The sequence below is a fragment of the Salegentibacter sp. T436 genome, assembly GCF_001932675.1.
In the GTDB taxonomy this organism is placed as follows: domain Bacteria; phylum Bacteroidota; class Bacteroidia; order Flavobacteriales; family Flavobacteriaceae; genus Salegentibacter; species Salegentibacter agarivorans.
Genome location: NZ_CP012872.1, coordinates 2,592,404 through 2,650,074, shown reverse-complemented (window position 1 = coordinate 2,650,074; position 57,671 = coordinate 2,592,404). Strand labels below are relative to the sequence as shown.

The window sequence follows — 57,671 nt, the reverse complement described above, 5'->3', positions numbered from 1 at the left end:
TAACAGACTTATCTCTTTATCGGCAGTGATTATAATATAAGGAAAATGTGCATAAAGCGCAGCAAAAAGTATTAAAACTACCTGGAAACCGGCTAAATATCTACTGGCAATGCGATATTCTTTTTTTATAAATTTCCAAAGCGGAAATAAAAGAATTGCCGATAAACCAACGCAAGCTAAAGAAACCGGATTATGAATAAAATCTTCAGCAAATTTTATCCCGCTGAAATATCCATAACTGATAAGGATAAAGCCAAGCACCACCAATACAACCGTAAAAAAAGCCGAGTTTTTAGCGTAGTGTTTTCGTGCTTTTCCATCGGCCTCTCCAATTAATAAAGTTGAAGCTAAAAAAGCACAAAGGGCAGCATAAAACAAACCTACCAGCAAAGCGAAAATATTAAGCCAATGCTGCATAAAAAGATCGTAGAAACCATAGGTTTCATAATCTTCAGTAATTATTATTTCCCCACCAATTAACGCTCCAAAAGACATTCCCAGGAAAACCGGTGTTACAAAACTTCCTATTCTAAAAAGCCAATTATACCAAAACTGAGATTTATCTAAAACCGCATCATAATGCCGAAAAACAAAAGCAACACCCCTAAGCGTAATTCCCAATAAGACAAGGCTTAAAGGAATGTGCAGGTAAATAATCATCACATTAAAATAAGCCGGAAACGCCACCCATAAAATCACCAACATAATAATTAGCCAAATATGGTTTGCTTCCCAAATTGGCCCCATTACCCGGTAAATTGTATCGCGTGTATGTTCTTTATTCTTAGCCGAAGAAAACAACTCAACGATACCAGCACCAAAATCGGCGCCACCAAGGAGTACATACAGGAACAGTGAAAACAACAGAAAAAACAGAACTACATATAACATAACTAATCTTTGCTTTTATTTCCACCCGTAGGCTTAAAATTCTTTTCTGAAGTATTTTCAGCCTTCTCTTCAGCAGTTTCCCGGTTAAGCGATCTTATTTGGCGGCTCATTAACCAGGCTACAGTTATGGCGAGTACGGTATAGAGAAAAAGGTAGTAGAAAAAACTATATTTCATCCCCGGCATTGGGGTTACGGCATCTTCGGTTCTCATAATCTGGTGAATAATCCAGGGTTGTCTTCCCACTTCGGTCACTATCCATCCGGCTTCAATAGCCACAAAGCCAAGTGGCGCAACCGCAATAAACAACAACCAGTAATATTTATTCTGAAGCCAGTTTTTCTTTCTTAAACTTATAAAATAGATCAATCCTGCAAACATTAGTAAAGTACCAATACCCACCATAGTTTGGAAGGCGTAATGTACAATTGCCACCGGTGGTAATTCATCATCGGGAAAATCGTTTAATCCTTTTACTTCGGCATTAAAATCGCCAAAAGCCAGGAAAGAAAGTGCTTTGGGAATTTCTATTTTATTAGAAACCGTACGGGTTTCTTCATCTACAATTCCACCAATGTAAAGCGGCGCACCCTTTTGCGTTTCATAATGTGCTTCCATAGCAGCGAGTTTTACCGGTTGACGTTCTGCGACATCTTTTGCTGAAAGATCGCCACTAATAGGTTGTAGAAACGCTGCGATTGCTCCAAAAACAATAGCAATTTTAAAAGCCCTGATATGTAATTCTACATTTCGTTTTCGGAAAATTTGAAACGCGTGAATCCCGGCAACTCCAAAACTCGTGGCTACAAAAGCCGCTAAAGTCATATGTAATGCCTGTGTAAACCAGGCCGGATTTAATAAAGCAGCCACCGGGTCTATATTGGTAAATTCTCCATTTATATAATCAAAACCCGAGGGCGCATTCATCCAGCCATTAGCCGAAACCACGAGAATACCTGAAGCTACTCCTGCAACGCCAATAATAACCCCGGTAAACCAGTGAAATTTTTCAGGCAGTTTATTCCAACCATATAGATAAAAACCGAGAGCGATGGCTTCTACAAAAAAGGCAGCACCTTCTAAAGAAAATGGCATTCCAATTATGGGCCCCGCGTGTTTCATAAATTCCGGCCATAACATTCCCAACTCGAAGGAAAGCGCAGTTCCTGAAACCGCTCCAGTAACAAAAAATATTGCTACACCTTTTAACCAGGCCATTGTTAATCTTTTATATATGGGATTTCTGGTTTTCAACCATTTGTGGTGTGAAACCACCATAAAAAAAGGCATCACCATCCCAATACAGGCAAAAATGATATGAAAGCCCAGGGTAAACGCCATTTGCAGACGTGCATAATCTAAATTCTCCATCAAATTGGTTTAATTGATTTGCTGTCTTTTAAAAAGACTTTTCAATATAATTTTCAATGAATAAATTTAGGGAAAAATCTACCGGTGTTCTGCCGGTAATGACGATAATTTGGATACTTTAAGCATAATTGCTCTTCTTCGAATTCAGATTTAAACCAGAATAAAATAAGCAATAAGAACACGATCCCTATTTTATAACCAGAGCCAAAATATAATGAAAGGAAAAAGAGGAAAATTAGAATTCCGGAGTAAATAGGATGCCTTATATATTTAAAGAGCCCGCTTGTTATTAAAGTTGCATTTTCTTTTGGCTTAGGAAAAGGGGAAAGATTGGTGTTTAGTTGAAGGATTGAAATTAAAACGATTAAAAAACCTATTCCGCTTAAAACTAAAAAAACCGGCTGAAAAAATTCCAACCGGTTAAATTTTAAAGTTTCAATTTCAAATAGCCAGGCAATGAAAAGCAAAAATTGCATCCCGACATAAAAATAGTTTTTAAGAGCCATCACCTCAGTTTTCCTGATTGAAATTTACGAAATTTCAGCCCAAATGATGTAAATACCCATTATTAATACAAACCAGCCAAAACCTTTTTTCAGTTTTTTTCCGTCTATAAATTTATTGAGATAAATTCCTATAAACATTCCTACCATGGAAAGTCCGGTGAAAATTCCTAAAAACAGCCAGTTAATATTCATATTTTGGACATCTCCAATAAAACCTATAAGTGATTTAATGGCAATAATTAATAAAGAAGTTGCTACGGCCTTTTTCATAGGGAGTTTTGCTAAAAGCACTAGAGCCGGGATAATTAAGAATCCGCCGCCGGCCCCTACAATTCCTGTGAGAACACCTACAACAATTCCTTCAAGAACAATTAAGGGATAATTATAACTTATCTTTTCATTTTCAGTTTTTTTCTTGCCATTTTCCCTAATCATAGAAACTGAAGCCAAAATCATAATAATGGCGAAAAACAGCATAATCCCAATATTCTTCGTTATTTCAAATTGGCCAATACTAAAAAGAGATTCCGGAATGGCAGGTACCATCCATTTTCTTGTTGCATATACCGCAATAAACGCAGGAATAGAAAAAACAATGGCGGTTCTAAAATCTACCAATTTTTTCTGCATATTTTTCAAAGCGCCCACTAGAGAAGATGCTCCTACAACAAAAAGAGAATATGCAGTTGCGGTAACGGGGTTAATGGCTAGCAAATAAACCAGCACGGGAACCGTTAAAATAGATCCTCCGCCCCCAATAAGGCCCAAAACAATACCTATTACCAATGCCCCAAAGTAACCCAGTATTTCAAGTATTTCCATATTATATTTTTATTACGCTGCAAAAATACCTGCAATATGGCTGTTGTACAGTAACAAGGGTTACAAAGAATTAAAGTTCTAAAACTTCTATGCTGTTACGCTGCAGTTTTATTCTACCGTCAATTTCCAGTTTTTTTAATAACCTGGAAATCACTACCCGGGAAGTATGTAAATCGTAAGCAATTTGTTGATGTGTAGCTGCAATTACTTCATTTTGATTGATTTTTGCTTTATCCTGAAGGTATTTCATTAAACGCTGATCCATATTCATAAAAGCAATGGTATCTATAGTTTCCAGCATTTCGTTAAGTCGGGCGTGGTAACTTTCAAAAACAAAATCGCGCCAGGATTTATATTTAGAAGTCCATTCTTCCATTTTTTCAATAGGAATCATGATCAACTTTGTGTCGCGTTCGGCAACTGCTCTAATTTCACTTTTGGTTTGGCCAAGACAACAGGAAAGCGTCATTGCGCAGGTATCGCCACGTTCAAGAAAATACAGGAGAAGTTCATCTCCATCTTTATCTTCACGCATCACTTTAATAGCACCTTCCATTAATAGAGGCATCATTTTTACATAATCGCCAATTTCAATGATCTTTTCACCGGCAACAACATATTGTAAACTACCCACCTGGGCGATTTCTTCGATTAGATCGTCTTCAAAAATAAATCCGTAGGCTTCTTTTAATTCCTGTAGCATAAAATTCTGGCTGAGCTATTATTAATTCTGAATTTGAATTTTTCAGAATCTAAAATTAGTATTAAAATTGAGAAAATTCCACATTTTTAGCTGGAAAGTCTATCCAGGCAAAACATAGAAATAAATAGAAAGATAATGACAAAACGTACCAAAAAGCACGAAAATATGGAAGATGGCGTGGTTAAATTTCACCCTATCAAGACTAAATAACACAGCACCAATGGTGTAAGAGAGTCCGCCGCCAATGAGCCACCATAAACCTTCAGAGCTTAAATTATCGTATAAAGGTTTAATTGCAAATACAATTATCCAACCCATTACCACATACATTATTGTGGACAGCGTTTTATATTTTCCAATGTAAAAAAGCTTAAGAATAATCCCGGTAAGGGCACAAGCCCAAACCACTCCAAAAATAGTCCAACCTACCCAACCTTCTAAAGTTACCAGGGCAAATGGGGTGTAACTTCCTGCAATAAGTACGTAAATTGAAGCGTGATCCAGAATATTTAACCTGTATCTCCAGTTTTTATTTGTGGCTGAATGATATAAAGTAGAAGCCGCATAAAGTAAAATCATACTCGCTCCAAAAATACTAAAGCTCACCAGGTGCACCATTTCTCCAAGTTCATTGGCTCTTGAAATCAATAAAACAAGACCCAGTATGCTTAAGGCAAAACCAAAAGCGTGAGAGATCACATTTAATTTTTCTTCTAAAGGCTCATATTGGTTAATTGGCATTTTTTGCAAGTTTTGGTGGGAGAATTTTAAATACAAAGAATTATAATTCCAACAAGGTTAAAAAAACCTTGCAGGAAAGTTGATGACATAAATTTAAAGATATTCAGGCTTAATTGGAATATTTTAAACGGGCAATTTTTATTAATTTCGAACTTTCACACCGGCATTAATTCCTTAAGCGATTCTTATGAAAATTCTGCATACCGCCGACTGGCATATTGGTAAAAAACTGCATAAGCATAGTTTACAGCCAGATTTTGATCTTTTTATAGATTGGCTGTGCGATTGTATTGCGGAAAATAAAGTAGAAGCTTTACTGGTTTCGGGAGACGTTTTTGATCTTGCCAATCCTTCTTCTGAAGCAAGACAGCAATATTTTAAAGCTCTAATGAAGCTGAAACGTTTGGATTGCAAAATAATTCTCACCGGTGGCAATCACGATTCTCCCACAATGCTAAATGCGCCTCAGGAAGTTTTGCGCGAACTGGATATTCATATTATTGGCGGCTTGCCTATTGAACTTTCAGAATGTATTATTCCTGTAAAAAATAAACAAAACAAAACCGAAGTTGTGATCGCTGCCCTACCCTATTTACGGGATGCTGATCTTAGAACTGCGAGCCAGGGAAATTCTTATGAAGACCGCTTAGAAGCTTTACGAAAAGGAATTCAGCAAACGTTTTTAGATGCCGCTGAAATTTGTAAAATTCAATATCCTGGCGTTCTAGCTATTGCTATGGGACACCTTTTTGCTGCTGGCGCCGAAACTTCAGAAAGCGAACGGGATATCCAAATCGGAAATCAAGCCGCATTTAATGCGCTTCAGTTTGGCGATTATTTTAATTATATCGCGTTGGGACATATTCATAAACCGCAAAGGGTAAATGCTACTACCCCTACTTTTTATAGTGGTTCGCCCATTGCACTATCCTTTAGTGAACGCAGTAATAAAAACCGCATTCTACTTTTAAATACCGTAACCGGCTGGGAACCGGAAAGTATAGAAATTCCTGTTTTTCGGGAATTACTCAAAATTACCGGTAACCTGGAAAAACTTCAGCAGAAATTACTAGAGCTACAACCACGCAACGGACTCGCTTCTTTAATTGAAATTGAACTAAAGGAAGGGAATTTCGATTCTAATAAGATTTATGAACTGGATCAACTGGTCGATAATTTTAAGGTTGAAGGTTACGAAATCGTAAAACACCGCGCCACTTTTGAAAATAAGATAAGTGGCAGTGGCGAACTTTATGAGCAAAAACAGCAATTGGAAGATCTTCAGCCTTTAGATGTTTTTCAAAAATTAGTAGATAAGCAGGAAGAAGACGAAGAAACCCGAAAAGAATTAATGAGTGCTTTTAATGAAATTTTGGAAGAAGTACATCAATCAAAAAGAGGCTAAAAAATGAAAATATTAAGCATTGCATTTAAAAATATAAACTCCTTAAAAGGTGAAAATTATATAGATTTTGAAGCCTCCCCTTTTTCAGGAAATACGCTTTTTGCCATCACCGGGCCCACGGGTAGTGGGAAAAGCAGTATTCTGGATGTAATTTCGCTGGCGCTTTTTAACCAGGTACCGCGGTTGGGAAAAATCAGCAAAAAAGAAATTAGGGAAAAAGGTGCCATTCTTACCCGAAACCAAAAAGAAGCTTACGCAAAAGTTACTTATGAAACCGGTGCCGGTCGTTTTACTTCTTCCTGGAGTATTGAGGTGAACCGAAATGGAAACCTGAACGATTACAATATGGAGATTGCTAATCTCCAGGATAACTCGCTGTTAGATCTTAAAAAATCTGAAGTTCCGGAGAAAAATGAAGATCTAATCGGTTTAAATTACGACCAGTTTATTAAATCGGTTTTACTGGCGCAGGGTGATTTTGCTAAATTCCTTTCGGCTAAAAAAGAGGAACGTGGGGAATTGCTGGAAAAAATAACCGGTACCGGGATTTACCGCCAATTGGGAATAATGGCTTTTGAACGTTTTAAAACAGAAACTTCAGAAATCGAAAAACAGCAAGATGAAATAAAACTGATTAGCTCATATTTACTGTCTGAAGAGAATTTGACAATTTTCAAGAAAGATTTAAAAGAAAAAACCACTCAAACAGAAACTCTGCAGAAGGATTTAAAGTTGATTGAAAAACAGCTGGAATTAAAGAAAACCATTACTGAACAAGAAAAGGAGATCAACGGTTTAGAGGCTGAAGAATTAAAACTGAGTGCGCAGCTAAAGGAATTTGAAAATCAATATGGAGAAAGCCTTAAACAGCACGAAAAACTACAGCCAATTGCTGAAGAGATACAATCCTGGAAACGCTTTCAACAGGAATTAGAAGGAATAAAAGACGGATTGAATAAAACTTCAGAAAAAATTGAAGCGAATAAAAAGAATACAGGTGATTCTATTCAACAGGTGAAAGCTTTTGTTCACGAAGAAATTTCTGAAGAAAACCTCAAGGAAAAACTAACTGAATTTACAGAGAAAATAAGAAAACTCCAGGAAGAAAAAGCTTCCCTGGGACGCGATTATAAAAGTAAGCTACAATTATTTAAAACTGAAATCAGGGAATTAAAATTGGAGTTTCCGGAGAATGATTTAAAAGCAGGCAAAGAAATCCTGGAAAATCTTAAAACTGAAAAAACTGAACAGAAAAAACAGCTGGAGAACGATTTAAAAGAAGTTGATTTAGAAAATATTGCTGCAGAAAAGAATCGTTTAAAAACCGAGTTAGAAAAAAGTCGGGAAGCCAGAAGTTTTTCAGAAAGAAACCTGGAACAAAAGCAAAAACAATTAGATTTAAAAAAAGAAATTGATTCCCTTAAGCCGGAATTGGAGAATTTGCCAAAAATTATTCAGGAAGAAAAAAACCTGCTTATTTCTTTAAAAAAGGATCACAAAATTCTTCAGCTTAAAAAAGAAAATCAGTTAAAAACAGCACAATTAGAAGATCTTAGAAATTCACTAAAAACAGGAGAAGCCTGCCCGCTGTGTGGATCAAAAGAACATCCTTATTCTGAACATCTTCCCCACTTTGAAGACGATCTTGCGGCTAAAATTTCAGCAAAAACTTTAGAAATAGATGCGCATAATTCGAAGCTTACCCAAGCACAAGCTAAATTAACTCATTTAGATGAGTCGCTACAAAAAACGAAAAAGCAATTAAACGAAATTGAAATCGGTATAACCGAGAGCGAAGAAATTTTCAGGAAGAAATATTCTGAATTTAAAGAACCGGAAGCTATTGATTGGGAAACACAGATTTCTCAGATAAAAACTACCATTGAAAAATTAGAATTTTTTGAAACTATAAATCCGCAATTGAAGTCCCTAGCTAGTGGATTACCAATTTTAGAGGAATTAGAGAAAATACTACAACGCGGAAAATTACTGCAGCAGGAACTTCAGCAAAAATATTCAGGAAAAAATATTGGTGATGATAGTCAGCGGTTAATGGATGATTGGAATTCATTACTTCAGGAAAAAAAATATCTTCAGAAAAACGAAGAAGAGCAAAAAGATCTATTTCAGGAACAATCTAAGATTTATAAGGATTTACAGGAAAAACTAAAACAACAGGTTTTAGATAAAGATTTTGAAAGTCTGGAAAATGCATACCATTCACTTTTACCGGGAAATAAATTCTTTGATTTAAAAAAGCAAAAAGATAATTTTCTAAAAGAGAAAAGCATTGTTGAAACAGGAATTTCTACCCTGAAAAAACAACTAAAACAATTCAAAGAGAATGAAAGTAAACGTTCTGAAGATGATCTAACTGCGGAGCTAAAAGAAAAAAAGGGAGCTTTTGAATCTACGCAATCTAATTGCGAAGAATTGAGAAGAAAACTAAATAATAATGCGGAAAATATTTTTCGGCTAAAAGAGCTTGAAAATCAAATTGCCGAAAAGGAAAAAGATTGCAAACGTTGGCGACTTTTAAACACATTAATTGGAGACAGGCAGGGTAAAAAATTTAATGATTTTGCGCAAGATTTAACTTTATCTCAGCTAATTTATTTAGCAAATATTCGATTAAAGGATTTAAGTGAACGCTATAAAATTGATAAAGCCCTGGAAGGTGAAGACGATGGTTTGGTAGCGATAGACGAAGATATGGGCGGACAAAGGCGATCTGTAAAAACACTTTCTGGTGGTGAAACCTTCCTTTTGAGTTTATCTCTCGCATTGGCTTTATCTGATCTCGCTTCCAGAAACGTAGAAATTAATAGCCTATTTATAGATGAAGGTTTTGGGACTCTAGATCCAGAGACTTTAGATCAAACCCTGGATACATTAGAAAAACTCCAGGCAGAATCTGGTAAAACTATTGGGATCATTAGTCACGTAGCATCCCTGAAAGAACGAATTGGCACTCAAATTCAGCTAACCAGAAATGGGCAGGGATATAGTAGTTTGGTGGTGAAATAGGGTTGCGAGTTGCGGGTTGCGGGTTGCGGGTTGAAAATAAAAATTATTTTTACTCTAAACTGCAGGTTTCAGAATCCAGTTCAAATTGAATGGTAAAATGTTCAAAATTATAGGTTTTTAAAGACTCTAAGACTTCAGATTTACGGTTTAGGTATTCCTCAACGCTATTAATATTTTCCAGTTTTACGTGAGCTGTAAAAACGTGATGCTCTCCCTCCTGAGACCAAATATGTACGTGATGTGTGGAAGCTACCCCTGGAATTTCTTTAATTTGTTGTTTTACCTCATCAAGATTAATATCAGATGGGGTACCTTGTAGAAAAATAAAAAGGGTCTCTTTTAACCTTTTAAAAACATTCAATAAGATATAGATGGTAATAACCAGAGACAAAGCCGGATCAAGGTAATGAATGTCTTTAAACTGGAGAATAATTGCCACCACCAGGATCGAGGCCCAGCCCAGCACATCTTCCATAAGATGCCAGGAAATCACTTTTTCGTTCAAGGTTTTACCACTGCTTAATTTCCAGGCGGCAAAGCCGTTAACAATTACTCCCATAATTGCAAAAACCATCATTCCTTCTGCATCAGAATGTTCGGGAGCCATTAGCCTGCCCACCGCTTCATAAATCACATAAACCGAACCTGCAATAAGTATCAAACTATTAAGCAAGGCTCCTAAAAGCGAAAACCTGCGATATCCAAATGAGAATTTTGAGTCGCTTTTTTGTTGGGATTTATGATCTAAATACCAAGAAGTTCCCAGTGAAAGGCTATCGCCAAGATCGTGAACAGCATCTGAGATAATGGCTATACTATTTACATAAATTCCGCCAATAAATTCAATAATGGTAAACCCGAGATTGAGAAAAAATACAAGTTTTAGATTTTTTTCAGAAGAATTCTTATGATGATGGTGCCCCATACTGCTGGAAAACTTAGGTCAATTGCTTTTCACTTCGAAATTAATCATTTTTAATGTATTTATAAACCTTCTTAGTCTTCAGTGAAAAATATTGTGTTCAGTTTAGATTTCACTATTAATTTTCTTCAAAATTTCGTATATTAGAATGAATATCAAAAACTTATAGCTGTGAAAAATTTAAAAACTTTAATGCCATTTCTAGTGGGTATGCTTATTTTCTACGCGCCCCTAAAAGCTTCGCCATTTTTACAGGATTCCGATCAGGATTATGTAGAATACAAAGGTGAAGTGATCAACTCCAATAATGAGGATGTGATCGTGAACGCCCATTTATCTGTAAATGAAACCAATATTTCTACGGTGACGAATTCTGAAGGTAAATTTTCTTTAAAAGTCCCAAAAGGAACGAGTCCTGCTACGGTAAATATTTCTTATTTGGGATACCAAAGCAAGAATTTACCTCTTAGTTATTTTAAACCCAGGGGAACAATTATTTACCTGGAACCCGTGGTAGAAGAACTTTCTGAAGTTAAAGTATATGAAACCGGGGATGCAAGAAGGCTGGTACGTACCATGTTGGCTAACCGGGGAGATAATTATATTGACGATCCTACCCAAATGACCGCCTTTTATAGAGAAAGTATAAGCAAAGGGAATAGAAATGTCTCCTTGAGTGAAGCCGTGGTGAAAATTCATAAAAAACCCTATAGTGATTTTGGTGAAGAAGATATAGAACTTGTTAAAGCCCGAAAAACGGCTGATTATGAACGTTTAGATACCCTGGCCCTAAAATTGCGTGGCGGCCCCTTTAATACGCTGTTTATAGATGTAATGAAGTATCCAGATTACCTCTTTTATGAGCGGGATTTAGATAATTATGAATTCAGTTTTGAAGAGCCTACTCAAATTGATAACCGCTACTTGCATGTAGTGCGATTTGAAGATATGAATAAAGATATGCCCTGGTTCTTTGGAACGCTGTTTATAGATGCTGAAACTCAAAGCCTGGTAAGAGCCAAACTGAATATGAATGTAGATAACCGGCGCGCTGCTACCAATATGTTTGTAAATAAAAAACCTGGGGGCACTAAAGTGTACCCTATTGAGGTGATGTATGATATAGATTACCATCAACAAGATGGCAAATGGTATTTTGGTTATTCCAATGCGCAGCTTCTTTTTGTGGTAAATTGGAAGAAAAAATTATTTAATTCCAGATACTTTGTAGATTCTGAAATGGCTGTTACCAACTGGCAACCACAAAACGAAGATAGAATTAAGAAAGGGGATAACTTTTTAAACAAAAGAGTAGTGATGGCCGATGATATTTCTGGTTTTACCGATCTACAATTTTGGGGAAGCAATAATATTATAGAACCCGATAAATCTATACAAAACGCCATAGAAAAAATCCAGGAAAATATTCAGTAATACCGAAAAAAAAGCTCATTATTGAATAAAATATTTTAAAAAGAATATTGAAGGTTGTTTAGAAAGCATGTTAACTTTCTAAACAACCTTTTTTTATGAAAAATAAATTTAAAACTGATGCTCAGGTATTTAAAGAATATCCACGCTTAGGTTCTTAAAAAATGACATTTTCGCTTTGATAATAGTAAATAAGCACTTTAATTTGTGACTTGAATTAAATAGATGACTTGCTCTTGCTCAGGATAGGTTGTTAAGGAACCACCTTTAAAATAGGTAGTTCTAAAAATTGAAATTGAGCATACTTCAAATCGGGATGTGGCGCAGTCTGGTAGCGTATACGCCTGGGGGGCGTGGGGTCGCAGGTTCAAATCCTGTCATCCCGACTTTTTAAGATATTAAAATATCACAAATTAAGGGTAATTGTATGGTTTTCATACAGTTACCCTTTTTTGTTTCTCAAAATTTAACAAAACATTTTAAATTTAATGTGAGTTAATCGTGAGTTCATGGCTATAACTGTGAGTTAATCGTGAGCTTTTTTGTTATATTTTTATACGGCTCATGTTCTATAATTACATGTGCAGTTTGACTTCGTATTCTTAATGATTGTTTAATTTAAATTGTAAAGCTATGCGTACCAGTCAAACCTTTTCTATTTCTTTTATTATCCGAAAAAAGAAAAACCAATCAGATCTAGCCCTTCTTTATGCCCGAATTACCGTTAACGGTAAATTTCTTGAAATTAGTTTAAAACGTACTATACCAATTGATAAATGGAATCAGGCTGCAAATAGATTAAAAGGGAATAGTATGGAAAGTCAGCAGATCAATAAAAAGATTGATGAAACCAAAGCATTATTATATGATGCATATGATACTCTCGTGAAAGAAGACCAGATTATAAATGCACAGAAAATCAAGTCGCGATACTTAAAAAGTGATCAACAACATTTTACACTAACCTATTTAATTAATTATCATAAAGAAAAGATGGATAAAATTCTGAAGTATGGAACAATGAAAAACTACTACACTACAGAATCTTACTTGAAAAAATATCTAAAAACACACTTAAATATTGCTGATATTTATCTGAAGCAGATTGATTATCAATTTACTCTTGGATTTGAAAGTTTTTTACGAGCCTTGCCAGGTCTTCATAATAATGGAGTAATGAAGCATATGGAACGATTTAAAAAGTTAATGGGTCTGGCAGCAGATTTGGATGGGATTGAAAAAAATCCTACTAAAAAATTCAAGCTATGGTTTGAACAAGTAGATATGGTATACTTAAACAAAACAGAGCTTGAAAAGATTAAAAATGAAATATTAGAAAAACCCGTATTATCTATTAACAGAGATATTTTTATTTTTTCTTGCTATACTGGCCTGACATATGCTGATGTCAAGGCATTAAAAAATTATCATTTGCAAATTGGGATTGATGGTAAAAATTGGATTTATACCAGAAGAAGTAAAACTAATACAGCCGTTCGGATACCGATATTGAAAGAAGCTCAGGAAATTCTAGACCGATATAAAAGGCATCCAAAAATTGATGGCACAGGAAAATTATTACCGGTTTATTCCAATCAGAAAACTAATGAATATTTAAGAAAGGTTACTGATAAACTAAAAATTAAAAAGAAATTGAGTTTTCATACCGCCCGGCATACTTTCGCTACTACCGTAACCTTGGCAAATGGAGTTCCAATAGAAACGGTGTCAAAGCTTTTCGGACATTCTAAAATATCAACTACACAAATCTATGCACGGGTAATTGACACTAAAATATCTAGCGATATTGATAATTTGAGGAATAAACTGAACAGCTAAATAACTTTTGGCATTAGCCTAAGTTTACCTAACCCCCCGGTAATCTTAATTTTCTTTATGAAAAAGATTAACTAGCACTTTGCGGAAACTAAAACATATTGGACAAGATCCTTTAAGCACTATGAATTACTTAATTATTCTTGTTAAAGCAACTTATATGAAATTGGAGTTTCAAGATACAATGTAGCTATCATTTTTTATCTGCATAATTACAACCTCATTACTACTAATATAAAATTGTAAGATATCTCTCAAATAGATTAATGTCAAAAATAGTCGCTACTTATCCTTTAAATAAATCCTGTTAAACATGAATATCAAATCCGTGGGATAAAACCAACCGCAACCCTACATATAATATCAGCATCGCCGTAAGAAATCCCAGAAATTTCAGGTTAAATCTTTTATTTGAAAGATAAGAGCCCAGGCTTCCACCAAAGACAACTGCAACAATCAATTTAACTATCAGATCATAATTCACGTGAAAAGTCCCGGCCATATTAAGACCTATAAGTCCGGCTAAGGAATTAACCAGAATAAAAATAGAAGCGAGTGATGCTATGATCCGGAGATTTGCCCAGTTCAAAAGGTGTAAAACTGGGGATAAGAAAATACCTCCTCCTATCCCGGATATTCCTGATAGCAGGCCTATACTTCCGCCGAGAATAATTTTTTTTGGATTAGAAAATTCTTGAGTCTGTATTTTATTTTGCAGAAATTTTAAAATCATAAAAAAACCTGCCATTACCAATGCACCTCCAAGGATTAGAAAAAATGTAGTTTGCGATAATTTAATTACCGCACCGAGATAGGCCAATGGAATACTCAGCACAAAAAACGGCCATATTAGCTTTAATTTCAGCACACCGTTTTTGATAAAAACCAGGGTGCCGATAGTAACCACAAATATATTCAGTATTAATGCAGTAGACCGTATTTCATAAAAATCGGTTAATACCAGGCTAAGGATTGCCAAGTAACTGGAGCCACCACCAAAACCAACCGAACTATAGAATAATGCGATAAAAAAGAAAATAAAAGGGAGGTATTCTAAAGGCATATCAGGAAATTAAATAACAATCTACACCCTCTCCCTTTTTAACTGAAGTGGTGGCATCTATAAAAACCAAAGCATTTCCTAGTGCCATAGATTTTATCATAGACGATCCCTGCCCGTCTAATATTTCAACAAATCCATTCTGAATATCGGCCTTTAAGAAGGAGGGCCGGTCAGATTTGTTTTCATAATCTTTGGCAATAGGAAGGTTCAAACGATCTAACCCCTTTTTTACAGATCCACTCAACTTATAAAGTAGTGGCAAAACATAAATATAAAAACAGCTTAACGAAGAAGCAGGGTTGCCAGGTAAGGCAAATACAAATTTATTCTCTTTTCTTCCAAAGTAAAGAGGTTTTCCTGGTTTCTGAAAGACTTTATAGAATTGTTCCTCCACCCCGTTTTCTTCCAGTGCCTGTTTTACAAAATCATATTCCCCAACCGAAATGCCACCGGAAAAAATCAAAATATCAGAAGTTTCAAGGGAATCTTTTATGCCGCTTTTAATAGCTTCAAAATCATCCTGAATTTGCTTTTTTTCCTTACAGCTAAACCCAAAATCTTCACAGGCTGAACGCAATGCATAACTGTTGGATTCATAAATTTGCCCTTCTTTTTTTAGTGCTCCGTGTTTAACCAGTTCGTTTCCGGTAGTAATCAAATGAATGACTGGCTTTTTAAACACTTCAACCATAGCAATTCCTAAACTACCTATCATCCCGATTCCTGCCGGGGTGATCGTGTATCCTTTTTCAAAAACCACCTCCCCTTTCTTCAGCTCTTCACCTTTTTTTCTGATACTCTGCCCCTGCTTTGGAGGCTGTTCAAGAAAAAGCTTATTGCCGGAAACTGTTGTTTTCTCCTGCATTATAACCGCACTGCTATTTTCGGGAACTTTTGCCCCGGTAAAAATTCGTGCCGCCTCTCCTTCCCTTAACCTGATTCGGCTTTCATCCCCTGCTGCGACTTCCCCTATAATTTTAAATTCTCGTGAAATCCCACAGAGGGCATAACCATCCATAGCCGAATTGTCAAAGGTAGGCATATCAAAAGGGGCTGAGATTTCTTTAGAAAGTGAATACCCAAGGCAATCACTCAACGCTCTTATTTCACTTTTAACTTGAACTTGTTGATCCCGAATAATTTTTAAAGCTTCTTCTATTTGTACCATTAGCCTCCTATTGAAATCATCGACCTGTTTTTCTCATAATGATCGGCGTCCATCTTTACATCCATCCCATCCCGGGAAAACTTCTTGGTTTTTATGGCGTTCATTATTATATCATTCATTGGTTCCCCGTTTCGCATTGGTGTAAGCAAATCGGTATCAGAACTGGCAAAAAGGCAATTCATCATTTTTCCATCGGCGGTAACTCGAATCCTGTTACAATCTTCGCAGAACGGACTCGTAATAGTACTTACAATGGCAAAACTTCCGGTATGACCATCCACTTTAAAATTGGAAGAAGTACTATGTCGCGGATTCTTTAGTTCCTGAATAGTTCCAAACTCCTTAGAAATCGTATCGAGAATTTCTTGTTTTCCTACCCCTTTGCTCCAGTCCCATTTATTGCCCTTAAATGGCATAAATTCAATAAACTTAACGGTTAAGTTCTTATGCTTGGTAAGCGCAATAAAATCATTGATCTCGTTGTCGTTTACCCCTTTGATTAAAACAATGTTGAGTTTAACCTCCATATCCATCTCCAGGGCTTTTTCCAGGTTCCTCATAATGCGCTCAAAATAATCACGCTTAGTGATAAATACCGATTTGGCCTTATCTAGGGTATCCAGACTTAAATTAATTTTTCGAAGTCCTATTTTTTGAAATAGCTCCAGGTATTTATCCAAAGTAATCCCATTGGTAGTGATCTTTAAGGTTACCCCAAGTTTTGCCAGTTCCTCAACGAGGTAACCAAAATTCTTTCGAACTAAAGGTTCACCACCGGTTATCCGAATCGTATCTACACCAAGATCCCGAAATGTCCTGGATAACTCTATAATTTCTTCCAGGCTCATTATATTCGGTTTCTCGATAAGTTCAACCCCATCCTCAGGCATACAGTAGAAACACCTTAAATTACACCTGTCTGTAAGGGAAATCCTAAGGTAAGTATGTGGTCTTCCAAAATTGTCTACTATTTGTTTTTTCGCTTCAGTCATGTCTTTTTCCTTCTATCACTTTTTAAACGTGCAATACGTGCGGAAATATTGCATCTATGCACTCTTTCGCTCCTTTGGTTGACCCAGGCAGGGCCAGAACCAGTTTTCCATCTTTTATTCCTGCTATAGATCTGGACAGCATCGCATAAGGCATTCGCTGTTGCCCGTAATTTCTCATTTGTTCTTCCACGCCTTTTAGCCTGATATCCAATAGCGGCCCTATGGTTTCCGGTGTTACATCCCGTGGCCCAACTCCGGTTCCTCCCGTGAATATCACCAGGTCTGATTTAGCATGCTGTAAAGCCGATTCAATCTGCTGGGCTTCATCAGGAATAATGAGAATCTCAGAAGTTATCCCCAAATCCTCCAATTTTGTAGCAATGGTCTTTCCTGCTTTATCTTCTCCTTTTCCCGCTGAAATAGTATCGGAACAAACCACCACAGTAGCCGTAAGTCCTTCGGAATTCACTTTAAATGAAGATTTTCCTCCTTTTTTCTGCTGAAGTTTTATGGTTCCAATCTCCACCTGCTTATCAATGGGCTTCAACATATCGTAGATAGTTAGCGCCACAATACTTGCCCCGTGCATCGCTTCCACTTCCACCCCGGTTTTATAGATCGTTTTAACCGTCACTGAAATTTGAATTTCCAGTCCGTTAATTTCATAATCAATTCCAGTATATTCAATAGGTAGCGGATGGCAATCCGGTAATAGTTCAGGGGTCTTTTTCACACCCAGTAAACCCGCGGCTTTTGCCATTTCAAACACATTCCCTTTAGGAACTGTATTTTCCCTGAGCCTTTTAATTGTCTCTTCACTGGAAGTTCGCACCACCGCTATTGCAGCAGCTTCCCTAAGTGTCGTTATTTTATGAGTAATATCAACCATTTATTTATTTATTCACTTTCCATTGATGGGTTTGATCTTCGAAAATCTCTTTTCCGAAAATTGGCACTTTTGCCTTTATTTCTTCGACAAAATAATTGCAGGCCTCTATAGCAATTTTTCTATGTGCTGATGAAGTGAATACAAACAGGCATAATTCCCCGGTTTGTACTTCGCCAAGGCTATGGTAAATATGGGCGCAGGTAATATCGAATTTTGAAAATGCATCCTCCCTTATTTCGTGAAATACCTGCTCAGCCATTTCCTCATAAGCCGAATAATCTATTGCGCTTACGGTTTTACCCTCAATTTCATCGGCACGAACCTGTCCCAGGAAAATGCTATGCGCCCCGATATTAGTTTTTGATTGGTGGTTTGCGATTGATTTAGCAATCTTTTCCGGCGGAATCGCGCCCTGCATAAATACTTTTTTTCGGTTTTTTCTTATCCATCAATTATAGTTTTTATACCTCCTTCAACATTTTTCAAATTTTCAAAGCCGTATTCAGCTTTCAGCAAATCCACAAGTTTTTTACTACGTTTGCCCGACTGGCAAAAAACCAGTACTTCTTCTTCCCTGGGAATTTCCCAAATATGCTCATCAATAGTGCTTAGTGGGATTTGAATTATATTTTCTGAAGCTACTTTTGGCTGTTCAAAAACCTCACGAATATCAAGGAAGGTTTTTGAATTATTTTTAAGCTCACATACGATCTTTACAGGAATAATCCCGTTTTTTTTAATCTTTTCGATCTCTTCCGGTCGTTGCTGAATATTCATTACCTGCTCGGTTCCTGAAAGGATATTAATCAGTTTTAATTTTCCTGAAAGCACATTTCCGGTTTCAAGAATGATTTTAAGAACCTCGGTAGCCTGGAGCATTCCCAGGGTTCCGGGGGTAACTCCCAAAACGCCCGTAGCTTCACAGCTTACATTTTGCTGTGTAGTTTTTGGAAAAAGACAGCGATAGGAAGGCCCGTTTTTATAATTAAAAACTGAAAGTTGCCCCTCATGTTTATAAATTGAAGCGTAGATCCAGGGTTTTTCCGTTAAAATACAGGCATCATTGATCAGGTATTTCGTTTCAAAATTATCGGTCCCGTCTATAATAATATCATATTGCTGAAAAAGTGTTTCTGCATTAACAATAGTCAAAGCTTCCTGGTAAACTTCAATTTCAACTTCGGAATTAAGTTTTTGAAGTTTTTCTTTGGCCACAGCAGCTTTGGATTTACCAACATCGATTTCATCAAACAATACCTGTCTGTGAAAATTGGAAAGCGAAACCCGGTCGTGGTCCATAAGACCAATTCGACCAACACCACCGCCGACAAGATATTGGGCTGCGGGACAGCCCAGTCCACCAATCCCTACAATTAAAACGCTAGAATTCTTTAGTTTCTCCTGTCCAGAAAAACCAACCTCATCCAACTTTATTTGTCTATCGTATCTCATCATCCTCCTGCGAAGGGCGGTAAAAATGCAACCTCATCGCCTTCTTTTAGTTCAACTTCAGTATTTAAATTTTGGTTCACCGCAAGTTGCACAGATTCAGGATCGGCAATCTGGTAAGTTTTTATTTGGCGGGCTTTCAACTCTCTGGCAGAAATTCCTTCATTCACTTCTAGGGCTTCTTCATTTTTGCCCGTGGTTTCGGCAATCATTCCGAAATATTTAATATTTATCTTCATTCCATCTGTTTTAATTGTTCCACATCTTCAGCGGTATCCACGTCAAAATTTCCTCCTTCAAATTTTAGGGTTTCAAAGCTTATTTTCTCGTCTAATATTAATTTTTTAGCGCCCTGGTCTTTTTTTAGCATCATTAAATCCGAAAAAGTTTCCTTTGAAAAAATAGCAGGCACCCCGACCTCCCCGGCATATTCTGAAAATGTCGCAGGCTTTTTATTTTCTATCTGTTGCCGAATTAATTCCTGAATTTTTTCTTTGGTAATAAAAGGTTGATCTGAAAGTAATATTAAAATATGTTCCAAATCACTTTTAGCCTTTAGCGCAGCGGAAACCCCTTTGCTTATACTAGTGCCCATACCAAGTTCCCACTTTTCATTAATGATAATAGTAAAGTTCCCAATGTCCAGTTCCTTTTTAATTTTTTCTGCATTTGAACCCAACATTAGCATCCTGCAATCGAATTCAAGTTGTTCGGCGACATCCATACTATGCTGTAGCAAAGGTTTGCCTTTAAATTCCACCAGTTGTTTTGGAAAACCAAGCCTTCTAGAAGCCCCCGCTGCCAAAACAATAACTCCGATTTTTGTCTTTCCTATCATATCGCAACCTTTGTAAAATGATTAAGCTTTTTATTGTGAATGGGCGTCTCTTTCTCTCGTAACGGCATAGCACTTTTACCGGTTAAAACCATTTGAATTTCAGACAGAATAGAAAGTCCTATTTCTGCAGGGGTTTCGGCACCTATTTCCAATCCTACCGGTGCATATATTTTCTTCAAATTTTCATCTACCAAATCAAAATTTTCTTCTTCTAAATCATTGAGCATTCGCTGGTATTTTTTTAATGGTCCCAGGATTCCAACGTAGGGGATAAGTTTTTCCTTAATAAGCATCTTTAAAGCCGCCAAATCATAATTGTAATTATGGCTCATCAGTACAAAGCAGCTACGATGGTCTATTTCAATATTTTTCAGGGTTTCTTCCGGTTTAGAAACGATCACCTGGCAGGAAGAGGTAAACCGGTCTTTATTTGCGTGGGTTGGCCTTCCATCGGTCACTATTACATCCCATCCCAATAAATCAGCTTGTTGTGCAAGAATTTGAGCATCATTTCCGGCGCCAACAATAATTAATTTAACAGGAGGCTGATAATTCTGAATAAAAATATGGTTGGATTCTTCTTCTGTTGTAAATTCAGCAAAATGGGGATAATTATTCTTTAAGCTCAGCCGGGCTTGTTCTTCAATATAATTAAATAATTGCTTTTCCGGTTTTTGTCCAAAAGCTTTTAAATCCTCGGTAATCACCAATTTTGTTCCGGTCTGTTCTTTTTGTTTGTTCAGGTTAAATTGCACCACAATTGCCAGAGGACTATTTTGTCTGGCAACTTTTTTCAAGAGTTCGCACGGGTTTAAATCATCCAAATAATCAATGGGTTCAAATAACACCTGAATAACACCGTTACATCCCAGTTGTGCACCGATAATAGCATCGTCTTCATCACTGGTGTCATACGTTATCAATTTATTTTTTTGCCTGTGCAGGGCGTGAAGCGCTTTGCGCAAGGCATCGCCCTCCAGGCAGCCGCCACTAATTGCCCCTGTGATATTTCCATATTCATCAACCAGCATCCTGGCACCAGCCTTCCGGTAAGAGGAACCCTGTACGTGAACCACGGTAGCCAGAACACATTCCACAGCATTTTCTTTAAGAAAATCATATTTTGAAATTATGACATCCAGTTCTCTCATACAGCCGCAGTTTTTAAACTATTTACCGCTTTCTCGATCTCATTAACAGCAAATTCAATATCCTGATCACTTGTTTCCCTTCCTAGGCTAATCCTTATGGAGGATAAAGCCAATTCATCGCTTAAGCCCATAGCCATTAGAACATGAGAAGGCTTGACAAGATTGGAAGTACATGCCGAACCACGTGAAACAGCTAAATGCTTTAATTTTCTTAGCAATATATTTCCGGTGATATCTTTAAAAGAGATATTGGTGGTATTAGGAAGCCGGTTAGCATGCTTACAATTGATAATGGCTCCATCTATTTTTCCCAGGGCTTTTTCTAATTTATTCTTTAATTTCATTATTCTTTCTGGTTCCACTGCCATTTTGGAAGTTGCTATTTCAGCAGCTTTTCCAAAGCCTACAATTCCGGGAACATTTAAAGTTCCAGGCCGCAATCCTTTTTCCTGTCCGCCCCCATAAACATAAGGATCAATGGCTACCTTATTCTTTTTATTTAGATACAACGCTCCGATACCTTTAGGCCCATAAATCTTATGCGATGAGAAAATGGCCATGTCTAAATTCAATTCTTCCAAATCCACCGGCATCTTACCTACCGCCTGGGTGATGTCGCTCATTAATTTCACCCCTTTTGAATGCGTAATTTTTTCAATCTCAGCCATAGGATGGATGAGTCCGGTTTCATTATTTGCCAACATTAGACAAACCAATATTGTTTCAGGTGAAATAGCATCTTCCAGATCTTTCAAATCAATAATCCCATCTGGATCCACCTTAAGATAAGTCACCTCAAAACCCTTTTTCTCTAAAGCCTGCATAGGATCCAGCACCGCTTTATGATCGGTTTCACAGGTAATAATATGCTTCCCTTTTACCTTATTTTTCTCGCAAAACCCGAAAAGGGCAAGATTGGCAGCTTCGGTAGCCCCTGAAGTAAAGGTTAGTCCCGTGGGTTTACAGTTCAACAATCCGCTTATTTGTTCCCTGGCAAGTTCCACTGCTTCGCGGCTATCCCATCCAAAGACATGGTCACTACCGGCATTACCAAACTTTTCAGTAAAATACGGCAGCATTGTCTCGACGACTCCCTGGGCTACCGGAGTACTTGCGTTGTAATCGAGGTATATAGGCTTATCTTTTGACTTCATCGTTATATATTGCTGTATATATCGGCTTTTAAAATAAAGGGAATTTCACTGAAACCCCCTATTTTCTGTTATTTTATAATTTTTAGCAAATTATTTTCCTGCTCTAGAAGCTCACTTAACTTCTGTTCCAATTTTTCATATTCCCGAATAACCTTTAAGGCATAGGGGGTTATTTCCGCGCCACCACCATGGGATCCTCCTTTCTTTAAAATCACTAAGGGCTCGGCAGCATGCTTATTTAATCGCTGGACCAAATCCCAGGCTTTTTTATAGGACATATTCATTTGCGCGGCTGCCTTGGAAAGGGATCCTTCTTTATGAATCCTTTTTACCAATTCATTGGGTCCAGGTCCATAGAATTTTTCACCTTCATTTTCTACCCAATATTTAAACTTAAATTTTTTCATTGGCAGCCAGCTGCAATTAAGTTTTTAATTCCCTGCTTTCCGCATTAATTTCCGGTAGAAAGGGTTGCTTGTAAATTCTTTTTCCTGTTGCTTTATAAAGGGCATTGGCTAATGCTCCCTGCACCGGTGGGAAAGGCGGCTCTCCCAGTCCTGTGGGATCAATTCCGTTTTCTACAAAATGTACATCAATCTTTTTTGGAGCTTCACGATGCCGAATTAGACGGTAGGAATCAAAATTATTTTGTTGAACGCCGCCATCTTTAAATGACAACTCACTGTATAAAGCATGTCCAATCCCATCGATAGTCCCACCTTCCACCATATTTTTGGCGGCATCGGGATTTACCACAATACCACAGTCTACGGCGCAGGTTACTTTATCAATGACCGGCTCGTTATCTTTTAAATCCATTTCTAAAATTTGTGCGACGTAGGAATTATGGCAATAATAGGCAGCTACTCCTTTACTTGAAGTAGAATTACCATTATTCCAACCGGCTTTATCCCTGACAAGTTCCAGAACCCCGGCATATCGCGCGGGATCATAATCATTCTCTTCGCCTACCGGGTCATTTTTCGCCCGCTTTAGCAAATCCAAGCGGAACTGGATCGGATCTTTTCCAACTTCTTCAGCAAGTTCATCTAAAAAAGATTGTTCTGCCCCGGCAATAAAATTAGAACGCGGTGCCCTGAACGCTCCTGTGGAAATACTCGAATCTATCGTCCAACTCTCGGCAAGGTAATTATCAATTGCTCCTGCCGGAAAACGATTCGCAAAAAGCGGGCTTTCGGTAATGCCACCGGCATTTACGTGAAATGCGGTAATATTATTATTCGCATCAAGTGCAGCACGGTAAGACACCCTGTAAGCCGGACGATAAACCCCGTTGGTCATATCGTCTTCCCGGGTATATACTAATTTTATCGGCCTCTTCATTTTTTGTGAAATTACAGCGGCTTCCACAAGGAAATTTCCATACAGTCGGCGGCCAAAACCCCCACCCATTCGGGTCATTTGAACATCGATCTTATCGAGCTCAAATCCTAATCGTTTATTTATACTTTTTTCAGCAAATTCAGGAGTTTGAATTGGCCCTAATAATTCTGCCTTTTCGTCAGTTACATTGGCATAAAAATTCATCGGTTCCATACAATTGTGGGCAAGGAACGGACAGGAATACGAACGCTCAATAACCCTTGCTGCATTGCTAAAGGCCGATTCGGGATCACCATCTTTTCGAACAACTTCTGATTTCGCGGGCCCGGCATCGCTCATTAGGGCTGTATGCATGTCGGAATTTTCCAGGCCACCTGTATCTTCCATACCCGGAGACTTTTCGAGAATTTGCACTTGATGGGTTAAATCAGGTTTTAAATCCCATTCCACATTTAAGGCCTTTTTAGCCTGCATGACCTGCCAGGTTGATTCTCCAACAACTACTACCAATTTGGAAAATGCAGCCACATCACTCCATTCCCGCTCCATATCTTCCGGATATGTATCTATGGTAAAAATATCTTTTATTCCGGGCATTTCTTTTGCTTTAGCTGCATCCATAGATTTAAACTCCATCCCAAAGGCCGGAGGTTGGACTATCATTGCAATAAGCATATCATCTTCATAAATATCCAACCCGTATAAGGGTTTTCCTGTTACTATTTTTTTAGCATCTACATTTTTTCGGGAAGTACCGATAATTTTAAAGTCACTATTATCTTTTAGTTCAATTTCATCAGGTACTTCAATATTTGTGGCCGCCCTAGCGATTTCACCATAACCTATAGACCTATCGCTAGCTTTATGACTAATAATTCCCTTGTCCACAGAAAGTTCAGTAACAGGTACCTCCCACTCCTTGGTGGCAGCACTCAGCAACATTTGTTTGGCGGTGGCCCCTGCCATTCTTAGCGGCTCCCATCCCTGGCGAATAGATTGGCTACCACCGGCAAGTTGACGAGTAAAAACATCAAGGTTAAGTGGTGCCTGTTCTACAATGACATTGTTCCAATCTACGTCCAGCTCCTCGGCCACAATCATAGGCATCGCTGTTTTCACGTTTTGTCCTATCTCCGGATTGGGAGAGTAGATCGTTACAATACCATTATCCCCTATTTTCAAATATCCATTGAGTTCAAACCACTCATCGGGCATTTGCATAGCTACTTCCTCCCCGTTTTCTTCAGCCGCACGCTTACAGGCCAACCAATTAAAACCGATTAATAATCCACCTCCGGCAAGCGATACATTCTTGATGAATGATCTTCTGCCCATTCCTGTTTTCACTTTTTTCATTTTTTCAGGTTTTAATTATACGGTTTGGGACGCTGATTTGATAGCAGCTTTTATTCGGTTATACGTTCCGCAGCGGCAAATATTCCCGTTCATTACATCTTCTATTTCTGCATCACTGGGACTGGGATTATTCTTTAAAAGTGCCGTGGCTGCCATAATCTGCCCCGCCTGGCAATACCCGCATTGCGGGACATCGTGCTCCAACCAGGCCTTTTGAACAGGATGATCGCCGTTTTCGGAGAGACCTTCTATGGTGGTTATTTCATTATCTTGGGCAGCAGAAATTGGAACCTGGCAGGATCGTACAGCAGACCCATTAAAGTGTACGGTACATGCGCCACACTGTGCAATTCCGCAGCCATATTTTGTGCCAACCAATTTTAAATTATCCCGCAGCACCCAAAGTAATGGAGTTTCCGGGTCTACATCTACCGAATGTTTCTTACCGTTAATATTTACATCGTACTGCGCCATAATTATCTATATTTAGTTGAAGATCCCTTAAATTATAAAAAATAATCTTTTTAGCTTGTTAAAATCGACAAATAGAAAATTCTTCCCGTTCGTTCCTGGGTATTAAAAAGATTTGAATATTACAAAGTTGGTTAATTATAGGATGAAGCAATTAACCCGAATTACTGAATTACTTACCAATTTTACGGTTTATAACACTAAACGCAGCTTTTTTCAGAAACAGCTTATTAAATTTCTTAAATTGTATAAAATTAAAATCCTGATACCTTATCAGGTAATATATTTCTTGTTGAGATGAATATTTTCCCCATTTAACGCTTGCTAAAATCAAGTCTAGAAAGCAGGAAAACTTGTTTGGAAATATAGATTAATATTTAAAAAGTTATGTCGAAACGAAAAACTTCAATGAACAGGCGTTCATTCCTAAAAACAACCTCTCTGGCCGGCGGTGGTCTGATGCTGGGATTCAATTGGCTTTTATATTCAAAATCGGGAGAAATACTCCCTGAAGATATTCCAGAAGAATGGTATAATTTAAATGCCTATTTAAAAATTGCCAGCAATGGAACAGTAACTATTTTGGCACCAAACCCGGAATTCGGTCAGAATGTAAAAACTTCTTTACCGATGATCGTAGCAGACGAATTGGATGTCGGTTGGGCTAATGTAGTTGTGGAGCAAGCTCCTTATAACACTGATCTCTTTACCCGGCAGTTCGCTGGCGGAAGCCAATCGGTAAGACGAGGCTGGAATGCTTTAAGAATGGCCGGAGCAACTGCCAGAAGAATGCTAGTGGAGGCTGCCGCAGAGTCCTGGAACGTATCTGCTGAAGAAATTACCACCGAGGAAGGAATTTTAAAACATAGTAGTGGAAAAAGTGCTACTTATGGGAAAATGGCAAACGCAGCTTCAAAACTAAAAGTTCCGGAAACCGTTGATTTAAAGAAAACAGAAAACTTTAGTATTATAAGCACCTCCAAAAAGAATGTCGAGATGCCCGCTATGTTAAGTGGAAAGCCACTATTTGGATTGGACTATAAAGTCGACGGTATGAAATATGCTACCATAGCCCATCCACCTGCTTTCGGGTTAAAGCTAAAATCCGTTGATGATTCTGAGGCGTTAAAAATGCCGGGGATCAGTGAGGTTTTCACCATTGACACCTATAACGAAGGTTATGAAAAGAATATTTTCGATACCGTAAGTTTCAATAAGTTGGTAGTCGTGGTAGGAAATAGTACCTGGGAAGTTATGGAAGCCAAAAAAGCACTAAAACTGGAGTGGGAGCCTTTCGAAGACTATACGGAAACTTCCAATGTTTTTGGCAACAAGTCTGAGAAAACGGTACCTACCGGTCTGGAAAGTTCGGAAGAACATATGCAAAAAATGGAGCAACGCTCCAACGAACCCGCTAGTGTAAGGCGTAAAGATGGAGACCCGGAATCAGCTTTTAAAAATGCCAGTAAAATAATTGAAAGCACCTATACAGCTCCTTTTTTAGCTCATAATGCTATGGAGCCCATAAACTTTTTCGCTGATGTCACCCCGGAAAAAGCAACTTTAGCAGGTCCGCTTCAGGCCCCGCAATTTACCGAAACTACGGTTGCAGCAAGATTAGGAATGGATAAAGAGAATATTGAAATAATTATGACGCGCATGGGGGGAGGTTTTGGAAGAAGGGCATATTCCCATGAACTAGTAGAGGCGGCGGTTATTTCCCGAAAAATTAACAGCCCTGTAAAACTCTTTTATACCAGAGAGGAAGACATGACCTATGGAATTTACCGCCCGGCATACCATATAAAATTCAGAGCAGCACTGGACGAAAATAATAATATGACTGCTTACCACATTAAGGGGGGCGGCATCCCTGAAGGCCCGGTTCATGAAAATAGATTTCCGGCAGGGGCTGTAGAAAACTACCTTGCAGAATCCTGGGAATTAAATTCCAACATCACTATTGGCGCATTCCGTGCTCCGGGATCAAATTTTATGGGAGCTTCGGAGCAATCCTTTTTGGATGAAGTGGCTATTGCAGCAGGAAAAGATCCTATCGATTTTCGGATAGAACTTTTTGAAAAAGCAATAAATAGCCCTGTTGGTGAAAATAATGATTATGATGCAAAACGGTATATGGAAGTTTTAAAACTTGTTCGGCAAAAATCCAATTGGGATGCTTCTCCAAAATTAAATATCCATCGTGGGGTGGCCGCTTATTATTGTCACAACTCGTATGTTGCCCACGTCGTTGATTTAAAATTAGAAAATGAACAACCGATTTTCGATAAAATTTACAGCGCGGTAGATTGCGGAATAGTTATAAATAAAGACGCAGCGAAGAATATGGTAGAAGGGGCTATTACCGATGGCTTAGGAAATGCCATGTTTGGCAAAATGACTTTTAAAGACGGTAAACCACAAAAAAGCAATTTCCATAATTACAAGATGATAAGAATTAACGAAGCACCGAAAGATATGGAAGTTCATTTTGTTGAGAATGGAGAAAACCCGACCGGATTAGGTGAACCACCATTCCCCCCTATTTTTGCGGCATTTACCAATGCTTTCTCAAGGGCTAAAAACAAAAGGTTTTATAATCACCCCGTTCTGGAGGAAGTATAACTGAAGTTATAAATTAAAAAGGTCAGACTAAAAATCTGATCTTTTTAATTTATTCTGAATCCGGTGCATAAGCCCCATTTTCGAGCCAGGTAATCCAGGCCTCTTTAAATTCCGAGTGACTTAATGGAGGTAATGACAAACCTTCCCCGGGATTCCAACCGGCTTTAACCAGCGTATCATCCGCATGTTCAATAAGCTCTGCTATATTTTTGTTTCCATTTCTCGATTTATCGACCAGTTGTTTTGCTAATTGAGGTGCAGATCTTCCTTCAAAAACCATTTTCATATCAGCGGGAGGAAGGTGCCAGTTAGGATTGCCGGGAGGTGAGTTTTCACCCGGTGTATTGGTGTTTTGATGGCAATTCGCACATTTCATTGCATATAGGCCTTTTCCATCCTCTCCCCTCCTGGGTTTCATTGAATGCACATGACTGTCTTCTCCCTGCAAGGGAACATCTCCTGCCGGATGACAATTTAAACACCTTGGGTGTTTTAAAACTGCATATACATTTTCAAAAGCCTCCTTAGAAGCAATACTATCCTGCTGTTCTACCGGTATCTGAACATATTCTCCTTTATTAGTTTCCTTCCTGGTTATACAGGCGGTCAATACACCTAATATTAGTATGGAGCATAACATTCTCCAATCGGTTAAATATGCTGACAATTGCTTCCTGCTCTTCATAAAATATGATTTTTGGGAATATAAATTCCGGTTTTCTTAGATTTCACCCTTATTGATTTCCGCTGCGCGGTGTATGGCTTTTCGTACCCTGGAATACGTCCCGCAGCGACAAATATTACCCGACATTGAAATATCTATATCTTCATCGGTAGGATCCGGATTTTCACGTAACAATACAGCGGCCGACATAATTTGTCCACTATGGCAATAGCCACATTGGGGCACATCAATCTCTGTATAAGCCTGCTGAATAGGGTGATCGTTATTCTCGGACAAACCTTCAATGGTGACTACTTTTTTATTTTCAGCTCTTTTCAACCTGGTTACACAAGACCGAACTGCTTCGCCCTCAAGGTGAACTACACAAGCCCCACACTGGGCTACCCCACAACCATATTTTGTTCCTACCAGATCGAGATGATCACGCAAAACCCAAAGCAACGGAGTGTTCGGATCAATATCTAAATCTACTTGTTTGTTATTGACAGTTAGTGTTATCATAATTCTTAATATTAGGCGGTTAACTAAAAATAATATATTCTATCAGAGTGACCTTAAAATGTTTTATAACTAATTAATCATACTCGCAAACCATTTAATCGTTTCCGGATCCCTGTGACTAAAAAACAGGGTTTCCTTAGTATCCAGAGATTTAATGACATTCATATCCTCCTGGGATAATTCAAAATCAAAAACATCAAAATTTTCTTTAATCCGTTCTTCGTTAACAGATTTTGGAATAACTACCACATCGCGCTGGATCATCCACCTCAAAGCAACCTGCGCTACAGATTTACCATAATTTTCACCAATATCTGTCAGGATTTTATTAGAAAAGAAATCCTTTTTCCCTTCTGCAAATGGTGCCCAGGATTCGTGAATTATTCCATTTTCTTTCATAAATGCATGATCCTCTTCACGCTGATGAAAAACATGAGTTTCAATTTGATTAACTGCAGGTTTAACAGTATGGTTAACTATGATATCCATTACCCGATCAGGTTGAAAATTACTCACACCAATAGCTTTTATTTTTCCTTCCTCATAATATTCCTCCATTGCTCTCCAGGATCCGTGTACATCACCATAAGGTTGATGAATGAGATAAAGGTCTATGTAATCGACTTTTAATTTACTGAGCGAAGCATCAATCGCATTTTTTGTTGCTTCATACCCGTTATGATCTATCCACAGTTTCGTGGTCAAAAATATTTCTTGCCTGGGAATTCCGCTTTCTTTTATAGCATCTCCTACGGCCTCTTCATTTTGATACGCAGCCGCGGTATCAATCAAGCGATAACCTGATTTGAGAGCCATCAACACACTTTGTTTACATTCCTTATAATCCGGCACCTGAAATACCCCAAAACCTAAGATTGGCATTTCAATACCGTTATTTAATATAATTGTTTTCATTCTTAAAATATATTCTTTTCTATCTATTCATTATACTGGGAGTCTGAAACTTCATCTTCCCATTCCGTTGGGCCATCAACCCTACTGGTAATGGCTATTTGCACAAATTCGTCATTCGGACCAGCACCGTGCCAGTGAGGCGTATCTGCCGGGCATTTTGCCACATCTCCTTTTTTCATTATTATTTTTTGTCCTCCTTTTTCCTGGTAATAACCTTCGCCTGAAAGCGCAAGTATAATCTGCCCATTGGGATGCCGATGCCAAAAAGTTCTGGCTCCGGGCTCAAAAGTTACGACACCTACAGAATTCTTATTTACCTCATCGGCTGTTACTATAAAATTCACCCAGGCATTCCCGGTAAATACAGGGTTTTCGATTTTTTCCCCTCGAGGATATATTTTTTCACTGTCATCAGTTATGGATTCCGTTTCAGAAGGTTCCCCGGAAATTAGTGCGGCAACAACTTCCCTACTCTCAAGACCAGTTTCTTCATCAATTTCAGTTTCAATCATATCCACAATCTGGAGTATCTGTGGTTCAGTCACACCGTGTCTCATACTAATTTTAATATGACCTGTAGCCATAGGTGCGGCACCCCCCATACTTAAAAGGGCAGCCACTGTAGCAATTTCCCGCTCTTTATAACTTAGCACCCCTCGCTTAAAAATATCTGCAAAGAGATGTTCTTTTAAAAAGACTTCAATAATAGGAACTGTTTTAGCATAACCAGCTTTTGGACGGTCTTCTACTCCGGTTAGATCAGCCAGGACTTGTTTTCCTATTTCATATTTATTACCACTTTTTAAATCCGTCGGTTCCTCTCCTACTTCGTCTTCAATCCCTTTTTCCTTCCTTTCCTCCAATACTTCAGTGAGGGTATTGATAGCCATAAGGCTTCGGGGAAAACCGGTATAAGCATAAAGATGAACGAGTTCTTCCTTGATTTTGTTAATGCTAAGTCCGTTTTCCAAACCTTCATTTAGAGCATCTTCTAAAGTTTCGAGATCTCCTGTAGCCGTAGATGCAGAAATTCTGGCAATACTATATTCAGTGGGACTTAACTTTTCATGTTCCGATTGTGCTGAAATAGTGAAAGGCACTACTATCAACAAACAAAAAAGTATACTTCTAAAATTATATTTCATTTTTTTAAATTTTAAGATTCAATAGTTATCAGGACAGTTTTTATAGTAGTCCAAGTTTTTGCAGCCAGGTATCAACCTGATCTGAAACTTCTTCTTTTCGTTCTCCTTCAATGGCTAAGAATACCCCACTTTTTTCATAGCCTCCCTCTACCGAAAAACCTTCAAGAATATCACTTTCAGGACATAGCTCTCGCAATTGCTCAAAACTCTGGCCTATTCCAAATCCGGCATTGGTGTTAAATGGAATTATGGTTTTTTCACTCATATCATTTTCAGTTAAAAAGGATTTCATTGGTGGTGGCATTTGCATATCCCAGGTAGGAAAGCCTATAAAAATCGTATCATAACTTTCAAGGTCTTCTATTTTTGTTTTCAATGGAGGCAGGTATCCTTCTTCATTCTCACGATCTACCTGGTCCACGATTTTTTGATAATCCTCGGGGTAGGGATTTTCTTTTTCAAGCGCTACCAGTTCTCCACCCACCTTATTCTGTATTAACTCGGCCACGACTTTTGTATTTTGGGTTCGAGACAGGTATACAATAAGGGTTTCCCCTGAAGAAGGAGAAAGCGAATTTTCGGCGTGCCCAGAATTTTCACTATTGGAACAAGTAAAAAAGAGCATTAGAATCAGAAGAGTTTTAATCATTTTTTAATTTTTACATTCAGATCAAATTGATTAGTCTAAGCTTCGGAGTTTATATATTTACCAAAGAACACATTGAGTTTTTCCATTGCCTGCGATACATATTCAGGAACATAGTATGTTTGAATGTGGGTGGCACTCTCAATTAAAAACAACTCTTTGTCTTTGGCGTTCGTTACCTTTCTATAGGCTTCATCGGTCATATAATAAGTATCTGCTTTGCTGCCGGCCATCATTAATAAAGGTTGATTTATCAAATTCATATTGGTGCTGGCATCAAACGTCATAAGATATAACAGGCTGCTCATCGTGTATCGAAATGTAGAATTTGGATGCTTATGAGTATTACCATAATAAATATATCCCTCGCGATATAGGTCATACGGTATTTTGGCCAATTCGGCTTCTTCTGTTGGAATAGCATTATCCGCAGCATAAATAACTTCACCTCCTGCAGCTTCCTGTGCCCTGGCATCCGAAGCCTTTTTTAACCTTTCCTGAATGGTATTAACCTGGGAGTTTCTAAAACCGTTACGTCTTACCACACCGGAATTGAACATACTCAATGTTGCAACGGCACGAAAACGTTTATCGGATTGTGCTGCTTTTAGGGAATAGCCGCCACCGCCACAAATCCCTAAAAGTCCTATTCTTTCAGAGTCCACCCCTTCGTATTGGATTATAAAATCTGCCATTCCGTGAATATCTTCAATACGATTGTGAGGGATATCTACATTTCGGGGCGTGCCTCCACTGGCTCCCTGATAAGCAGCATCTGCAGTAATGCTTATGTAGCCTTGCTCTGCAAGAAGTTGTGCATATAAGCCTGCAACCTGTTCCTTTACTCCTCCATTGGGATGGGCTACCACAATTGCCGGAAATTTTTTGTCCGGATCGTAATTGGCAGGTGTATATACATTAGCTGCGATTTCAATACCATTCAATGTATAAGTGACCGGCTGGATATTTACCTTACCAGGTAAATTCTCAGTAATGGCATCTCGATAAACAAGCCCAAAAGGATTTTCAATCTCAGTCTGAGCAAAACTGACAGTACCTGTTACCATAGATATAACTATCAAAATGTAATTTCTTACTTTTCTTCTCATCTTAATTATCTTCCTTGTTTTATGATTTCCAACCGATCCCACGGAGTAAAAAAGTTTTCAAAATCATATTTACTTAATCTTCGGGACCTCCCATCTGTTTTACAAAAGAAAGGTTTGCTAATTTCCAATCTTTACCTTCTTTCACATACACTTCGGTGGCTATAAAAGGATTAGTTACTTCATTACCACCTACCACTGCCAATAAGGTAATTCGGCTGGATACAATAGCTGTATTGCCAATAATATCAGCAGAAACTTCATGAATATCTGCTTTCTTATAGTGTATACCACCGCTACGAATAACCTCAACTTCACGGTCTTTTCCCCAGCTTCCGCCCATATGGACAAATTGAGATTTATCGTGAAATAAGTCTTCAAGTTTATCGGCATCCTTATCAGCCATCCATTCCCATTTCTTCTCGGAAAGCTCGATCATTTTCTGTTCTTTGTCAGTATTTTGAGCAGTAGCTCCGATACCGTTCAGCACTAAAAATGCTCCAATAATTACTGTTTTGATATTAAATTTTGTCATAGCTAATAGTTTTATTTTTGAATTTCATGGTCATCCCGAACATTACTAAATGTGAGATCGAGTAACTTCCAATGGGCACTTTCTTTTTTATAAAATTCTGTCACGGTAAATTCATTGGACACATCATTTCCCCGAACATGGGCGGTAAGTGTAATTCGGTTCCATAAAACTGCAGTATCATCTCCAAAGGTCTCCACGGCTACATCATGTACTTCAGCCTTTTTATACCAAATGCTCCCAGTTTCTATAATTTCCAGTTCCCGATCTTTCTTCCAGGAACCGCTCATATGTACAAATTTTGCTTTATCGTGAAATAGCTTTTCAAGTTTCTCAACATCCTTATCGGCCATCCAATCCCATTTCTTTTTGGAAAGTTCTTTGATTTCTTTTTCAGTATCCGAACTTGATAATTCCGGAGCCTTGATAGCATTATAGGTTTCCGCAGTAATGGTATCAGTCCATTTTGTTGGGGCATTTCCACTTATTGCAATATAGGTAACCGGGGTGTTGGGTGTAGCAGCGTGCCAATGTTCTATCTCAGGTTCACATTTTATCACATCCCCCTGTTTTACTACCTGGACTTCCTTTCCTTTTTCCTGATAGTAACCTACTCCGTCTGTGATATATAATTGTTGGCCTTTGGGGTGAAGGTGCCAATTCAGCTTTGAACCGGCTGCCATTGTTGCCTGTACGACATTAAAATCAAAATTTTCATCAGCCTCAGCCAGGTGATTTAACCAAACATCACCGGTATGATGAACATTGGGTGCTTTTTCTCCCTTTGGAAAAATTTCAGGTTGGGCCATCAACCATTGTGAGGAAAATAAGGTTATCATAGTGATTAAATAAAATGTTTTTATGAGTTTCATAGTATATTTTTTAAGGTTTAATATTTTTTAATCCAGGCCTTTATCCTGCAGCCACTCGAATAAATGATCGGCCACTTCCTGATTATTTAAATCTGACATTGGGAAATGCGTATTTCCTTTCATCCCAATCTCAGGTAGATGCACCAGCGTAACATCTCCACCGTGTTCATTTACTACATCTGTCCATTTTCTGGCCATAGCAAGGGCTACACGCCACTGTTCTTTACCTGGGTTTTGTGTTTCTTCTTCAGGGATATAATCTCCAAAATAGATGATAATCGGAATTTCGGTAAGGCGTTCGAATTCCGACATTGGAACTCCCCTGGCACTTAATTCACCGCCTAAATAAGGCATAGGCTCAGGCACCTCTCCTTCCGGAAACACAAAATTGCTTCCGGGCTCATAAGACGCTATCACCTTTATATTCTCATTTTCCAAGGCTGTGAGCCAGCCCTGTCCACCGCTATGGGAATGGGTCACCAGCACACCAGGACCAATTTTATCGAATAAAGCAGAAACAGCATCAATATTTACTTCAATATCCAAGGGTCCGGTATCAGGTGTCATTTGTCTGAAGAACTGATCTAAAGCTTCGGGATCTTTTGAGAACTGTACATCTTCATAAAATTCCGTCCCCATTCCCAATCTGAAGATACCAAACCACAACTGGTCATCGGTACTTGCCGAAATTGTGGTAGGTTCTGTGCTCCTTCCGGCTAATCCTCTTCTGGGTTGATCGATAAGGTAAACCGGAAAGCGTTTCCGAAGGAAAATACTTTGGAATCCCTCCCTGCCATCGGACGTAGTTTGCCAGGTTCTCATCGATTGCCCGAACCCGTGCCAAAATATTAGTGGTAATTCGCGAGCGTTTACAGGTTTTTGATAAAAAACCGTAGCATGGTCACCGTGCAGGGTTTGTCCTGCCGTACTTTGGTTACCCGGATTAAATGCTCCGTGCTCAACAGGATCAAAGGTTCCAGGACTCTTTTTTACCGTGCCTCCAGCGGCAAAACTTCCTTGCTCTGCAATAACTAATTCCCCATTAGGTTTTACCCCACAGGAAAAAATAACAAAACTTAGCAATACTAAAATCCCCTTAAAAGCAGAAGATAATGTCTTAGGTTTAATATGTGTTTTTAATATCATATTTCTTTAATTTTGAATTGAACATATACCTGAATAAGGATAAATATTCATTTCTATACAAAGATCGATTAATAAAGAGCCATACTTTGTATACAGAATACTGATATCCTTACCATTTTTACTGATATGGCCCGTTCTCCTAATTTACTAATAATCTGATTGGTATATTTGTTATGAAATTATAGAAACTATAAAAATGAAGGATTTAGTTAAAGTAGATACCATTTCTGAATACAATGAACTTAAGGAGATACCCACCAGGCATCCCTTAATAACAGCTTTTGACAGTTCAACCGCCAGGCCATTGCCTAGCGGTAATTTCAGTTTTGGTTTTTATGCCATATTCTTAAAAGGTGTAAACTGTGGCCAGCTCCAGTACGGGAGAAATAATTATGATTATGAAGAAGGGACTTTAGTTTTTATGGGGCCCGGGCAGGTAGTGGGAATAAAAAGCCAAAAAGATTACAATCCGAAAGGTTTTGCCCTACTTTTTCATCCGGAATTCATCAAAGGCACCTCGCTTGCAGCAAACATTCACAGATATAACTTTTTTTCCTATGAGCTTAATGAAGCCTTGCATGTCTCTGAAAAAGAACAGCAAATAATAAAAGAACTGTTCTTAAAAATCGATTATGAACTCGATCAGAATATTGATAAGCACAGTAAAACCATTGTAGCCAACAATATTGAGTTACTACTGAACTACTGTGAACGTTTCTACGACAGGCAGTTTATTACCAGGGAAAATTTAAATAAAGGTATTCTTTCCAATTTTGAGAAATTATTAAATGAATACTTCCATTCTGAAAATCCGACGAAATTAGGATTACCCTCAGTAGCTTATTTTGCTGATAAATTAAACCTTTCTTCAAATTATTTTGGAGATTTAATCAAAAAGGAAACCGGTAAATCGGCAATGGATCATATTCACCTTAAGCTAATAGATATCGCAAAAGAAAAGATATTCGAAGCAGATAAATCAATAAGCCAGATCGCTTATGAACTGGGTTTTAAGTACCCTCAACATTTCAACCGAATGTTTAAAAAAGAAACTGGTATTACACCTAGTGAGTATCGTTCAATGAATTAATGGTTAAATTCTAAATTAAAAATCCAAAATGCGGAACGTATTTGCCTCATTTTGGATTTATCTATAGTCTTTTTGATTTAAGGGAATGAATTAATCCTTAAACTGACTTTCAATTTCAAGTGGGTTTATAGGTTTTACCCTATCCCAAAAAGATATCACGTTAATAATCTTCCACTGATCGTCTTTTTTTTGCATTAGTCTTGATTCACTACTTAAGTAATACTTATTTTTTTCATCCACAAGATTATATTGGTTCCATTTTGCATAGGCAGAACGATCGCTATTAAATTTTATATCAAATTTCTTACGTTTAGGATTAGAGTATTTAGGTTTTTCATTTTCAACATAAAAACCTGTCATCATAATTTTCTAAGCAGTCACTAAAATTTTTCAACCGAGTAGGATTAACAAAACAATCTAATTTTTTTCAAATAAAATGTTTAAAAAACTTATTAATTTTCTTTACATTTGATTAATATCAACCTTAAAGTTACCTAATCGGTTACCTGAAGGAAAGAAAATTAAGAAAAGTACTGAATTTAAAGGTATACTGGGAAGGGTCTAATAGCCCTGTCATCCCGACTTTTTAAGATATCAAAATATCACAAAAATTATCAAAATCCTATATTTAATTTCTTTAATAGGTATATCGCTATTTAGTACGGGAAAATAAAAAAAAACGAGCATACAGAAATTTCCATATGCTCGTTATTAAAAATATATTTTGCAAATTTTAAATTATCTCTGTTTTACCTGGGGTTGGAATTGGATATAGTCCATCTTTACCCGGTACAGTTGGAGGAGTAGACTCCCAGGTTACCTCTTCTGGCATTAAAACTTTATCTGATTTTAAAGCTTCATCCCAGTTAATTATTTGACCTGAATAGGTAGCCATTCTTCCCATGATGGCAGTCATGGTACTTTTTGCTCCATTTTCCGCATCACTTATAACCTCCTTATTTCTTATGGAAGCAAAGAGTTTATCGTGCTCTACCTGATAGGGGTTTGGATCCCTTCGGTTTCTGTATTCAAAGATATTATTACCTTCTATATCTGTAATACTAGCAGCACCTGCATCATTCATATGAACAGATCCTTTTGTACCCTGAAAATCCTCTCCCACCTTAGACCAGGTCCCAGGTTGATGACGACATTGACTTGAAATTACTGCACCCCCAGGATATTTAAATTCTACAAAATGATGATCAAAAATCTCCCCATGTTCAGAACCTGTTCTTACAAGGCGTCCTCCCATACCCTGAGCAGAAACGGGATATTCTCCAATAAACCAGTTTGCAACATCTATATTATGAATGTGCTGTTCAAGGATATGATCTCCACACAGCCAATTAAAATAATACCAATTCCGCATTTGGTACTCCATTTCGCTCTGGCCTGCTCTTCTGGGATTTACCCATACTCCGCCGCTGTTCCAATATACCTGGCCCGAAATTATTTTTCCAATCGCATTTTGATTAATTTTTTCTTCCATTGCGATGTAATTGTTTTGGTAATGCCGCTGAAGACCAACAACCACATTTAGTTTATTCGCTTTCGCAACTTTGGCCATTTCGAGTACTTTTCTTATTCCAGGTACATCGGTAGCCACGGGTTTTTCCATAAACACATGCTTGCCTGCATTTATAGCATACTCAAAATGATAGGGCCTGAAGCCCGGCGGAGTTGCCATGATAACCACATCTGCCTGGTCTATGGCTTTTTTATAAGCATCAAAACCAACAAATTTATTTTTCTCCTTAACATTTACTTTTTTTGTTCCTTCAAATTCTTTTTGAAGGCTTTGTAGGCTTCCGTTCAACCTATCTTCAAAGGCATCAGCCATTGCTACTAATTCCACATTTTCATCAGCCTTCAATGCCTGGTTTGCTGCTCCTGTACCTCTACCTCCACAGCCTACCACTGCTATCTTTAAGGTTTTATCATTAAAAACATTTGCCATAGCCCCCATTTCCATAGCGGGTAGCATCATTCCGGCTGTGAAAAGAGCTGTATTCTTGCAAAAAGTTCTTCTTGAAGATTGCAAATCAGGTTTCTGGTTCTTTTTAGAGTTATTCATTATTCTATTGTTTTAAAGTTACGGGGTTTGTGAACCCCAATATTTTTCATAATCGGTTTCTGATGGTGGATTTGGAGTCCTTACAATTCTAAATCCTACAAATGGGGCATCTGTATTCCACCATCTACTTTTAGGAAATTGCGGATCCCGCATTTTCCAATTTTCTAGTGAGCCCAATCGGGCGGCACTTCTTAAATACTCGGCATCATCATAATAAGAGCCTCCTCTAACCGAGCGTGGATATTCAGTTTCAGGAAATTCTATAGGGTTTATTGTTACAGATTTCCTGGTTCTATAAACTTCTGGCAGGTATTGATCTAGTGTCCATTCTGCTACATTTCCATACATATCATAAAGCCCCCAGGGATTCGGCTTTTTTTGACCTACTCTATGATAAGAATTTTCGCTATTGCCATAAAACCAGGCATATTCGTCCAAATCTTCTATATTATCTCCAAAATGAAACGCTGTAGTAGTACCCGCACGAGCTGCATATTCCCATTCGGCTTCTGTAGGCAACCGATAAAAATGGCCTGTTTTGGCAGATAACCATTCGCAAAATTTAGAAGCCGCATGATGGGTTACATTTCCTACCGGTAAACCTTCACCGGTACCCATCCCCAGGCTCATATCTACATAAGGAATAGTAGCTCCCGAGACTGCATCTACTACTATATCTACCTCCCCCGCTTTGGCAGTTGGTGGAACTCCATCTATTGCCCTGTTCACAAACAAATTATATAACTCCCAGGTAATTTCATGTTTGGCCATCCAGAAAGCGTCTACTTTCACTTCATGTACAGGACCTTCGTCCATATAGCGGTTTTCTTCACCTTCCGGACTTCCCATTGTAAAGGTTCCGGCAGGGATTGCTACCATTTCAATTACCAAATCTGATCCTGCTATTTGCTGAGTATAATCTTCAAGTTGCTTTTCCTGGGAAGAAGCTATTGTAACAACTAAAAGAAACAGTAAAATAAACAGGTTTTGTCTACTTTTCATCTTTATAAATTTTCTGACTTCTTAAATAAATACTGGTTGAAAATGGGATTGAGTTTATAAATGAGTAAGTTCTACTTTGCTAAATTCTACTTCGGCACCTTCAGCCTGTAAGGCGATATGTCCTTTTTTTGCTGTAGAATTAAATCCTTCATTTACCAGATCGCCATTCACCCATACTTTAATAGTATCTGCACGGCTTTCAATTACCATATTATTCCATTCTCCCAAAGCATTCTCAGAATCGTCGGTTAAATTTTTAATCCTGCGTTCTTTTCCTTCTGTTATACCCCAGTTTTCCTTGGGCCCTCTACGCTCTTCCATGTTAGGAACTTCAACATTTTCTACTATACACCAAAAATCACCTGCATTTTCGTGCATCATTTGCACTTCTATTGATTTTGGAAACATACCATACAAAGCACGCGGGGTAGATGCATGTACTAACACTCCACAATTTCCTGGTTCTCCCGGAAAGCGATAATCCACGTCCAGTTTATAGTTTTGATATACTGAATCTATAATTAGATGCCCCTGCGGTTCACCCAAACTAACCAATAAGCCGTCCCTAATTATAAATGGACTTTTAGCACCAGGATCTTCATCCATTTTAGGTACATCCACATGCCATCCTGAAAGATCTTTCCCATTAAATAGATTGATTGTGTCACTCCGTTTTGTTTCGTGGCTTTTACAGGAGAATATTAAAAAGGATAATATATAAATTGCTATATAATTTTTCATCTAAATCTTTTAAAATTAAATATGTTTAAATAAAACGCCAGGAAAAGATTTTATCATCTTAAATTCCCGACGTTTATTTTCACTTAGTTTAATATCCAGGGTTTTGAATCAATTGATCATTTCTATTCATCTCATCCCTTGGTATTGCAATGAAATACATCTTATCGAGCCATTCACGGTTTTCTATTCCCGGTGAGAGATCTCTGACTTCATATTCGTAATTATAACTGGAAGGGTCATATCTATATATCTGGATATTGGCTCCCGGTTTAAGAAACCCTTCTACGTCAATAATACGAACCTGTTGCCCAAGGGTTTGGGGTGCTATCATCCATCTCCGGGCATCATGAAAACGATGTTCCTCATAAACCAACTCCACCAGACGTTCTTGTCTATATTGCTCCATCAAATCCTGTCCAGATGCTGTAATAGCTGGCATACCAGCTCTATAACGAATTTTATTAAGCCATTCTTTAGCCATATCTTCTTCCCCTAGTTCTATAGAAGCTTCAACATAATTAAGTACGGCTTCTGTATATTTAAGAAAGGGAAAAGGAATCTGCTGACGAACATTCTGATCCACGATAGCAGGATCTGGATCGGTAAATTTTCTTACATAATATCCAGTATGAGTTCCATTCCAGTCTTCTATGGCACTACTACGTGTATCTAAACCATTATGTGTTATGGTTTCTCCGGTACCAGATTTTACTTCATAAGTTCCCGTCTGGATTTGGTCAAATGGATCACTACCAGCCACATCTGCGGTTCGGGGTTTCCAGTCTGCACCATCGTATAAAATAGTAGCATAAAATCGTGGATCCCGATTATCATATGGATTATTAGCATGTTCGGAATTATTCCAGTTAAACTCATTTCCATCTATGAGCTCATAGTGGTCTACTAAATTTTGGGTAGGAGCATTCCCCGCCCAGTTATGATAACCATTTGGACCATTATAAAGTCCTATCTGTTGTCCTGATTCATTTTTTGCAGCTACAAAATACCGTGCAAAAAGTAGTTCGGTAGCTGCTGCAGGATCTGCCATAACACTGCCACCTCCAAGGGAAAGGGCCATATAGTTTTCTTTGCCTTCTTCTGCAGAAACGGGTTCAATTAGATCCATTTTATATCCTCTATTTAAATCTACAACCTCTTTGGCTGCAGCCTGTGCTCTTCTCCAACGGTCTTGTTGATTTCCACTTACATAACCAAGATATTCGGGATTAGAATAACCGGCAATATCAGACGAGTTAGCCGAGGCTGTTGGTATATCGTGAAGATCACTCGCTGCGTATAATAATACCCTTGCTTTAAGAGCAAGCGCAGCTTCCATACTAGCCCTCCCATCTACATTTAAGCCTTCCAATAAAGGTTTGGCACTATCTAAGTCTGAAACAATAAATTCTACAGTTTCTTCAAATGTATTTCTAGGAATCTCCAGGTCTTCGGAATCTAACGTATAAACCTTGTCAACGATAGGTACTCCTCCATGCATCCTTAAAAGGTTATGGTAGTAATACGCTCGTAAAAACAATGCTTCTCCTCTAAGCTGATTAACCATATCTGGATCATCAAAACCAGGCTCTTCCAAATTCTCTAAAGCGATATTAGCCGCACGAATTCGACCATATAGGTCTCCCCAGTTATACGTATAATTTATAAATCCTCTTTCCGCAGGTCCAGATCGCGATTCGGTGATGGTATTAATCCCTCTACCAGGGTGTGTAAACAAAGCTTCATCTGATAGTGAAGCCATCATTTGTTCATCAAATCCTCCCTGTCCTAAACCATTGTATATTTCGAGTACAAAGGCCTCTGCCAGGGCTGCATCCACCCAAACATCTGATTGCGAGAATTCATCTAAAGGTTGGGTATCTACAAAATCGTCATTACAACCTACTACTGCAAAAAGTAAGAGCAGGAAATATCCTATATTTTTCATTCTATAATTTTTCATATTTCGAGAATATTTAAAAAGTTACTGCTACTCCCAAATTCAAAATTCGAGATTGTGGATAATAATGTCCAATGGAGTTGGTCACTTCGGGGTCATAGGCAGTCATGCCACTCCAGGTAATAAGATTAAAACCGCTTGTGTAAACCCTTAGACTACTCATTCCAATCTTTTCCCCTATTTCAACTGGAAGTGTATATCCTAATTCCACATTTTTTAAACGGATATAGTCTGTACTCTGAAGCCAATAGGTATTATTATAAGAATAATATTGATTACCACGATCGGTGATACGAGGATGAACCGAACTGGGATTCTCTACGGTCCAACGATTATCGTAATGTTCCTCCAGGTAATTTCCAATAGATCCGGCCTCATCAGTACCAACTCTTATTTCTCCTCCGGCAGCACCCTGAAAAAGGACAGAAAGATCAAAGCCTTTATATTGGGCTCCAAAGTTAAGCCCGCCCTGGAAGGTTGGGGTGGTGTTTTTATCCCGACGTACTCTGTCATCTGGTGTAATAGAACCATCTCCATCATAATCCCGGTACTTCATATCCCCAGGCCGGATGGTATTAGTAATATCACTATAATCAAGAGTATTACTGGCTATATCTTCTTCATCTACAAAAACTCCATCATAGATATAATACAAACCGGAATTTATTGTTCTTCCTGTAGTTCGTTGCCATTCTGGCGCACCCGGCGCCTCGTCCCAGAAAATAATTTTGTTCTTGGCATATCCTCCATTAACATTTACATTGTAGGTAACTTCACCAGCCTTACCACTGTGCCCAATATTAAAGTCAAATCCTCTGTTTTCAATTTCACCAATATTTTCAGCCGGAAGTGTCATCCCCGCTGATTGCGGTATAGAAGCGTTTCTTCTCCAGAGAATATTAGAACGTTTGTTTAAGAATACATCAAATTCAAAATTAATCGCACCCTCAAACATCTGTCCATCCAATCCTATATTATAGTTATTAGCAACCTCCCAAGTAATTAGTGGATTTGGGACTCTACTTTCGAAGAGAGTTTGGTTTACAGCCCCGCCGGCAACGTATGAACCAAGTCCATAGGTAGCAAAGTACTGGTATTCCTGAAGCACATCATCGTAATATACATTATCATTACCCATTTGCCCCCAGGAAGCTCTTAATTTCAAGAAGTTAACTACAGAAACATTCTCCTTCCAAAAATTTTCTTCAGAGATACGCCATCCAAGCATAAAACCTGGAAAGAAGCCGTAGCGGTTCTCTGATGGAAACATATAAGAACCATCATATCTCCACAAGAATTCAGCTAGATATTTTTGTTTATAATTATATCCAACTCTGCCAAAATAATTTAACCTTGCTCGCTCCCAGGCGCTTCCTGAGTTGTTGAGTTCCTCTCTACCACCCGCGAACATTTGATCTACTGTAGTTGACAGGAAATACCTTCGAAAAGCTCCAAAAGTTTCATTGTTGATGGTTTCACGGTTTACCCCTGCGAGCAAATTAATCTCATGATCTCCAAAATCTCTATCATAGCTCAATACGCCACCCAAGAGAATATTTAACTGATCTTCATTTCCCTGATTTAAGTTTGGCTCAGCCGGCCCTCTTTGACCTCTTATGAGTGCAGGAGTTTCACCATCATCTTCATAATCCCCCTGCCACGTGTATAAATACCAGGGCGTTTGCCAGGTTTTAGTCTGCCTAACATATTTATCTACGGCTGCGGTACCTGTAAATTTCAGCCCTTCTACCCAGGGTGCTTCAATTACTACCTTCCCGTTGGTCTGAAAATAATATCTTTTATCCCGGTTATATCCGGTTTGGTCTGTTGTGATTACCACAGGGTTTTGACCATTCTCAATATCAGGACCCGGCATACCATTTGGCCAATAGGCATTGGAAACGGGACTACCTCTCATTAACATCCGGAAAATATCTGAAGCGGCCTGGGTGGGAAAATTTCTGTCTTCTTCTCTTCCCAATACTCCAATTTGTGTGCTGATATAATCACTAATTTCCGCATCCATATTAACACGAATTCCATATTGCTGATAATTTGTCGCCGAATTTTTGTAAAAGGCATCTTGATCCTGATAATTAATGGAGGCTATTAGGTTAACGTCTTCACTTCCCCCACTAATTTGTAAATTATGTTTTTGCTGGGTAGACCAATCTTTTAGAGTTTCTCCAAACCAGTCGGTATTGGGATAATTCCAGGGATCTTCTCCACTTCGAAAGAGTGCAAATTCCTCTGGCGTAAATGGCGCCAATACTTCATTTCCATCAGGTCGGGTATAGACACCTGTGGACTGAAAGGCACTATTTGCAGGTTCCCATTCATTAACAGGAAGTTTATAAACTTCCAGGTCATTTCTCATCTCAGCGTATTGAACGGCATCAGCCAGATCTGGAATTACTGTAGGCTGCGTGAATCCCATATTATAATTATATGATAATTGGGCCTTTCCTTCCCTTCCTCTTTTGGTGGTAACCAAAATAACTCCGTTTGCTGCTCGAGCTCCATAAATAGCTCCAGAAGCATCTTTAAGAACAGAAATATCTGCAATATCTGCTGGGTTTAATCGTTCAAAACCCCCAGCTCTGGCAGGAATACCGTCAATTACAACTAAGGGACTACTATCTCCTAAAGTATTGGTTCCCCTAATTCTAATATTAGAGCCATCATAGCCTGGCTCACCACTTCCCTGGGTAGCAACAACTCCCGGAATTCTACCTGTTAATGCGTTAGATACATTTAGGTTCGCAGATTTTTGAATTTCTTCCCCACCGACCGTAGCAACTGATCCAACTATATTCTCTCGTTTTTGAGTACCATAGCCCACTACAACAACCTCATCCAATTGAGCCTGATCTTCCTGAAGTACTATCTCCAAAGTAGCTTGTCCATCTACACTCACTTCCTGAGTCAAAAAACCTAAATAGGAAAAAAGTAATACCGCATCCGATCCTACGGTTATTTCATAATTTCCATCAAAGTCTGTGACTACTCCATTAGTAGTTCCTTTTTCTATTACATTCGCACCCGGTATAGGCATCCCGGTGGGATCTGTTACGACACCCCTTACGGTCTGTTGGGTTTTCGAAGTTGATTTTTTAGGGGAATATCCCAGTGATATTAATTCATTTTTATCTGGAAGTTTTAAGTCCGGAACGAATTCTTCCGAAAATAGCGTTTCTTCACCTGGACTATTTCCTGTGGCGGAAACTACCATCGGACAGATAATAAATGGTAAGTAAAAAAATATTAATTTATTCATATTAAATTTAAATTTCAAAACGCATCCAGTGTTCTATAAGACCACGTTTCTGGTTAATTAAATGAATGAATTTTCTCTTTTCATAAGCTTTTTTTGTTTTGTGCATTCTGTTTAAATTGGTTTATTTCATTGGCGGGGCAGATTTAATTAATACTTATTTTAGAATGTGGTCATTTATGTTTAAATCCATCTATAAGGAAGAATTTTAATTAAACGTTTTAGTAAATACGTAATATGCATCCATAATTTATTAGGTCTTAATTCTATCACGATATATTAAATTCGTGCTTCTTAATTGTATTTATATATACTGGCCTTATCGTTATTGCGGGAAATGACTAACCTTTTTGCTCCATTATTGAAGCGCATAAGATTAGCATCTCGAATATCTCCGGATAACCATAAACTCGAAAATTGGTTATTAGTGGTAACTTCTTTATCAATTACATTCAAAAGAACTCCCTTTGATGCATCAGATTTTCCTAAATTCACTCTATAAGGGAAAAAATTTCCAAGAGCTACGATATCATTCTTCCCATTACCAGTAAAATCATCAAAGGCAAAAGCATTGATCATTGATAATTGAGACATCTCTGGCAGGGAGGTTAAATTAAACTTACCATTACCAAGATTATCTACATACTTCGAGCTTAGTTCATTAATCTCAAGGATTGAAGTAGATGTTACATTTGCTGCTTTTAGCAAATCCTTCATAGTTGCACTGGCATAGTCATCATAAGAAGTATATTTCTTTCGTAGTGAAGCTACCTGCCCAAGCATTTCATCTCTTCCTGGGAGAGGGTAACTCTCCCCGTCTATATAGTATGACAATACCGGATCAAAATTCCCGTCTTTATTTATATCCTGAACATAGTATACCATTGGTTCTGTCGCGGAAGCATAAAATTGAGTATTGAGCCCCGCATTTCCAAGAAGAAAATCTATATCTCCATCAAGATCATAATCCTGTGCATCTATGCTACTCCACCAACCCTTCGTCTTATCCAGGTTCAATTCTGTGGTCTTATCTGTAAGAATACCATTGTTGTTTTTAAGTACCGTTAAGGGCATCCACTCCCCAACTATAAAGAGATCTGGCCAGGAATCATTGTCAATATCTGTCCAAACGGCATCTGTTACCATTCCTAGTTTTTCCAAAGCTATTTCTTTGGTATTTGTGAATTTCACAATACTATCCCGGCTGTCATTTCTTAACAATATACTCTGCGAGGCGAAAGGATAATTCTTTGCTTTATGGCGTCCTCCTACGAAGAGGTCAAGATCTCCGTCCTTATCATAGTCTGTAGAAACCACCACTCCCCCACTGAAAGAAGTATTAGGTAGGGAGTTTACTGCTTTTTCAAAGTTCCCAGCTCCATCATTAATATAAAGCCTATCCTCATAAAAAGAAGATCCTACAGGTTTTTCATTTCCCCCACTCAATACATACATATCAAGATCACCGTCAGTATCAGCATCAAAAAAGTGTATTCCTACATCCTCACTGTAAACATCTTCTGGTGCCGTCCAGGGCTGCCCTTTTGGCCCTTTCTCTAAAGTTCCATTATCTTTTCCCAAATACATCTGCCCTGACTGACCGGAAGCTCCTCCAAAAAAAACATCATCATTACCATCTCCATTAACGTCTCCAACAGCCATTCTACCTCCTAAACGGGATAATTGATATGGTACTAATCCCTGATGAAGAAAATCTACATAATCGTTTTCCTTATGCTCAAAATCTAATCCTGATGATTTTGTCACCTCTTTAAATAAAAGTGTTTCGATGTCTATTGGTGATTGGTACTTATTGACCGCATCAGTTTGATTAATAGTCAAAACTTGATTAGAATCTATATTTTCAAGAATAGATACTCTTCCATCTGGCCAAACCACCTCCAACTTTTTTAAGTTTTTTTCTTTACCTATCCCTATTGTCAATTGAGGTTCAACAGAAGATAAATATCCTCGCGTATAATAGGCTTCATGATAAAGCTTCTTTTGATCTCCTAGTGTTGTGATGACTTTTGCTCCCAGACCAAATGTATTATGGCCTTCCCCCTTCAGCTTTATTTTAACATAATTATTCTTATGAGACTCCTGCTGGTTGTTTTGATATATGGTAACAGGATCATTTAAATTACTAACTACAAGATCAAGGTCTCCATCATTATCCAGGTCTGCATAGGCCGCGCCAGTAGAAACAGAGGGTTTATCCAGGCCCCATTTTGTAGCGTGGTTTTCAAATTTTATTCCATTAGTGTTTCGAAAGGAGTAATTTGAAATTTTAGTAGAAGGCATTTTACTAATTAACGGTAATAAATCAACTGTTTGATTCCTGGCATTAGCTTCGGATATTTCCTTACTTGTAGTGAAGTTCACAAAATCGAGATTGGTCACGTCCCGTAGATAGCCATTGGTTATAAAAAGATCTTTTAAACCATCATTATCAAAATCGGCAAACAGTGTGGCCCAGCTCCAATCTGTATTAGAAATCCCCGAAAATTGGGCAATTTCGCTAAAACGCGGAATTGAATCTTCGGCAAGCCCACGATTAAGCTGAAATGTATTTCTCATATATTGATGGTGATAGCCGCTATCTACCGCTTTGGAGAATTTATTGTATTCATCGGGTCCTTTCAGAATTTTTTGTCTGTAATTATCTTCAGGAAGCATATCAGCCACAAAAATATCAGGGAGACCATCATTATTAACATCAGCAATATCTGATCCCATACCGTATTTTGAAAGCTGTCCCATGGCGAGATGAGAAATTTCCTTAAAAGTCCCATCTCTATTATTCAAATAGCAAAAATCCTGCTCTTCGTAATCGTTAGTTACATATATATCTGGCCAGCCATCTTTGTTAATATCTGAAATTGATGCACTTAATCCAAAATTAAGCCCGCTGCCATGTATCCCGGTTGTTTCGGTTACTTCCGTGAAGTTATTATTGTCATTTCTGTATAATTTATTACCGAAATAGGGATGTCTTAAACTCCTTAATTTTTGCACATTAAAAAATGCCGAATAAAACATATTCGCGTGGTTCAATAAAAACATATCAAGATCTCCATCCAGATCGTAGTCAAAAAAATAGGCTTGAGAAGTAAAGGTACCCCGAGCATCGACTCCATATTCACGAGCACTTTCCGTAAAAGTAGGAGTTCCACCTTTTTTTCCTCCGTCATTAATAAAGAGTTGGTTTGATCTGGAAGAGTACTCCTTTACAATGGCCTTGTTGTATCCTTCAGAAGGGGAATTTCCAGAATAGGAAACGTAAATATCCAACCAGCCATCTCCATTTATATCCACCAGGCTTACCCCTGTGTTCCAGTCATTTCTACCCTGAAGACCTGCTTGAAGAGTAACCTCCTCAAATTTCCAGTCTCCAAGATTAAGGAATAATTTATTTGGCACCTGGTTACCTATAAAATAAATATCAGTCAAGCCGTCATTATTTAGATCTCCAACTGCTACCCCCGCTCCATTATAGGTATATTCATAAGTCATTATATTATTATGTCCATCTTCTGTAATATCATTAGAAAACACTATTCCTGTTTCATCAGAAGACATTTCTGTAAACATACCAGGTTTCTCACATCCCTGGATTATAATGATTAATCCCAGAGTAAGACCCGACGCTATATTTCGTAAAAACTTTTCTAATTTCATAAACTTAGAGGAACACTATAACGGTTACTACTACTTACCTGCTACTCGCTTTTCACTGATAAGTGTTTTTACCACTTTTTGAAGTTTATCTGGCTTATTTTCATACTCACTTAAATCAATAATTTCTACTTTTCGGAAGTCAGTAGGATGACTTTCACTTTGTAACGAAATTGTACCTTCTTTTAAAAGCTCCCCATCATCTCTTTGTGGCTTACTATAACGCATTACCTCTTCCCCGTTTACATAGTGAACCATTAATGAATCTCTTAGCACCAGCACTTCTACCCGAACCCACTGATCTCCATGATAGGTATGAGAAGAAGATTCTTTGCAATGAGTTTTTATGAGTTTGTCTTTCATTATATATTGGGTTCCAGGAGTACAAAGATTAGCAGTAGATCGTTCATTTTCTCCGTTACCCCCAAGTAATTGGACTTCTATTGAATTAGGAAAGTCCTGATCTTTGCCCATAGTTGTCGGCTCCTGTCCATGTAACATAATTCCATTATTTCTATAGGCCCAACCACCTGGATTGTTAGTAACCTGGTCGCCTATAAAGCGATATTCCACTCCTATGAGATAAGAGGAGAAAGACTCCTTATAAAATATATGTCCGAACTTATTATCAAACCCCCCGTCATATTGATCGTATCTAATTTGTAAGTTCCCATCTTCTACTCTGAAAGTATTACCGAAGTTCTCACCAAGATCATATCCGCGAATTTTAACTTCCCAATTATCTAAGTTCTCTCCATTAAAGAGGGGTTGCCATTGACGTGATTTTTGTGAAGTACATATAAAACTTCCTAAAATAATTCCAAATGCTACGTTTATGAGGGGCTTAAACATATATATTTATTTAGTTGAAAACGATAACCAGAATTCTCCAATCCGATTCCTCCTATTACATTCAAGTCTAGCTTACTTGTAGGTAAAAACAAGAATGAAATAGTTATTAAAAAATTAGTTTTATAGCTTGTGATCTTTTATTGGATAAGCTAAATTTTGTAAAAAATTTAGCTCAGATAAACAGTGGGAAATCACATTAAACAATATTTAATATTAAGTTAACAGATTTATTAGGAAATGAATATATAAATATTATTTCTAAATAAATGTACCTCATACATTTTTTTTCATTTTTTTAGAAAATTCTTATTATAATCAAATTTCACCTAAAAAATTTTTAATAAAAAAAACAGGATAGCTTTACCGAAATTTCATTCTGTTGTCAGGGAATAAAGAGAAATTTATAAAACTCAAGTTTTGGAAGAAAAACGAAAATTAGTTCTGGTAATAATATAAAGCGATAGATTGTTTTCCAACCTAATTCTAACCGCTTTTAATGTGAATTACAAAATTTGCTTGTAGGTTCAAATCAGATTTAGCGCTGTTCACTGCTCCAAACTTAAAAAATTTGACAATTGAGGAAGGCTATTATTTAGTCAAAAAAAGGCGGGTTTGAATCACCCATCTTCTGGTGACATTAAATTCATAAAGTATATAAAAAATAAAAACCTTTCCGCGAACGGAAAGGTTTTAAAATTAATCCGAAAACATATTCTTTATGCTTAACACCTAAGTATTCCTATCCCCAAATAAAAATACTTAAAAAACATGCATCGAATTAATCCCCAAATTATATCGTTAAAAAGTTTCTAGCTCTAACTACTTAACTATGCTACTGAACTTATCTTTTAGTGATTTTTCATATTTGTTATAATTAATTAAATATACCTGCTCCTCTAAAAGAGCCTTCTCTCTCCATGTGAGAGAATTTGGTAATTCGTTACTTCGCCCCATTTTTTTAAGATTCATTATTAATTAGAGAATATCTTCTCTATACCTTCAATAGATGTGAAGTCTTTACTCAACATCTTCTAATTTGATCCTAAACAATGGCCATAATAATTTGAGTAACTTTTCGAATATCCCAGGTATTACTTATTTTATCAATGACTATTTTTAGTTGGATATTTACGCTTCCCGTCAAAAGTAGAAAAGATGCAGAAAGGATTAAAAAAAATGTCGTGAACGGCCACTTTTTTGTCGTGAACGAGTATTTTAAACATAATGAACGTATTTTTTACATCTTTAAAACAGATAAGTTCTTCATAAAGAATTTTAATTGATTTAATATTGAAGTGTTATAGCTATAGCTCTTTTAAATAATTATATATTTTACTTAAAAAACTATAATGCTTCTTTACATTTGATCTAATATTCTTTAAATCAAAATTTGAAAAAATTATTTGCTGTATTTATTTTCCTTTTTTCAGTTACACTTTGGTGTCAGGAAGATAATTCTCTATTGGTTAGTAAAAATACCTTTTCGTTTAGAGAAGGTTATTTAACCTCTAATCCCTTCCACTCTATCTACGATACCAACGGATGGCTATGGATTTTAGGCGAGAACAAACTTTCAAACGAATATATTTTAGGAGAACAGGAAATTATTATTCAACGTTTTGATGGGGCTAATTTCTTCACATTAAAATTACCTGAAACCTTTAATAAAAAAATTAAAGATGGCTATTTCTTTAAAGGTCAGGACCACGGACTTTATTTAAAATTATATTATCAGGCTGCTCGAGCTGAATTATTTTATATCAATACAGAAACCTTAGCGCTTAAAGCTGTCAAAGAATATAATAAGCTTAACGAAAACTTTTTATTTTCAAAAGCCTACACTGCTGAAGATTCAAGCCGTATTGTTCTTACGTCAAATAATAAATTTTATAGTGCCACACTTAATAAGTTAAGTCTAAGGTTTATTGATTCTTTACCCTTTGAAAGACCGGTTGCTCAACCGGTTCTGGCTGAGCCAATCACAATGGATGACTTTACCCTGATAAAATTACAAACCAAAAAAGAGGGCGTTTTTTTGAATAAGGAGGGAAAGTTCATAAAAAAAATAGCCGAAAGTGATTTTGAAGCCACAAATAGAATTAATTTTTATCCAACAATAATACAGCCCCCTTTTAAAGTCAGTGATGCCTTTTACACCTATATTGATAACTATAAGAATGTCTTCAAATTCAATAAAGAATTTAAAAAATTCGTAGAAATACCTCATACTGATAGTGTATTAAGCGGAAATAAAAAACTGCAGTTTACTTCAGGTTTCAACTATGGCTTTTCCACTGAAATTGACGGAGACTTCACAGCAGTGGAGTTATATCGCCTTAAAGATTTTCAAAATGAATTATTTACTACAATTAAAGTAAAAAATATATCAGGAATTGCTTACAGGGATTTTGAAAAAGACCTGATAATACTCGACGGGAACACCTTAGAATCCTATTCTTTTATAAAAAGTAAAATCAAAACTTTTTTAAAAGATAAAAGTGTACGGTCAATAAAAAAATTGGAAGAAAACAAGTATATCATAGCAACAGATAAAGAAGGGCTTTACAAGATCGACGTAAAAGAAAATACAGAAGAAAGAATAAAAATTCTATCCGATTCTAACGAGTTAAACATTAATTACTCCCGGAGTATTTTCAATGGAAAAGACACCAATCTTATAATTGCGGACTCTGATTATCTATATACCCTGAATTCAAATTATGAGGTAATTCAGGACAAAACGATAGAAATATATAGCGGAATAATTATAAAACTAAAAGACACCTTATTTACGGCAGATCCAGGAGGTGGAATTTATAAATATAGTCTTAAAGAAAATAGCTATACTAAAATTGCAAATACCGAGGCTATACAAGTAAAGGAATTTGCTACAGATGGTACCGCCCTCTTTGCAAACACTGCTCAGGGAATTTTTGAATACGAGAACGGGAAATTTAATACCTATTCATTTGAAAATGTAGAAACAGATCACTTGCTATCTATAAACTATCTGCAAGATTATGGCATTCTGGTTTCCACAAAGTTCGGTGAGATTTATACATTCAATACAACAACTAAAAAATTAAATCTGCTTTATAAAGATGCATTAAATGCATCCATTGTTGGGATGGTTGCAGATGACAACGGAACTTTATGGTTAAATACCTATGCCGGGATTGTATCCTTAAACCCATCTTCAAAAAAAATTATTAGATATACTACAAAAGATGGCGTTTATGAGCTAGAAGGCAATAGGTTTAGTACCTATAAAGATGAACAGAATGGTAGTATTTTAATGGGAAGTAATAAAGGGCTTAGCTATTTTAAGCCAGATGAGTTAGTTGAAAGTAATTTAAAAGCACAACCTCAATTTACTTCAATCTCATTTTTTAATTCAGAAAACGATCGCTGGGAAGTTAACACTTCTCCAGACTTTTTAAATAATACTCGTAAGATTGATTTGCCTTCAGAATACAGAAGATTTTCTGCAACACTCTCTGTTTTTGGACAGCTAAACCCTCAGGATATTACGTACCGGTATCGCTTATTAAATATTGGAAGTAACTCAGACTGGTTTACCACCTACGCTGGTAAAGAAATTTTATTCGCAAATCTGGCAGCAGGAGTTTATAATTTAGAAGTTGAGGCCTACAGTGCCTCTAAAGAAAAAATAGGAGAAACGATAGTTCTAAAAGTAATTTCTAAAGAAGTTTTTTATAAAACCTGGTGGTTTATTTTATTGATTCTCCTTTTTGTTGTCATTTCTGTTCTATTTCTATTTTACCAATATAAAGTAAAACAGAAATTATTTACAAAAAATAAAATTGCATTGAACGAAGCGCAAATTAAAAATACTATGATGTTAGAAATTCATCATAGAATTAAGAATAATCTTCAAATTGTTTCCGGGCTGTTAGGCTTACAAATGGCAAACAGTAAAAACGAAGAATTAAAAGTAAAATTACAGGATAGCCAAAGCAGGATTGAGTCTATCGCAGGTATTCACAATCTGTTATATAATTCAAGCAACCAGGATCTTATTTCTGTTAGAGAAAATATAGAAAGCTGTGTTGCCTATTACAAAAAGCTTTTTCCTACTAATGTTACGTATCATCTAGATATAGACAGTTCCATTTTAAGCGTCACTCAAGCCACCCCTTTTTCACTTTTACTAAATGAACTAATAAATAACTCAAATAAACACGCTTTTCATCAAACCAAGAATCCCGAAATATTCATAAATTTTCAGCAGAGGGATAAAAAGTATGTATTTATATATTTGGACAATGGTAATTTTACCCAACAGGCAACCCAGAAACAAACTATGGGTATGAAAATTATAGGAATGATGAACAGGCAATTGAAAGGAGAATTAAAGATTGAAAACACTACTAATTTTAAATTAATCTTACATTTTTCGAAAAATGAATAGCATAAAGATCTATATTTTAGAAGACGAAATAATAACCCAGGAGCTTCTAAAACAGACACTGGAAGATTTAGGCTTTAAAATTTGTGGGATGGCAACAAATGCAGAAACCGCACTCGCCGAGATTGCCCTTTTAAAACCAGATATTGCTATTTTAGATATTAGAGTAGAAGGCCCGCAGACAGGGATATGGTTAGGGAACCAGTTAGATATTCCTCTCATCTATTTAACAGCTTTTAATGATGTAGACACCATAAAAAAAGCAATTGCTACAACACCAACAAGTTACCTGGTAAAACCCCTTAATAATAAGGATTTATATATTGCTGTTGAATTAGCTGTAAGTAAAATAAAAAATAAGTCACAAATAATAGTGAAGGATAAAGACAAAAAAATCATCCTTTCTGAAGATCAGATTTTATATGCAAAGAAAGAAGATCAATATCTAATATTACATTTAAAAGATTCTGAAAAATTAATAAGGTCCAGTATTAAAGATTTTTTGGAACAAATGAATTCTCTATCATTTTTGCAAGTACATCGTTCCTATGTAATCAATAAAGATTGTGTTACTGCATTTAATAGCAAAGAAATAATTATTAATAACAGCCGCATTCCCATATCAAAAAGCTATGCTAAAGAGATTTTAGAAGAAATTTCTTAATTATTATCCAGCCCTGGTTTTCACTTATCATTTATCTATAGTTTTTATTGATTATCATGCAGTAACTTAGTTTTACTCCAATACTGGTTTTTATAAGGGCACATAGATCATTACATTTTAAATCCTTACGTTTCCAAAATTTCGTAAAATTTAAATAGAATGTTATTTTTTCCTTAGATGACGTTAAAACATTTAGTCATTTCTTACAATAAATATAAATTGTAAGTATGGGAAAAAAGAAACTAAAAAGGTCCCTGGGATTATGGGACATTTTAATGTTCGGGATTGGTGGTATTGTAGGTGCCGGTATTTATGCAATTATAGGAGAAGCAGCAGCACTTGGCGGCAATATGCTTTGGCTAAGTTTTATTATAGCTGCAACAGTAGCTCTTTTAACGGGATTGTCTTACGCCGAATTTGTTAGTCGGTTTCCAGATTCCGGTGGGAGTTTTGAATATATTAAACAAAGCCTGGGTAAAAAGCCGGCTTTTTTTATGTCTATTTTTATGGTATTTACCGGTGTGGTAGCCGCCGCTGCCATAGCTATTAGCTTTGCCAGTTACTTAAATAGATTATGGGATTTCCCGGCATGGATAATTGTAATAGGCATAGTTGCGTTAATGGCCCTCTTCAATATTTTTGGCGCTAAATACAGTTCTTATTATAATTCGGTTGCTACTGTAATAACCCTGGCGGGACTTGCCGCCGTTATTGTAGTTTGTATTCCCGAGTTTGGTTCTACAGATCTTACCAAGCTTAATGATTCTGGCTGGAATGGAATTATAGCCGGTAGTGCTTTAATTTTCTTTAGTTATATAGGTTTCGAAGATCTGGTAAAAATGGCTGAAGAAACTAAAAATCCTGAAAAGAATATGCCCAAAGGGGTACTTCTAAGTGGTTTGGCTGTACTTATTTTGTATGTTCTAATTGCCATAAGTTCCGTAAGTGTATTAGAATGGCAAAAACTTGCAGAATCTGAAGGACCGCTGGCTGCTGTAATAGAAACTAAATGGGGCAGGCTTGGCGCTACAGGGCTGGTTGTAGTGGCTCTTTTTGCCACGAGCAAAACCATTTTAAGCAATATATTGGGAACTTCCAGATTACTTTATGATGTTGCCCGGGATAGCGGGGTAACCTGGTTAAAAAAGTTTACAACCATATCAGGTATAGGAAATGCTCCAAATTACGCCATTATTGCCATCGCAATTCTAGCTATTGCTTTCGGACTGTTAGGAGATTTAAAAATGGTAGCCAGTATCAGTAATATTTTTATTTTTATTGTTTTTGGAATGGTGAATTTTTCATTATTAATGTTTCGTTATAAAAACAGAAAAAATAAGAAAAAAGCTCCTTTTCATATTCCTCTAAAGGTAAATAATATTCCCATTCCTACTGTTATTGCCTTGCTTACCATCCTCATTTTATTTGGCTATAACCTATACAACCTAACCCAGGGCAGTATGTAAGTTGAAATTTTTTGAAAATTATGGATAGGTTAATATCAATTAGAAAGTTTTTCAGTTTCCTATTTATAAAAAAACTTACTTCTAATTGCATGTTGAATCACGATGATGGCTGTTTGAATCATATTTTTTAGCTCAAAAAATTCCGGATTACTATTCTTATATAATTTTTCAAGTTTTTCATCTAAAAATTTCAATTTCGAAAATACTCTCTTCTTTTCATTTTCTTCGGAAGTATAAAGCAAATTATAGCTCATGAGTCGATTTAGCTCTTTTTCGAAATTATTTAGAATATCATTTTCTTCTTTGCTTCCATCAATTTGAAAAATCACCTCCTGTTCACATTCCTCTAACGGGATTGAATCCAATTTTTCTACCACATTACCTGCGGCCTGATGAGAGAATACAAGAGCTTCCAGCAAAGAATTTGAAGCCAACCTGTTGGCGCCATGCAAACCGGTGTGTGCACATTCCCCCGAGGCATAAAGTTTATTAATGCTAGTCCTGGCAAATTTATCTACCTGAATTCCACCGCACTGGTAATGAGCGGCCGGCACAATAGGGAGAAGATCTTTTTTAAAATCTATCCCTTCATCCAGGCAATATTGTACAATGGTTGGAAAATGACTTTTGAAAGCTTCTGTTTCAAGGTGTCGGCAATCAAGAAATACCGATTCTTTACCAGATTGTTGCAGCTCTCTCATAATTGCTTCAGAAACTATATCGCGGGTTGCCAGTTCTC

Annotated in this window: 47 protein-coding genes and 1 tRNA gene (2 of these 48 running past the window's edge); 10 read left to right on the top strand and 38 right to left on the bottom strand. The window is 37.3% G+C overall.

The annotated features are described in order from the left end of the window. From AO058_RS11565 to trhA, 6 genes are all read right to left on the bottom strand, one after another. A protein-coding gene (locus AO058_RS11565) for a cytochrome d ubiquinol oxidase subunit II (protein ID WP_075326707.1) crosses the window boundary here: on the bottom strand, positions 1-891 show its 5' portion. It extends 147 nt beyond the left edge of the window; 891 of the gene's 1,038 nt are visible here — the first part of the coding sequence; the start codon lies at positions 889-891; its stop codon lies off the left edge, out of view. Between the two features lie 2 nt (positions 892-893). After that, entirely contained in the window at positions 894-2,261 is a 1,368-nt protein-coding gene (locus AO058_RS11560; protein WP_075326706.1) for a cytochrome ubiquinol oxidase subunit I, read from the bottom strand. Positions 2,262-2,314: 53 nt separating this feature from the next. Beyond that, positions 2,315-2,737: a methyltransferase family protein gene (locus AO058_RS18945; protein ID WP_198036109.1), complete on the bottom strand. Its 423-nt coding sequence runs from the start codon at positions 2,735-2,737 to the stop codon at positions 2,315-2,317. Positions 2,738-2,791: 54 nt separating this feature from the next. Further along, entirely contained in the window at positions 2,792-3,589 is a 798-nt protein-coding gene (locus AO058_RS11550; RefSeq protein WP_075326704.1) for a sulfite exporter TauE/SafE family protein, read from the bottom strand. A gap of 70 nt (positions 3,590-3,659) precedes the next feature. Continuing rightward, a complete protein-coding gene (locus tag AO058_RS11545; RefSeq protein WP_075326703.1) occupies positions 3,660-4,292 on the bottom strand; it encodes a Crp/Fnr family transcriptional regulator in 633 nt (210 codons plus the stop codon). A 99-nt stretch (positions 4,293-4,391) separates the two neighbouring features. Next, entirely contained in the window at positions 4,392-5,033 is a 642-nt protein-coding gene (trhA, locus tag AO058_RS11540; RefSeq protein WP_075326702.1) for a PAQR family membrane homeostasis protein TrhA, read from the bottom strand. A 187-nt stretch (positions 5,034-5,220) separates the two neighbouring features. On the opposite strand from trhA, the gene AO058_RS11535 reads away from it, so the two are divergent. Further along, on the top strand, positions 5,221-6,438 hold the full coding sequence (locus AO058_RS11535) for an exonuclease SbcCD subunit D C-terminal domain-containing protein (protein ID WP_075326701.1): 1,218 nt from the start codon (positions 5,221-5,223) through the stop codon (positions 6,436-6,438). Between the two features lie 3 nt (positions 6,439-6,441). Beyond that, positions 6,442-9,465 (top strand): SbcC/MukB-like Walker B domain-containing protein, encoded by a 3,024-nt coding sequence (locus AO058_RS11530; RefSeq protein WP_075326700.1) that lies wholly within the window; start codon positions 6,442-6,444, stop codon positions 9,463-9,465. Between the two features lie 49 nt (positions 9,466-9,514). Here AO058_RS11530 and AO058_RS11525 read toward each other — a convergent pair whose 3' ends face one another. After that, positions 9,515-10,390, bottom strand: coding sequence for a cation diffusion facilitator family transporter (locus tag AO058_RS11525; RefSeq protein WP_075326699.1), 876 nt, complete (start codon positions 10,388-10,390; stop codon positions 9,515-9,517). Between the two features lie 168 nt (positions 10,391-10,558). On the opposite strand from AO058_RS11525, the gene AO058_RS11520 reads away from it, so the two are divergent. The 3 genes from AO058_RS11520 to AO058_RS11510 all read left to right on the top strand — a co-directional run bounded on the left by AO058_RS11520 (position 10,559) and on the right by AO058_RS11510 (position 13,657). After that, the gene (locus tag AO058_RS11520) at positions 10,559-11,821 is read left to right on the top strand and encodes a carboxypeptidase-like regulatory domain-containing protein (protein WP_156858144.1); all 1,263 of its coding nucleotides are present in this window, start codon (positions 10,559-10,561) and stop codon (positions 11,819-11,821) included. A gap of 309 nt (positions 11,822-12,130) precedes the next feature. Continuing rightward, positions 12,131-12,204: transfer RNA gene (locus tag AO058_RS11515), tRNA-Pro, on the top strand. Positions 12,205-12,451: 247 nt separating this feature from the next. Then, positions 12,452-13,657 carry a site-specific integrase gene (locus AO058_RS11510; protein WP_075326697.1) on the top strand — a complete coding sequence of 402 codons (1,206 nt, stop codon included), beginning with the start codon at positions 12,452-12,454 and terminating at the stop codon, positions 13,655-13,657. 304 nt (positions 13,658-13,961) lie between these two features. On the opposite strand, the gene AO058_RS11505 is transcribed toward AO058_RS11510, so the two are convergent. From AO058_RS11505 to AO058_RS11445, 13 genes are all read right to left on the bottom strand, one after another. After that, positions 13,962-14,717, bottom strand: coding sequence for a sulfite exporter TauE/SafE family protein (locus tag AO058_RS11505; RefSeq protein WP_075326696.1), 756 nt, complete (start codon positions 14,715-14,717; stop codon positions 13,962-13,964). A gap of 1 nt (position 14,718) precedes the next feature. Beyond that, positions 14,719-15,885 (bottom strand): molybdopterin molybdotransferase MoeA, encoded by a 1,167-nt coding sequence (locus AO058_RS11500; RefSeq protein ID WP_075326695.1) that lies wholly within the window; start codon positions 15,883-15,885, stop codon positions 14,719-14,721. Continuing rightward, positions 15,885-16,877: a GTP 3',8-cyclase MoaA gene (gene moaA / locus AO058_RS11495; protein ID WP_075326694.1), complete on the bottom strand. Its 993-nt coding sequence runs from the start codon at positions 16,875-16,877 to the stop codon at positions 15,885-15,887. Before moaA ends, AO058_RS11500 begins: the two co-directional genes overlap by 1 nt. A 22-nt stretch (positions 16,878-16,899) precedes the next feature. After that, on the bottom strand, positions 16,900-17,766 hold the full coding sequence (gene moaCB / locus AO058_RS11490) for a bifunctional molybdenum cofactor biosynthesis protein MoaC/MoaB (protein ID WP_075326693.1): 867 nt from the start codon (positions 17,764-17,766) through the stop codon (positions 16,900-16,902). 4 nt (positions 17,767-17,770) lie between these two features. Then, a complete protein-coding gene (locus AO058_RS11485) occupies positions 17,771-18,184 on the bottom strand; it encodes a molybdenum cofactor biosynthesis protein MoaE (protein ID WP_442974330.1) in 414 nt (137 codons plus the stop codon). Between the two features lie 23 nt (positions 18,185-18,207). Next, positions 18,208-19,221, bottom strand: coding sequence for a HesA/MoeB/ThiF family protein (locus tag AO058_RS11480; protein ID WP_075326691.1), 1,014 nt, complete (start codon positions 19,219-19,221; stop codon positions 18,208-18,210). After that, a complete protein-coding gene (locus tag AO058_RS11475; protein ID WP_075326690.1) occupies positions 19,218-19,454 on the bottom strand; it encodes a MoaD/ThiS family protein in 237 nt (78 codons plus the stop codon). Before AO058_RS11475 ends, AO058_RS11480 begins: the two co-directional genes overlap by 4 nt. Further along, positions 19,451-20,053, bottom strand: a complete 603-nt coding sequence (locus AO058_RS11470; protein ID WP_075326689.1) for a nucleotidyltransferase family protein — start codon at positions 20,051-20,053, stop codon at positions 19,451-19,453. The genes AO058_RS11475 and AO058_RS11470 overlap by 4 nt, the downstream gene beginning before the upstream one ends. Continuing rightward, positions 20,050-21,204 (bottom strand): XdhC family protein, encoded by a 1,155-nt coding sequence (locus AO058_RS11465; protein WP_075326688.1) that lies wholly within the window; start codon positions 21,202-21,204, stop codon positions 20,050-20,052. The genes AO058_RS11470 and AO058_RS11465 overlap by 4 nt, the downstream gene beginning before the upstream one ends. After that, the gene (locus tag AO058_RS11460; protein WP_075326687.1) at positions 21,201-22,358 is read right to left on the bottom strand and encodes a cysteine desulfurase family protein; all 1,158 of its coding nucleotides are present in this window, start codon (positions 22,356-22,358) and stop codon (positions 21,201-21,203) included. Before AO058_RS11460 ends, AO058_RS11465 begins: the two co-directional genes overlap by 4 nt. 68 nt (positions 22,359-22,426) lie before the next feature. After that, entirely contained in the window at positions 22,427-22,765 is a 339-nt protein-coding gene (locus tag AO058_RS11455; protein WP_075326686.1) for a winged helix-turn-helix domain-containing protein, read from the bottom strand. Positions 22,766-22,781: 16 nt separating this feature from the next. Continuing rightward, complete coding sequence (locus AO058_RS11450; protein ID WP_075326685.1) at positions 22,782-25,058, bottom strand: xanthine dehydrogenase family protein molybdopterin-binding subunit; 2,277 nt, start codon at positions 25,056-25,058, stop codon at positions 22,782-22,784. 15 nt (positions 25,059-25,073) lie between these two features. After that, positions 25,074-25,532, bottom strand: a complete 459-nt coding sequence (locus tag AO058_RS11445; RefSeq protein ID WP_075326684.1) for a (2Fe-2S)-binding protein — start codon at positions 25,530-25,532, stop codon at positions 25,074-25,076. 384 nt (positions 25,533-25,916) lie between these two features. Here AO058_RS11445 and AO058_RS11440 point away from each other — a divergent pair, with 384 nt between their 5' ends. Then, positions 25,917-28,154, top strand: a complete 2,238-nt coding sequence (locus AO058_RS11440) for a xanthine dehydrogenase family protein molybdopterin-binding subunit (protein ID WP_075326683.1) — start codon at positions 25,917-25,919, stop codon at positions 28,152-28,154. Between the two features lie 49 nt (positions 28,155-28,203). On the opposite strand, the gene AO058_RS11435 is transcribed toward AO058_RS11440, so the two are convergent. The 9 genes from AO058_RS11435 to AO058_RS11395 all read right to left on the bottom strand — a co-directional run bounded on the left by AO058_RS11435 (position 28,204) and on the right by AO058_RS11395 (position 35,702). Then, entirely contained in the window at positions 28,204-28,839 is a 636-nt protein-coding gene (locus AO058_RS11435) for a hypothetical protein (protein ID WP_075326682.1), read from the bottom strand. A gap of 36 nt (positions 28,840-28,875) precedes the next feature. Then, positions 28,876-29,340 (bottom strand): (2Fe-2S)-binding protein, encoded by a 465-nt coding sequence (locus tag AO058_RS11430; RefSeq protein ID WP_075326681.1) that lies wholly within the window; start codon positions 29,338-29,340, stop codon positions 28,876-28,878. A gap of 69 nt (positions 29,341-29,409) precedes the next feature. Then, positions 29,410-30,255 (bottom strand): aldo/keto reductase, encoded by an 846-nt coding sequence (locus tag AO058_RS11425; protein WP_075326680.1) that lies wholly within the window; start codon positions 30,253-30,255, stop codon positions 29,410-29,412. Between the two features lie 23 nt (positions 30,256-30,278). After that, a complete protein-coding gene (locus AO058_RS11420; RefSeq protein WP_075326679.1) occupies positions 30,279-31,400 on the bottom strand; it encodes a carboxymuconolactone decarboxylase family protein in 1,122 nt (373 codons plus the stop codon). Positions 31,401-31,440: 40 nt separating this feature from the next. Continuing rightward, positions 31,441-32,049, bottom strand: coding sequence for a flavodoxin (locus AO058_RS11415; RefSeq protein ID WP_075326678.1), 609 nt, complete (start codon positions 32,047-32,049; stop codon positions 31,441-31,443). 35 nt (positions 32,050-32,084) lie between these two features. Continuing rightward, entirely contained in the window at positions 32,085-33,155 is a 1,071-nt protein-coding gene (locus AO058_RS11410) for an alpha/beta hydrolase (RefSeq protein ID WP_075327959.1), read from the bottom strand. Positions 33,156-33,228: 73 nt separating this feature from the next. Beyond that, positions 33,229-33,687, bottom strand: a complete 459-nt coding sequence (locus tag AO058_RS11405) for a nuclear transport factor 2 family protein (RefSeq protein ID WP_232228830.1) — start codon at positions 33,685-33,687, stop codon at positions 33,229-33,231. Positions 33,688-33,698: 11 nt separating this feature from the next. Beyond that, complete coding sequence (locus AO058_RS11400; RefSeq protein WP_075326677.1) at positions 33,699-34,556, bottom strand: DUF4440 domain-containing protein; 858 nt, start codon at positions 34,554-34,556, stop codon at positions 33,699-33,701. A gap of 27 nt (positions 34,557-34,583) precedes the next feature. Then, entirely contained in the window at positions 34,584-35,702 is a 1,119-nt protein-coding gene (locus AO058_RS11395) for an alpha/beta hydrolase (RefSeq protein WP_075326676.1), read from the bottom strand. A gap of 196 nt (positions 35,703-35,898) precedes the next feature. Here AO058_RS11395 and AO058_RS11390 point away from each other — a divergent pair, with 196 nt between their 5' ends. After that, the gene (locus AO058_RS11390; protein WP_075326675.1) at positions 35,899-36,792 is read left to right on the top strand and encodes an AraC family transcriptional regulator; all 894 of its coding nucleotides are present in this window, start codon (positions 35,899-35,901) and stop codon (positions 36,790-36,792) included. 90 nt (positions 36,793-36,882) lie between these two features. Here the strand turns inward: AO058_RS11390 and AO058_RS11385 are convergent, their stop codons facing one another. From AO058_RS11385 to AO058_RS11350, 8 genes are all read right to left on the bottom strand, one after another. Then, positions 36,883-37,155 (bottom strand): hypothetical protein, encoded by a 273-nt coding sequence (locus AO058_RS11385; RefSeq protein ID WP_156858143.1) that lies wholly within the window; start codon positions 37,153-37,155, stop codon positions 36,883-36,885. A 370-nt stretch (positions 37,156-37,525) separates the two neighbouring features. Beyond that, positions 37,526-38,869 (bottom strand): Gfo/Idh/MocA family protein, encoded by a 1,344-nt coding sequence (locus AO058_RS11380; RefSeq protein ID WP_075326673.1) that lies wholly within the window; start codon positions 38,867-38,869, stop codon positions 37,526-37,528. Positions 38,870-38,887: 18 nt separating this feature from the next. Then, entirely contained in the window at positions 38,888-39,871 is a 984-nt protein-coding gene (locus AO058_RS11375; RefSeq protein WP_075326672.1) for a formylglycine-generating enzyme family protein, read from the bottom strand. 54 nt (positions 39,872-39,925) lie between these two features. Beyond that, a complete protein-coding gene (locus tag AO058_RS11370) occupies positions 39,926-40,612 on the bottom strand; it encodes a 3-keto-disaccharide hydrolase (RefSeq protein WP_075326671.1) in 687 nt (228 codons plus the stop codon). An 88-nt stretch (positions 40,613-40,700) separates the two neighbouring features. Continuing rightward, a complete protein-coding gene (locus AO058_RS11365; RefSeq protein ID WP_232228829.1) occupies positions 40,701-42,557 on the bottom strand; it encodes a RagB/SusD family nutrient uptake outer membrane protein in 1,857 nt (618 codons plus the stop codon). Between the two features lie 28 nt (positions 42,558-42,585). Further along, positions 42,586-45,846, bottom strand: a complete 3,261-nt coding sequence (locus AO058_RS11360; protein WP_232228828.1) for a SusC/RagA family TonB-linked outer membrane protein — start codon at positions 45,844-45,846, stop codon at positions 42,586-42,588. Between the two features lie 291 nt (positions 45,847-46,137). Then, complete coding sequence (locus tag AO058_RS11355; protein WP_075326669.1) at positions 46,138-49,524, bottom strand: VCBS repeat-containing protein; 3,387 nt, start codon at positions 49,522-49,524, stop codon at positions 46,138-46,140. Between the two features lie 30 nt (positions 49,525-49,554). Further along, positions 49,555-50,373, bottom strand: a complete 819-nt coding sequence (locus tag AO058_RS11350) for a 3-keto-disaccharide hydrolase (RefSeq protein WP_075326668.1) — start codon at positions 50,371-50,373, stop codon at positions 49,555-49,557. A 1,390-nt stretch (positions 50,374-51,763) separates the two neighbouring features. On the opposite strand from AO058_RS11350, the gene AO058_RS11345 reads away from it, so the two are divergent. The 3 genes from AO058_RS11345 (at position 51,764) to AO058_RS11335 (ending at position 56,932) form a co-directional block, all read left to right on the top strand. Next, complete coding sequence (locus AO058_RS11345) at positions 51,764-54,805, top strand: histidine kinase dimerization/phosphoacceptor domain -containing protein (protein WP_075326667.1); 3,042 nt, start codon at positions 51,764-51,766, stop codon at positions 54,803-54,805. Continuing rightward, positions 54,798-55,466 carry a LytR/AlgR family response regulator transcription factor gene (locus AO058_RS11340; protein ID WP_075326666.1) on the top strand — a complete coding sequence of 223 codons (669 nt, stop codon included), beginning with the start codon at positions 54,798-54,800 and terminating at the stop codon, positions 55,464-55,466. The genes AO058_RS11345 and AO058_RS11340 overlap by 8 nt, the downstream gene beginning before the upstream one ends. A 227-nt stretch (positions 55,467-55,693) precedes the next feature. Beyond that, positions 55,694-56,932 (top strand): APC family permease, encoded by a 1,239-nt coding sequence (locus AO058_RS11335; protein ID WP_075326665.1) that lies wholly within the window; start codon positions 55,694-55,696, stop codon positions 56,930-56,932. Positions 56,933-56,991: 59 nt separating this feature from the next. On the opposite strand, the gene nadB is transcribed toward AO058_RS11335, so the two are convergent. Next, positions 56,992-57,671: the 3' portion of an L-aspartate oxidase gene (gene nadB / locus AO058_RS11330; protein ID WP_156858142.1), read on the bottom strand. It continues 829 nt past the right edge of the window; the window shows 680 of its 1,509 coding nt (coding positions 830-1,509); the start codon falls outside the window, past its right edge — the gene reads right to left on this strand; the stop codon is at positions 56,992-56,994.

Coding starts and splice junctions, on each gene's coding strand:
- AO058_RS11560 (WP_075326706.1), bottom strand. CDS start 2,261: ATGGAGAATTTAGATTATGCACGTCTGCAAATGGCGTTTACCCTGGGC.
- AO058_RS18945 (WP_198036109.1), bottom strand. CDS start 2,737: ATGCAATTTTTGCTTTTCATTGCCTGGCTATTTGAAATTGAAACTTTA.
- AO058_RS11550 (WP_075326704.1), bottom strand. CDS start 3,589: ATGGAAATACTTGAAATACTGGGTTACTTTGGGGCATTGGTAATAGGT.
- AO058_RS11545 (WP_075326703.1), bottom strand. CDS start 4,292: ATGCTACAGGAATTAAAAGAAGCCTACGGATTTATTTTTGAAGACGAT.
- trhA (WP_075326702.1), bottom strand. CDS start 5,033: ATGCCAATTAACCAATATGAGCCTTTAGAAGAAAAATTAAATGTGATC.
- AO058_RS11535 (WP_075326701.1), top strand. CDS start 5,221: ATGAAAATTCTGCATACCGCCGACTGGCATATTGGTAAAAAACTGCAT.
- AO058_RS11530 (WP_075326700.1), top strand. CDS start 6,442: ATGAAAATATTAAGCATTGCATTTAAAAATATAAACTCCTTAAAAGGT.
- AO058_RS11525 (WP_075326699.1), bottom strand. CDS start 10,390: ATGGGGCACCATCATCATAAGAATTCTTCTGAAAAAAATCTAAAACTT.
- AO058_RS11510 (WP_075326697.1), top strand. CDS start 12,452: ATGCGTACCAGTCAAACCTTTTCTATTTCTTTTATTATCCGAAAAAAG.
- AO058_RS11505 (WP_075326696.1), bottom strand. CDS start 14,717: ATGCCTTTAGAATACCTCCCTTTTATTTTCTTTTTTATCGCATTATTC.
- AO058_RS11500 (WP_075326695.1), bottom strand. CDS start 15,885: ATGGTACAAATAGAAGAAGCTTTAAAAATTATTCGGGATCAACAAGTT.
- moaA (WP_075326694.1), bottom strand. CDS start 16,877: ATGACTGAAGCGAAAAAACAAATAGTAGACAATTTTGGAAGACCACAT.
- moaCB (WP_075326693.1), bottom strand. CDS start 17,766: ATGGTTGATATTACTCATAAAATAACGACACTTAGGGAAGCTGCTGCA.
- AO058_RS11485 (WP_442974330.1), bottom strand. CDS start 18,184: ATGCAGGGCGCGATTCCGCCGGAAAAGATTGCTAAATCAATCGCAAAC.
- AO058_RS11480 (WP_075326691.1), bottom strand. CDS start 19,221: ATGATGAGATACGATAGACAAATAAAGTTGGATGAGGTTGGTTTTTCT.
- AO058_RS11475 (WP_075326690.1), bottom strand. CDS start 19,454: ATGAAGATAAATATTAAATATTTCGGAATGATTGCCGAAACCACGGGC.
- AO058_RS11470 (WP_075326689.1), bottom strand. CDS start 20,053: ATGATAGGAAAGACAAAAATCGGAGTTATTGTTTTGGCAGCGGGGGCT.
- AO058_RS11465 (WP_075326688.1), bottom strand. CDS start 21,204: ATGAGAGAACTGGATGTCATAATTTCAAAATATGATTTTCTTAAAGAA.
- AO058_RS11460 (WP_075326687.1), bottom strand. CDS start 22,358: ATGAAGTCAAAAGATAAGCCTATATACCTCGATTACAACGCAAGTACT.
- AO058_RS11455 (WP_075326686.1), bottom strand. CDS start 22,765: ATGAAAAAATTTAAGTTTAAATATTGGGTAGAAAATGAAGGTGAAAAA.
- AO058_RS11450 (WP_075326685.1), bottom strand. CDS start 25,058: ATGAAAAAAGTGAAAACAGGAATGGGCAGAAGATCATTCATCAAGAAT.
- AO058_RS11445 (WP_075326684.1), bottom strand. CDS start 25,532: ATGGCGCAGTACGATGTAAATATTAACGGTAAGAAACATTCGGTAGAT.
- AO058_RS11440 (WP_075326683.1), top strand. CDS start 25,917: ATGTCGAAACGAAAAACTTCAATGAACAGGCGTTCATTCCTAAAAACA.
- AO058_RS11435 (WP_075326682.1), bottom strand. CDS start 28,839: ATGAAGAGCAGGAAGCAATTGTCAGCATATTTAACCGATTGGAGAATG.
- AO058_RS11430 (WP_075326681.1), bottom strand. CDS start 29,340: ATGATAACACTAACTGTCAATAACAAACAAGTAGATTTAGATATTGAT.
- AO058_RS11425 (WP_075326680.1), bottom strand. CDS start 30,255: ATGAAAACAATTATATTAAATAACGGTATTGAAATGCCAATCTTAGGT.
- AO058_RS11420 (WP_075326679.1), bottom strand. CDS start 31,400: ATGAAATATAATTTTAGAAGTATACTTTTTTGTTTGTTGATAGTAGTG.
- AO058_RS11415 (WP_075326678.1), bottom strand. CDS start 32,049: ATGATTAAAACTCTTCTGATTCTAATGCTCTTTTTTACTTGTTCCAAT.
- AO058_RS11410 (WP_075327959.1), bottom strand. CDS start 33,155: ATGAGAAGAAAAGTAAGAAATTACATTTTGATAGTTATATCTATGGTA.
- AO058_RS11405 (WP_232228830.1), bottom strand. CDS start 33,687: ATGACAAAATTTAATATCAAAACAGTAATTATTGGAGCATTTTTAGTG.
- AO058_RS11400 (WP_075326677.1), bottom strand. CDS start 34,556: ATGAAACTCATAAAAACATTTTATTTAATCACTATGATAACCTTATTT.
- AO058_RS11395 (WP_075326676.1), bottom strand. CDS start 35,702: ATGATATTAAAAACACATATTAAACCTAAGACATTATCTTCTGCTTTT.
- AO058_RS11390 (WP_075326675.1), top strand. CDS start 35,899: ATGAAGGATTTAGTTAAAGTAGATACCATTTCTGAATACAATGAACTT.
- AO058_RS11385 (WP_156858143.1), bottom strand. CDS start 37,155: ATGATGACAGGTTTTTATGTTGAAAATGAAAAACCTAAATACTCTAAT.
- AO058_RS11380 (WP_075326673.1), bottom strand. CDS start 38,869: ATGAATAACTCTAAAAAGAACCAGAAACCTGATTTGCAATCTTCAAGA.
- AO058_RS11375 (WP_075326672.1), bottom strand. CDS start 39,871: ATGAAAAGTAGACAAAACCTGTTTATTTTACTGTTTCTTTTAGTTGTT.
- AO058_RS11370 (WP_075326671.1), bottom strand. CDS start 40,612: ATGAAAAATTATATAGCAATTTATATATTATCCTTTTTAATATTCTCC.
- AO058_RS11365 (WP_232228829.1), bottom strand. CDS start 42,557: ATGAAAAATATAGGATATTTCCTGCTCTTACTTTTTGCAGTAGTAGGT.
- AO058_RS11360 (WP_232228828.1), bottom strand. CDS start 45,846: ATGAATAAATTAATATTTTTTTACTTACCATTTATTATCTGTCCGATG.
- AO058_RS11355 (WP_075326669.1), bottom strand. CDS start 49,524: ATGAAATTAGAAAAGTTTTTACGAAATATAGCGTCGGGTCTTACTCTG.
- AO058_RS11350 (WP_075326668.1), bottom strand. CDS start 50,373: ATGTTTAAGCCCCTCATAAACGTAGCATTTGGAATTATTTTAGGAAGT.
- AO058_RS11340 (WP_075326666.1), top strand. CDS start 54,798: ATGAATAGCATAAAGATCTATATTTTAGAAGACGAAATAATAACCCAG.
- AO058_RS11335 (WP_075326665.1), top strand. CDS start 55,694: ATGGGAAAAAAGAAACTAAAAAGGTCCCTGGGATTATGGGACATTTTA.